The sequence below is a fragment of the Flavobacterium anhuiense genome (genome assembly GCF_900101855.1).
GTDB lineage: Bacteria > Bacteroidota > Bacteroidia > Flavobacteriales > Flavobacteriaceae > Flavobacterium > Flavobacterium anhuiense.
Map to the genome: position 1 here is coordinate 1 of NZ_FMVC01000002.1, position 57,671 is coordinate 57,671.

At 33.3% G+C, this 57,671-nt stretch carries 48 protein-coding genes (1 of these 48 running past the window's edge); 22 read left to right on the top strand and 26 right to left on the bottom strand.

Annotation, left to right across the window (positions count from 1 at the left end):
* Positions 1–285, bottom strand: a 285-nt coding sequence (locus tag BLP44_RS04490) for a hypothetical protein (protein WP_139159170.1), incomplete at its 3' end; no start/stop codon positions are given.
* 313 nt (positions 286–598) lie between these two features.
* Between BLP44_RS04490 and BLP44_RS04495 the strand changes: the two genes are divergently transcribed.
* The 7 genes from BLP44_RS04495 (at position 599) to BLP44_RS04525 (ending at position 5,563) form a co-directional block, all read left to right on the top strand.
* On the top strand, positions 599–1,480 hold the full coding sequence (locus BLP44_RS04495) for a pirin family protein (RefSeq protein WP_091129844.1): 882 nt from the start codon (positions 599–601) through the stop codon (positions 1,478–1,480).
* Between the two features lie 2 nt (positions 1,481–1,482).
* A complete protein-coding gene (locus BLP44_RS04500; RefSeq protein ID WP_008463013.1) occupies positions 1,483–1,878 on the top strand; it encodes an OsmC family protein in 396 nt (131 codons plus the stop codon).
* Between the two features lie 5 nt (positions 1,879–1,883).
* On the top strand, positions 1,884–2,168 hold the full coding sequence (locus BLP44_RS04505; protein ID WP_091129848.1) for a GNAT family N-acetyltransferase: 285 nt from the start codon (positions 1,884–1,886) through the stop codon (positions 2,166–2,168).
* Positions 2,169–2,423: 255 nt separating this feature from the next.
* On the top strand, positions 2,424–3,839 hold the full coding sequence (locus tag BLP44_RS04510) for an amidohydrolase family protein (RefSeq protein ID WP_091129851.1): 1,416 nt from the start codon (positions 2,424–2,426) through the stop codon (positions 3,837–3,839).
* Between the two features lie 95 nt (positions 3,840–3,934).
* The gene (locus BLP44_RS04515) at positions 3,935–4,240 is read left to right on the top strand and encodes an antibiotic biosynthesis monooxygenase family protein (protein ID WP_091129854.1); all 306 of its coding nucleotides are present in this window, start codon (positions 3,935–3,937) and stop codon (positions 4,238–4,240) included.
* Positions 4,241–4,448: 208 nt separating this feature from the next.
* Positions 4,449–4,922, top strand: coding sequence for a 23S rRNA (pseudouridine(1915)-N(3))-methyltransferase RlmH (gene rlmH / locus BLP44_RS04520; protein WP_091129858.1), 474 nt, complete (start codon positions 4,449–4,451; stop codon positions 4,920–4,922).
* A 173-nt stretch (positions 4,923–5,095) separates the two neighbouring features.
* Complete coding sequence (locus tag BLP44_RS04525; protein WP_091129861.1) at positions 5,096–5,563, top strand: CHRD domain-containing protein; 468 nt, start codon at positions 5,096–5,098, stop codon at positions 5,561–5,563.
* A gap of 63 nt (positions 5,564–5,626) precedes the next feature.
* On the opposite strand, the gene BLP44_RS04530 is transcribed toward BLP44_RS04525, so the two are convergent.
* Positions 5,627–6,259 (bottom strand): hypothetical protein, encoded by a 633-nt coding sequence (locus BLP44_RS04530; RefSeq protein WP_091129864.1) that lies wholly within the window; start codon positions 6,257–6,259, stop codon positions 5,627–5,629.
* Positions 6,260–6,438: 179 nt separating this feature from the next.
* Complete coding sequence (gene folP / locus BLP44_RS04535; RefSeq protein ID WP_091129868.1) at positions 6,439–7,266, bottom strand: dihydropteroate synthase; 828 nt, start codon at positions 7,264–7,266, stop codon at positions 6,439–6,441.
* A 223-nt stretch (positions 7,267–7,489) separates the two neighbouring features.
* Between folP and BLP44_RS04540 the strand changes: the two genes are divergently transcribed.
* The 4 genes from BLP44_RS04540 to tpiA all read left to right on the top strand — a co-directional run bounded on the left by BLP44_RS04540 (position 7,490) and on the right by tpiA (position 10,899).
* Positions 7,490–8,029, top strand: a complete 540-nt coding sequence (locus BLP44_RS04540) for a DUF1599 domain-containing protein (protein ID WP_008462999.1) — start codon at positions 7,490–7,492, stop codon at positions 8,027–8,029.
* Between the two features lie 91 nt (positions 8,030–8,120).
* On the top strand, positions 8,121–9,221 hold the full coding sequence (locus BLP44_RS04545) for a BT_3928 family protein (RefSeq protein ID WP_066035040.1): 1,101 nt from the start codon (positions 8,121–8,123) through the stop codon (positions 9,219–9,221).
* Positions 9,222–9,552: 331 nt separating this feature from the next.
* Complete coding sequence (locus tag BLP44_RS04550; RefSeq protein ID WP_066035041.1) at positions 9,553–10,050, top strand: TlpA family protein disulfide reductase; 498 nt, start codon at positions 9,553–9,555, stop codon at positions 10,048–10,050.
* 96 nt (positions 10,051–10,146) lie between these two features.
* Entirely contained in the window at positions 10,147–10,899 is a 753-nt protein-coding gene (tpiA, locus tag BLP44_RS04555; RefSeq protein WP_091129872.1) for a triose-phosphate isomerase, read from the top strand.
* 230 nt (positions 10,900–11,129) lie between these two features.
* Here the strand turns inward: tpiA and BLP44_RS04560 are convergent, their stop codons facing one another.
* On the bottom strand, positions 11,130–13,466 hold the full coding sequence (locus tag BLP44_RS04560; RefSeq protein ID WP_091129875.1) for a hypothetical protein: 2,337 nt from the start codon (positions 13,464–13,466) through the stop codon (positions 11,130–11,132).
* Positions 13,426–14,562, bottom strand: coding sequence for a hypothetical protein (locus tag BLP44_RS04565; RefSeq protein WP_091129878.1), 1,137 nt, complete (start codon positions 14,560–14,562; stop codon positions 13,426–13,428). Before BLP44_RS04565 ends, BLP44_RS04560 begins: the two co-directional genes overlap by 41 nt.
* Positions 14,563–14,677: 115 nt before the next feature.
* Between BLP44_RS04565 and prmA the strand changes: the two genes are divergently transcribed.
* The 11 genes from prmA (at position 14,678) to BLP44_RS04625 (ending at position 23,926) form a co-directional block, all read left to right on the top strand.
* Positions 14,678–15,511, top strand: coding sequence for a 50S ribosomal protein L11 methyltransferase (prmA, locus tag BLP44_RS04570; RefSeq protein ID WP_008462980.1), 834 nt, complete (start codon positions 14,678–14,680; stop codon positions 15,509–15,511).
* A 37-nt stretch (positions 15,512–15,548) separates the two neighbouring features.
* Complete coding sequence (locus BLP44_RS04575; RefSeq protein ID WP_066035044.1) at positions 15,549–15,824, top strand: ATP-dependent Clp protease adaptor ClpS; 276 nt, start codon at positions 15,549–15,551, stop codon at positions 15,822–15,824.
* Positions 15,825–15,910: 86 nt separating this feature from the next.
* Positions 15,911–17,422 carry a WG repeat-containing protein gene (locus BLP44_RS04580; protein ID WP_091129882.1) on the top strand — a complete coding sequence of 504 codons (1,512 nt, stop codon included), beginning with the start codon at positions 15,911–15,913 and terminating at the stop codon, positions 17,420–17,422.
* 109 nt (positions 17,423–17,531) lie between these two features.
* Entirely contained in the window at positions 17,532–18,803 is a 1,272-nt protein-coding gene (locus BLP44_RS04585) for a sterol desaturase family protein (protein WP_091129885.1), read from the top strand.
* Between the two features lie 8 nt (positions 18,804–18,811).
* Positions 18,812–19,498 (top strand): lysoplasmalogenase, encoded by a 687-nt coding sequence (locus BLP44_RS04590; protein WP_008462973.1) that lies wholly within the window; start codon positions 18,812–18,814, stop codon positions 19,496–19,498.
* Positions 19,499–19,518: 20 nt separating this feature from the next.
* On the top strand, positions 19,519–19,965 hold the full coding sequence (locus BLP44_RS04595) for a 2-dehydro-3-deoxyphosphooctonate aldolase (RefSeq protein WP_066035048.1): 447 nt from the start codon (positions 19,519–19,521) through the stop codon (positions 19,963–19,965).
* 596 nt (positions 19,966–20,561) lie between these two features.
* Positions 20,562–21,380 carry a 3-deoxy-8-phosphooctulonate synthase gene (kdsA, locus tag BLP44_RS04605; protein WP_008462969.1) on the top strand — a complete coding sequence of 273 codons (819 nt, stop codon included), beginning with the start codon at positions 20,562–20,564 and terminating at the stop codon, positions 21,378–21,380.
* Between the two features lie 18 nt (positions 21,381–21,398).
* Positions 21,399–22,304 carry a hypothetical protein gene (locus tag BLP44_RS04610; protein WP_091129889.1) on the top strand — a complete coding sequence of 302 codons (906 nt, stop codon included), beginning with the start codon at positions 21,399–21,401 and terminating at the stop codon, positions 22,302–22,304.
* 103 nt (positions 22,305–22,407) lie between these two features.
* Positions 22,408–23,076 (top strand): YiiX family permuted papain-like enzyme, encoded by a 669-nt coding sequence (locus BLP44_RS04615; RefSeq protein ID WP_091129893.1) that lies wholly within the window; start codon positions 22,408–22,410, stop codon positions 23,074–23,076.
* A gap of 86 nt (positions 23,077–23,162) precedes the next feature.
* Entirely contained in the window at positions 23,163–23,615 is a 453-nt protein-coding gene (locus tag BLP44_RS04620) for a hypothetical protein (RefSeq protein ID WP_091129896.1), read from the top strand.
* Positions 23,616–23,620: 5 nt separating this feature from the next.
* On the top strand, positions 23,621–23,926 hold the full coding sequence (locus BLP44_RS04625) for a hypothetical protein (protein WP_008462965.1): 306 nt from the start codon (positions 23,621–23,623) through the stop codon (positions 23,924–23,926).
* 70 nt (positions 23,927–23,996) lie between these two features.
* Here BLP44_RS04625 and BLP44_RS04630 read toward each other — a convergent pair whose 3' ends face one another.
* The 21 genes from BLP44_RS04630 to BLP44_RS04730 form a co-directional block, all read right to left on the bottom strand.
* On the bottom strand, positions 23,997–25,388 hold the full coding sequence (locus BLP44_RS04630) for a M20/M25/M40 family metallo-hydrolase (RefSeq protein ID WP_066035053.1): 1,392 nt from the start codon (positions 25,386–25,388) through the stop codon (positions 23,997–23,999).
* A gap of 352 nt (positions 25,389–25,740) precedes the next feature.
* Positions 25,741–27,660, bottom strand: a complete 1,920-nt coding sequence (locus BLP44_RS04635; protein ID WP_091129899.1) for a discoidin domain-containing protein — start codon at positions 27,658–27,660, stop codon at positions 25,741–25,743.
* 30 nt (positions 27,661–27,690) lie between these two features.
* Positions 27,691–28,464 (bottom strand): glycerophosphodiester phosphodiesterase family protein, encoded by a 774-nt coding sequence (locus tag BLP44_RS04640; RefSeq protein ID WP_091129902.1) that lies wholly within the window; start codon positions 28,462–28,464, stop codon positions 27,691–27,693.
* A 90-nt stretch (positions 28,465–28,554) separates the two neighbouring features.
* Positions 28,555–30,855: a beta-glucosidase BglX gene (gene bglX, locus BLP44_RS04645; RefSeq protein ID WP_091129906.1), complete on the bottom strand. Its 2,301-nt coding sequence runs from the start codon at positions 30,853–30,855 to the stop codon at positions 28,555–28,557.
* 10 nt (positions 30,856–30,865) lie between these two features.
* A complete protein-coding gene (locus tag BLP44_RS04650; RefSeq protein ID WP_091129910.1) occupies positions 30,866–31,579 on the bottom strand; it encodes a carboxylesterase family protein in 714 nt (237 codons plus the stop codon).
* A 6-nt stretch (positions 31,580–31,585) separates the two neighbouring features.
* The gene (locus BLP44_RS04655) at positions 31,586–32,962 is read right to left on the bottom strand and encodes a glucoamylase family protein (protein WP_091129915.1); all 1,377 of its coding nucleotides are present in this window, start codon (positions 32,960–32,962) and stop codon (positions 31,586–31,588) included.
* A 73-nt stretch (positions 32,963–33,035) separates the two neighbouring features.
* Positions 33,036–34,490: a RagB/SusD family nutrient uptake outer membrane protein gene (locus tag BLP44_RS04660; protein ID WP_091129918.1), complete on the bottom strand. Its 1,455-nt coding sequence runs from the start codon at positions 34,488–34,490 to the stop codon at positions 33,036–33,038.
* A 4-nt stretch (positions 34,491–34,494) separates the two neighbouring features.
* Positions 34,495–37,533, bottom strand: a complete 3,039-nt coding sequence (locus BLP44_RS04665) for a SusC/RagA family TonB-linked outer membrane protein (protein WP_091129921.1) — start codon at positions 37,531–37,533, stop codon at positions 34,495–34,497.
* Between the two features lie 244 nt (positions 37,534–37,777).
* Positions 37,778–40,522, bottom strand: a complete 2,745-nt coding sequence (locus BLP44_RS04670) for a helix-turn-helix and ligand-binding sensor domain-containing protein (RefSeq protein WP_091131328.1) — start codon at positions 40,520–40,522, stop codon at positions 37,778–37,780.
* A gap of 101 nt (positions 40,523–40,623) precedes the next feature.
* The gene (locus tag BLP44_RS04675; RefSeq protein ID WP_091129922.1) at positions 40,624–41,808 is read right to left on the bottom strand and encodes an acetate/propionate family kinase; all 1,185 of its coding nucleotides are present in this window, start codon (positions 41,806–41,808) and stop codon (positions 40,624–40,626) included.
* Between the two features lie 94 nt (positions 41,809–41,902).
* Positions 41,903–43,996, bottom strand: coding sequence for a phosphate acetyltransferase (gene pta, locus BLP44_RS04680; RefSeq protein WP_091129926.1), 2,094 nt, complete (start codon positions 43,994–43,996; stop codon positions 41,903–41,905).
* 64 nt (positions 43,997–44,060) lie between these two features.
* On the bottom strand, positions 44,061–45,134 hold the full coding sequence (gene corA / locus BLP44_RS04685; protein WP_091129930.1) for a magnesium/cobalt transporter CorA: 1,074 nt from the start codon (positions 45,132–45,134) through the stop codon (positions 44,061–44,063).
* A gap of 624 nt (positions 45,135–45,758) precedes the next feature.
* Positions 45,759–46,661 carry a hypothetical protein gene (locus tag BLP44_RS04690; RefSeq protein WP_091129933.1) on the bottom strand — a complete coding sequence of 301 codons (903 nt, stop codon included), beginning with the start codon at positions 46,659–46,661 and terminating at the stop codon, positions 45,759–45,761.
* Positions 46,642–47,544: a hypothetical protein gene (locus tag BLP44_RS04695; RefSeq protein WP_091129936.1), complete on the bottom strand. Its 903-nt coding sequence runs from the start codon at positions 47,542–47,544 to the stop codon at positions 46,642–46,644. Before BLP44_RS04695 ends, BLP44_RS04690 begins: the two co-directional genes overlap by 20 nt.
* A 331-nt stretch (positions 47,545–47,875) precedes the next feature.
* Entirely contained in the window at positions 47,876–48,556 is a 681-nt protein-coding gene (locus tag BLP44_RS04700) for a hypothetical protein (protein WP_091129939.1), read from the bottom strand.
* Positions 48,557–48,634: 78 nt separating this feature from the next.
* A complete protein-coding gene (locus tag BLP44_RS04705) occupies positions 48,635–48,877 on the bottom strand; it encodes a hypothetical protein (protein ID WP_091129942.1) in 243 nt (80 codons plus the stop codon).
* Between the two features lie 11 nt (positions 48,878–48,888).
* Positions 48,889–49,137 (bottom strand): AVAST type 1 anti-phage system protein Avs1c, encoded by a 249-nt coding sequence (gene avs1c, locus BLP44_RS04710; protein WP_091129946.1) that lies wholly within the window; start codon positions 49,135–49,137, stop codon positions 48,889–48,891.
* Entirely contained in the window at positions 49,134–54,395 is a 5,262-nt protein-coding gene (locus tag BLP44_RS04715) for a serine protease (RefSeq protein ID WP_091129950.1), read from the bottom strand. Before BLP44_RS04715 ends, avs1c begins: the two co-directional genes overlap by 4 nt.
* Positions 54,395–55,579: an AVAST type 1 anti-phage system MBL fold metallo-hydrolase Avs1a gene (gene avs1a, locus BLP44_RS04720; protein ID WP_091129954.1), complete on the bottom strand. Its 1,185-nt coding sequence runs from the start codon at positions 55,577–55,579 to the stop codon at positions 54,395–54,397. The genes BLP44_RS04715 and avs1a overlap by 1 nt, the downstream gene beginning before the upstream one ends.
* A 641-nt stretch (positions 55,580–56,220) precedes the next feature.
* The gene (locus tag BLP44_RS04725) at positions 56,221–57,537 is read right to left on the bottom strand and encodes a PcfJ domain-containing protein (protein ID WP_091129958.1); all 1,317 of its coding nucleotides are present in this window, start codon (positions 57,535–57,537) and stop codon (positions 56,221–56,223) included.
* Positions 57,534–57,671, bottom strand: partial view of a PcfK-like family protein gene (locus tag BLP44_RS04730; protein ID WP_091129962.1) — the final stretch only. It continues 243 nt past the right edge of the window; the window shows 138 of its 381 coding nt (coding positions 244–381); the start codon falls outside the window, past its right edge; the stop codon is at positions 57,534–57,536. Before BLP44_RS04730 ends, BLP44_RS04725 begins: the two co-directional genes overlap by 4 nt.

Genomic DNA, 57,671 nt, shown 5'->3' on the forward strand with positions numbered 1-57,671 from the left:
TCTTAATTCAATCACTTTTTGCTCTATGAACGGCAAAGGGCGTCTGGTTTTATATTTTGGCCCCCGCTTCTGCGGCAGCAGATCCAAAGGTTTTCCGCTCTGCTTATAGCGATTATAATACTTTAAGAAGCTTTTTCTGCACGTGTCGTTTGCTGTGTAAAAATCCATTGCTTTTTTATGCATTGGATGGGTCTTATTTTTTACCTGCTCATATTCTTTTATCAGAAAACGATACTTCTCTAAATAGTTCCTCTCTAATGTTGAATCTTGACTGTTATTTCTCATCGCAACAAAATTTATTAAAGTTAAATTTTGTTACCGAATTATCTAACCTTTACAATTTCGACGAAGGAGAAATCTCCACAAGTAGCTCCGCAAGTAGCTCCGCAACGAGAATACAATCTTTGTAGAGTTTCTTACGAAGATTTCTCCTTCGTCGAAATGACAAAAAAACGTAAAAACATAAAAATCAACAATTTGAAATATTCTACATTTTCTCTACTTTTATAGCTAACACAAAAAACAAGTTTCTTAATCTAAATTAAGTTACAGATTTCCATCACAACTGTAATTTTGTTTTCAAATCAAATAATACCACATGTCAAATATCAGTTTAATTATCGAAGAACGTGCTGCCAACATTGGCAACTTTTTGGTAGGCCGTTTATTGCCTTTCCGTGAAAAAAGAGCCGTCGGACCATTTGTATTTATCGACCATATGGGACCTGCACATTTAAGTGACCACGAAAATATGGATGTCCCACCACACCCGCATATCGGACTTTCAACGCTTACTTTTTTATTCGAAGGAAGCATTATGCACCGCGACAGTTTAGGAACAGAATTGGAAATAAAACCTGGAGCCGTAAACTGGATGACGGCTGGAAAAGGCATCGTTCATTCTGAAAGAACTCCAGAATATTTAAGACATTCAGACAAAATGCTTCACGGATTGCAGATTTGGGTGGCGCTTCCGAAAGAATTGGAACAAATGGATCCGAATTTCACGCATGTGGAAGCAGATGATATTCCAGCTTGGGAAGAAGACGGTGTTTCATACAAATTAATTGCTGGTGAAGCTTTTGGCAAAAAATCGCCAGTTCCTGTTTACAGTCCGTTATATTTTATTGAAATTAAAAGTAAAGAAGCTAAAAAAATCAATATCGGACATCATCTATTCGGAGAAAGCGGATTGTATATTTTAGAAGGAAGCATCAAAAATGGCGAACATGTTTACGATCCAAAACAGATTTTAATTACAACTGAAGCTTCTCTGTGCGAGTTTGAAATTGCTGAAAATTCTACGGTTTATCTTTTTGGCGGACAGCCATTTCCTGAAGAACATTTTATCTTTTGGAACTTTGTTTCTTCTGATAAAAACCTCATCGAAAAAGCTAAAATTGACTGGACAAACCAAACTTTCCCAAAAGTTCCTGGCGAAACCGAATTTGTTCCATTACCAGAACCAAGAATTAAATAATTATGGATACACTTTCAGCAAAAATAGATACGCGCCTGTATCGAACGGAAATCACATCTGCCAGCGGAAATGTTTTAATTTCAGATGAACCACAATCTTTAGGCGGAAAAAATTTAGGTCTAAATCCTACTGAACTTTTAGCGTCATCATTAGCTTCTTGTACCTTAATTACTTTAAGAATGTACATTAATCGCAAACAATGGAATGTTGAAGAAATCAATATCAAAATTGATTTCGAAAGAGATTCAGAGCGAAATTGCACCTCATTTACCAGAAGAATTGAAGTAATAGGCGAAGTAGACGAAACGCAAAGACAAAGACTGGAAACGATTGCAAACAGTTGTCCAATCCATAAAACATTGACACATTCAATCGAAATCAAAACCACACTAATATAATTATCATGGAAATTCAACAAATAAACGATATAAAAAGAGGCTATTTTGAAGCCGTAGAAGACGGAAAAGAAGCAGGAAAAATGACGTATACTTGGGCAGGAGACTCAAAATTCATCATCGATCATACCGAAGTAAGTCCAGATTTTAACGGAAAAGGTGTCGGCAAAAAACTTGTTATGGCTGCTGTAGATTATGCACGAGCAAACAACTTAAAAATTATCCCGCTTTGTCCTTTTGCAAAAAGTGTTTTTGATAAAGTGGAAGAAATACGTGATGTGCTTTTTTCGTGAGATGCTAAGGTTCTAAGTTTTTTTTTTACCGCAAAGCACACAATCCCGATAGCTATCGGGAACGCAAAGTTCGCAAAGCTTTTTAGACAAAGCTTTGCGAACTTTGGCGTTTATATTAAGTTAAGCTTGAAATAAAACCTTGCGAACTTTGCTATAAATCTTAGCGCTCTTTGCGGTAAAACTCACCGCAACAGAAAACAAATTTTCAAATTTCTCCGAAAACTCGTATATTTGCGCGTAATTTAATCTTAGAGTATGACAAGAATAATTACGCTTTTCTGTTTTTTTATAGCACAAATCGGCTTTTCTCAATCAGCTGAGAGTTATTTAGAAAAAATCAGGAATAATGAAGCTCTCTTAACAGCTTTCTTTCAACAAATGCCTAAAGGAGGCGATTTACACCATCATTTTTCAGGATCAGTTTATGCAGAACCTCTTTTGGAAAGAGCTATTGCAGAAGACTTTTATTTGAATCTGGAAACTATGGCCGTTTCTAAAACCAAACCTTCAAACGGAAACTGGGAAAACTTTTCATCTCTTAAAAATAAAGGAAAATTAGAGCACTACGAACAGCAAATTATGCAGACTTGGTCTGTTAAAGATTATAATGGTTCTGTGCCTTCTGACGATCAGTTTTTTGATTCTTTTATGAAGTTTGAACCAACCATTCAAGGTCATTTTGCAGAAGGAATGCTCGAATTAAAAAAACGTGCCATTGCCGAAAACGTAAGTTATATAGAAACACAATTATCGACTATTCCATGTGATATGAACGTTTCTGATTTGGCAGATTTCAATACCAATCTTCGCCAGGCAGCTAGTCAAAAAGATGAAAAAGCTGTTTTGAAACTTTTGGATGAATTATATAAATCACTTCAGAAAAAAGATGCCAAAAAATATGCCGATGATTTCAATACCAATTTCTTAGCGAAACTTCACAAAGACTTAAAAATTGATGATGAAAAGTTCACGATGCGTTATCAAAACTTTGTACTTCGTTTTATGGAACCTGTAGATTTATTTAAAAATCTGGTTATTGCTTTCATTTCGTCAAGCGAAAGCAAACTGACTGCTGGTGTAAATATCGTTTCTCCAGAGCATGGCGAAAACTCTATGAAAGATTATTGGTTGCACATGGTGATGTTCAAATATTGCCATTCTAAATTTCCAGACGTAAAATATACGCTTCATGCCGGTGAATTAACTTTAGGTTTGGTTCAGCCAGAAGAATTAACGTGGCACATCAACGATGCGATTTATGTGGCAGGCGCTAACAGAATTGGTCACGGAGTTGATATTGCTTACGAAGCCAATTCGTATGATTTATTGAAATATATGGCTCAAAAAAATATTCCAATTGAAATCAATTTAGCGAGCAACGAATTCATTTTGAAAGTAAAAGAAAACAGACATCCGTTTACGCTTTATAAAGAGTTTAATGTGCCAATTGTAATCAGCACAGATGATGCGGGAATTTTAAGAAGCAATATGACAGAGCAATATGTTTTACTGGCAAAAAGATATCCTGATGTAAATTATGAAACAATCAAAAAGTACGTTTACAACAGCATCAATTACAGTTTCATTCAGGATGAATCGGTTAAAAAACAATTGATTAAAGATCTTGATAATAGATTCAAAGTTTTTGAAGCAAGATTTTCTAAAAACTAATAAAAACATAAAATCTGCCAAATCTGCTAAATCTGCGAGAGTATAATTTTTTTCCCGCAGATTTAGCAAATCAAGCAGATAAAATTCATTTAAATATGATTCTAGAAGCAGCATTTCTGTATGTTAAACCAGAATTAGCCAATCAATTTGAAGCTGATTTTGCAAAAGCAAGTCAATATATTTCGTCCATTGAAGGTTATTTAGGACATCGTTTAGAAAAATGTCTCGAAGTCGAAAACAAATATCTTTTATTGGTCGACTGGAATACTCTTGAAGATCATACGGTGGGTTTCAGAACTTCTGAAGCATATTTGGAATGGAAAAAGATTTTGCACCATTATTACGAGCCTTTTCCTATTGTAGAGCATTTCGAAACCGTTTTTGAAAATAAAAAACAATAAATTACATACGTAAAAATTAAACACATAGAAACATAGCCAATTGTTTCCGTTTAAGATTACAGAAAAAGCAAACTTTAACACATAGCTATGTGCATTGCAATAAGTGAAACGCCTTTTACAGACAAAGAAAACTATGTCTCTATGTGTTTAAATTAAATTCGTACTAATTCGTGTAATTCGTGTAATTCGTGGCTAAAAAAAATAACCAATGAACATCAAACTTATCGCAATAGGCAAAACAGACAATAAATCGCTTCAAACTTTGATTGACGATTACACTAAACGCTTGTCATTTTACATCAAATTTGAATTGGAGATTATTCCCGACATCAAAAACGTAAAAAACTTATCTGAAAGCCAGCAAAAGGAAAAAGAAGGCGAATTAATTCTCTCAAAACTTTCTGCAACCGATCAATTGATTTTATTGGATGAAAACGGAAAAACTTTCTCCAGCGTTGGTTTCTCTGAAGAATTGCAAAAGAAAATGAATTCCGGTATAAAAACACTGGTTTTTGTGATTGGCGGACCTTACGGATTTTCTGAAACGGTTTATAAAAAAGCGCAAGGAAAAGTTTCGCTTTCGCTAATGACATTTTCGCATCAAATGGTTCGTCTGTTTTTTATCGAACAATTGTACCGCGGCTTTACGATTTTACGAAACGAACCTTATCATCACCAATAAACTATTTACTTCCTAAATCACCAAAACACAAACAGCTAAAAAACAGCATTTTACCACAACAAAACAGTTTATTCTGAAAATAAAATCGTAAATTTATAGTGATTTATTAAATCTTAATAAAATTTAATAATTATAGTTTTTTAATATTCTTCTAACCTAAAAAGCATATAATTATGAAATCTTTATTTCGCCTTTCGGCAATCCTACTATTGCTTTTAATTGGAACTTCTTGTTCTAATGACGACGACAATTACACAACACCAGTAATTGTGACATTTACTGCTAATTTGACCCCAGTTACAGGCGCAACTTCTTCAGCTTCAGGCAGTGCAACACTAAAATTAAATCAAACCAACAAGACGTTTGATCTTAAAGTAAATTTTTCAGGACTAACACCAATACATGGTCATATACATGCGGCAGACGGCACAATTGTTATTCCGTTTCCTGATGCAAGCGTATCAACCTCTCCAATATCTGTATCTGGTTCTATTACTGATGCACAAATTACGGAGCTGATGGCCAATCATTATTACGTTAACTTACATACTACTGCTTATCCAAATGGCGAAATCAGCGGTGCTCTGACAAAAACTGGTACTTCTGGCGGAGACGGCGGAGGCGGAGGTGGTGGTTATTAAAATTCTAAAACTAAAAAGCCTTTCTTGAATTAGAAAGGCTTTTCGTTTTTTTATGTTAACGCATTAAAAAATAAATTCTACTGGTAGTCTATCTAGATTATACGTTACCTCTTTTTGCAATAGGATTTTGTATTGAATGTATTCTCCATAACTCATATCCTTATCAAATAAAAACACCAAATCTGGCACTTTCTCAAACTTTATGCTATAGAATTGCTTTAATATCTCTGAAATTTTTATCTCTTTATTTCCCATAAAAACCTGTTGTTTTCCCTTTTTAAAGTAAACTACAAAATTTCCTATTTTGGGTCTTTCCGTTTTATAAAACACTTTTGTAAAAGGCAGAAAAGCTAAATTCTTTCCAACAGAATCTGCGTACGAATAATAGTTCTCCGATTCTTCATTCTGATGCATTTTCTCGTTTCGCTTTTTATCCTGCATTTTTATTACGTGAGGAATCACCAATTTCAAAGGAAGACGTTTATCAATATTGAAAATCCAATTTGTTGAAATTATGGCACTTTTTCGATTTAAATCAGCTATTGTGTCTTTTCCTTCAACTTTAAAAAAGATATAAATTGGCGAATGATCTTGCACATCTTTTACAATTGAGACATTTGATTTTGGAAGTAAAACGTCTTGTTTTTTTCCGCAAGAGAAAAGAAGTAAAGCGATAATTAAAGTGAAGTATTTCATTGTATTTATTTTTTAAACAGAGAATTAATACAAGTTTGTCATTCCGAGGAACGAGGACACGAGCGATAGCGAACTGACAAAGCAATCACACAAGTATTTCCTCTCAGAAATTCGCCAATGTTTGCCGAGTTTCGAGTGTGATTCCTCGTTGCTCGGAATGACAAAACGATCGTTAAATATTATTCGAAACTCATTTTATTAAACAAAGTAACACATTCCACCGCTTCTTTCACATCGTGCACACGAAGAATTTTTGCTCCTTTTGTCAAAGCGATTGTATTTAGAAACGTTGTTCCGTTTAAAGCTTCTTGTGGCGTAATATCAAGTGTTTTATAAATCATTGATTTTCTTGAAATCCCTGCCAAAACGGGTAATTCTAAAAGATTAAAAAGCTCCATTTTTTGCATCACTTCATAATTTTGATCGGTTGTTTTGGCAAAACCAAAACCTGGATCTAGAATCAAATCGTTAATTCCTAAACTTCTTGCTTGTTGCACTTTCTCAGAAAAATAGAAAAGCATTTCTTTAATAATATCATCATATTGTGTCAAACTTTGCATCGTCTGCGGATTTCCTCGCATATGCATCATGATGTACGGAACGTTATATTTAGCGATAACATCAAACATTTTATCGTCCAATTCTCCTGCCGCAATATCGTTTATAATTGCTGCACCACTTTCTATACTCGCTTTCGCAACCTCAGCTCTAAAAGTATCAATAGATAGTAACGTTTGTGGAAAATGTTTTAAAATCAATTCTATAGCTGGAACAATGCGGTCAATTTCTTCTTGTTCTGAGACAAATTCGGCACTTGGCTTGCTCGAATAAGCGCCAATATCGATAAATGTTGCGCCTTCAGAAAGCATTTTACCGACTTGCGAAATAATCTCGTCTTCGTTTTTATATTTTCCTCCGTCAAAGAAGGAGTTTGGCGTAACATTTAGGATTCCCATTACTTTAGGAACCGATAAATCTATAAGTTCGCCTTTGCAGTTAATAAACATTTGTTTCAAGTTTTTATTTGTTTAAAGTTTCAAGTTAATTCAGATTGCACAAGTTCTGGAACGTAAAACTTGAAACCTGAAACTTGAAACATTTTTCCGTTTCAAGTTATCCCTATTAACACTTTGTTTAGAAAAAACTTGAAACAAAGCGAACCTTAAACTTGAAACTCTAAAAAAATTATCCTTATTTTTGAAGAAATTTTAGCAAATATACAGCATATAAATGAAGAATACTTCTCAAGAGTTTGATAATGTTATAGCGGTTTGCCGCACCTTGTTTATCAATAAAATGAAAGATTACGGCAGTGCTTGGAGAATCTTAAGATTGCCATCATTGACAGATCAAATTTTTATAAAAGCACAGCGAATTAGAAGTTTGCAAGAAAATGAAGTCCGCAAAGTGGATGAAGATGAAAAAGGAGAATTTATCGGAATCATCAATTATTCTATTATGGCTTTGATTCAGTTAGAATTGGGTGTTGTAGATCAGCCGGATCTTGATGTTGAAAAAGCAACTGAATTATATGATGCTAAAGTAAAGCTTACCAAAGATTTAATGGAAGCCAAAAATCATGATTATGGCGAAGCTTGGCGCGATATGCGTGTAAGTTCTTTAACCGATTTAATTCTGCAGAAATTGCTTCGTGTTAAACAGATTGAAGATAATAAAGGAAAAACAATTGTTTCTGAAGGAATCGATGCTAATTATCAGGATATGATTAATTATTCTGTTTTTGCTTTAATCTTAAACCCTATAAAATAAATCAAATTCCAAAAAATAAAATCCCAAATTCCAACTTTAATATTGGAGTTTGGGATTTAAAAATTTAGAATTTAAACCCTAAATATTTGCCATGAAAAACATCATTACCCAATTCTCCCGATTATTTGTCGGCGTACTATTTATTATTTCCGGATTAATAAAACTGAATGATCCTGTTGGTTTCTCTTATAAACTTGCTGAATATTTTAGTGAACCGGTTTTCAATATGCCATTTCTAGAGCCATTAGCTTTAGGATTAGCTATTTTCTTAGTAATTTTAGAAGTAGTTTTAGGCGTGATGCTTTTGGTGGGTTATAAATCAAAATTAACGATTTGGGCATTATTGCTTTTAATTGTCTTCTTTACTTTCCTTACCTTCTACTCTGCTTATTTTGATGTAGTAAAAGACTGTGGCTGTTTTGGAGATGCTTTACATTTAACGCCTTGGCAGTCGTTTACAAAAGATGTTGTTTTACTGTTCTTTATCTTGATTTTATTCATCAATAAAAAATTAGTAAAACCTTTATTTTCTAAACTAGTTACCAATATCATCGTATTGATTAGTATTGTTCTTTGTGTATTCATGGCGGTTTGGGTTATAAATCACAATCCTATCAAAGATTTCCGTCCATATAAAGTGGGAACAAACATCGAAAAAGGAATGGAAATTCCAGAGGGCGCGCCTAAATCGGTTGTTGAAATGATTTTTATCTACAAAGTAAATGGTGTTGATAAAGAATTTACAGAAAAAGATTTAATGAATATTCCTGAAGGTGCCGTATTTGTTGATAGAAAAGACAAAGTAATTTCAGAAGGATACGTTCCGCCAATTCATGATTTCACCATGACAAAAGATGATTCTGACTATAAAGAAGAATTATTAAAAGAGCCTAAATTGCTAATCTATGTAACTTACGATTTGAATTTATCAAATCCGGAAGGAATGAAAAAATTAGCAAAAGTTACGGCAGAGGCAAAAGCTAAAGGTTACAAAGTAATTGGAATGACGGCGTCTGGAGCTGAGGAAATTGCAAAAGCCAAAAAAGATTATGCTTTAGATATTGATTTCTATTTCTGCGACGGTACAGCTTTAAAAACTGTCGAAAGAGCAAATCCGAGCATTGTAGTTGTTCATAATGGAACTATTGTTCAAAAAGTTCATTACAATGATACAGATGATTTGAAGTTATAATATTCCAATTAACATATAAATCTAAAAAGCCTTCAATAATTTTAATTTCATTGAAGGCTTTTTTTTATGAAATCTGACGTTTTTCTGCTTCAATTTTCATTTGCGAAAACAAAAAAAATGCTTTTTAATTATTTCCCAAAAATGAGTTTCAAAAAAATACTTGATTTCACAGCCAACTATTACGTTTTCAAAACGCTTTTTTCAACCAAAAAACACCATTTTGTTACAAAATAAACGACTCTTCAAATTTTGTTAATCTGCAATTGGCATTCAATTTGTTTGTTTAACTTTGTGAATTCAGTACCTTAATAAAAAATAATTTTAATAAAATATGAAACAATTAGTCCTAGCCGTAATTGCATTTATTTCTTTTTCTTGCACACAGGCACAGAAAACAGCTTTTTCTAAAGAGGCTTTATCTGAGAAATTATTAGCCACTGACGGAAGTCAGGTTACTTTCAAAAACATCTTAAAAAAATATAAAGGAAAAACTTTGGTTATCGAAGTTTGGGCTTCTTGGTGTGGTGACTGCGTAAAAGCAATGCCAAAATTAAAAGAATTACAAGCCAATAATCCTGATGTTTCTTACTTGTTCATTTCGGCTGATAAAACAGCTGATAAATGGAAAGCAGGAATCGAAAAACACGAATTAAATAAAGGCGATCACTACATGATGAATGATGGTATGAAAGGCCTTTTCGGAAAAGCGATTGATTTAGATTGGATTCCAAGATATATCGTAGTGGACAAAACAGGAAAAATCGTTTTATACAGAGCGATCGAAACTGATTTCGAAAAAATCAATTCTACTTTACAATCATTGAAATAAGCTTCAATAACAATTGCAATGTCAAAATTCCAATATCAATTTTGACTATGCTTTAATTTCAAACAAAAAACAAAAAAATAATATAAAACTACCAAAATGAGAAAATCGATTGTTGCAGGAAACTGGAAAATGCATAAAAATGCTGCGCAAACTGAAGAGTTATTGAACGAATTAATTGCTAAAATTCCAGCGAAAACAAATGCACAAGTAATTGTAGCGCCAACTTTTGTAAACTTACAAGCGGCAGCAACTAAATTAAAAAATACAACTATCGGAGTTTCTGCTCAAAACGTTCACCAAGCTGAAGGTGGTGCTTTTACCGGAGAAATTTCTGCAGATATGTTAACAAGCATTGGAGTTAATACCGTAATCTTAGGCCACTCAGAGCGTAGAGCTATTTTCCACGAAACAGATGCTTTAATCGCAAATAAAGTAGATACAGCTTTAAAACATGATATGACCGTAATCTTCTGCTTTGGAGAAGAATTAAAAGACCGTCAGTCTGGAAATCACTTCAACATTGTTGAGAATCAATTGCGTGATGGCGTTTTCCATATTGCAAAAGAATCTTGGTCTAAAATTGTTTTAGCTTATGAGCCAGTTTGGGCTATCGGAACTGGAGAAACTGCTTCGCCAGAGCAAGCTCAAGAAATGCACGAATTCATCAGAGAAACTATCCGTAAAGCTTTTGGAGCTGATATCGCTGATGAAGTTTCTATTTTATATGGTGGTTCTGTTAAACCAGAAAATGCTAAAGAAATTTTCTCTAAACCAGACGTAGATGGTGGTTTAATTGGAGGCGCAGCTTTAAAAGCCGACGATTTCTTAGCTATTGTTACAGCTCTTTAATTTTAGATTTTAGATTTTAGATTTTAGATTTTAGATTTTAGATTTTAGATTTTAGATTTTAGATTTTAGATTTTAGATTTTAGATTTTAGATTTTAGATTTTAGATTTTGAAATCCCTATATAAAAAAAACGTTCGCACAGCGAACGTTTTTTTTATATGCTTATATTCTCTTCACTCAAAGTCAAGAGATTATATTCACTTTTATCGCTTATATGGTTAAAAAACAATTTTAATTAATAAACGATTTCAAAAGTGGGCAATTGTACTTTTTAAACGTTGGCGTGGTTTTGTAAACTGAATAAAAATTAACCAATTCTTTTCCTGCTTTAAAAGGATTTTTGGCTTCTTCTTCCTCGCTAATCAATTCTGCATAATGATCATAATAATTGCATTCAAAAATCATTAAGCTGGCCATTGCTTTTTCGTTAGTGTTTCTGGACATTTTTAAAGCTTTTTCATAATACATTTTGGCCATTTTCAGATTGTAATAATTGCCAGTTTGGTATTTCTTTTCGTTTTCTGTATTATCTCCGTAAACATAGTCTGTGTAAGATGCTCCAGAACTCCAGTCATAAGCGGTCATCATCCAGGAATTTCCTAAATACGAAACATTAAAATATGCGTGCGCCAATTGCAGATTGCTGCTTGCTGTATTTTGCTTTTTAAGCTGAATCAGTTTTGCTATAAAATCAGTTTTATTGAAACGATAATCAAACTTTCTTTCTTCTTGTTTCTGAAGAATTTTAGGAGTAAAAGGATTTTCGTTTAAATAGTTTTTATACTCATAATTCTTTTCCCAAAAATCCTGAGGCATACTTGAAAAAGTTTCATAAGCCAATTCCAGATTATTATTTCTAAAAGCAATTGTACCTTTTAAATCTTTATAATAATTGATATTTGGGGCAATTGTTCCAGAACAAATATATTTTTCAAAAGGCGTTTTATCTGTTTTTTGTTGTAAAGCCATCAAAAGATCGACATCTTTTACAGATGCATTTCGGTCAAAATATCCTATATAACTAAAGAAGTACGGATTGCTATATGCTGCATATTCTCCTTCATTTTTAATATCCGATTTCATCCAAAGCAAACCAGCTGTAACAACATCTCCTTTTATATAAAAATCATTACTTGCAATTCGGTATAAACTATATAAATTTTTAAATAATCCGTGATCGGTTTCTACTAAATTTTCAACTGAATCAAAGTATTTATAAAGCTGATTCTGAACTTTTTCGTCCTTTAAATCATCTTGTTTTAATGAAACCAAAGCCAGCTGAATATTTTTTTGCATCTGTATCGAAGCATTGGCTTTACTAGAAATCAAATCAGTATATTTTTTTCCTTCATCGACCTGATCGTCAATGAAACATAATTGAGCAATTGCAGCGGTAATATAATCTTTCTGCTCGCCAGAAGTCTGTTCGCGAATCGAAATCAAGTAATATTCTAATTCTCTCAAATATAAAATATCCTTGTTGAAGTTTTCTTCTTTCGCTTTAGCGTAATTCTCATACCAATCTGTACTGCTGAAAACTACTGATGGAGTTCCGTCATTGGTATACTGAGGCGTAAAAATCCAATCTTCGAGTTTGTTTACTTCTCTTCCAATTAAAAAACTTAAAAACAAACTGTTTGGACTTAATTCATAAATTGCTTTAATTGCTTTTAAGTCTGGTGCCGGATTTCGAAGACTTTCAATTGACAAAATAACGCTTCGTTCTTCATCGTTTTGTGCTAATGCCAAAGTTTCTTCAGTCAATTTCCAATTGTAATGCTGCAGCACCGCAAATGATTTTTCTTCGCAGGAATTAAAAACTTTACTCAGCAAATAATTTTGTAAAGGTAAATTCTCAACACATAATGCATTGTAATACAATGCCCATGGTTTAAGAATTGTATTCGATTCAGAAGCAAAGTAGGAATCATATAATTGCATAACATTTTGCTTTTGCTGTGCATAAAAATAATATCGCAACGCTAAAAAAGCATAGCGCTGTTTTAGAAATGAATCTTTAGTCGATTTTATTTTCTTTTCAAAATCGAAATTATCTTCTAAATCATAGTTTTTATAATTGCTTCCTACTTGATCCCAAGATTCCCATTTTGTATATTCTACATTACCATATTCCAACTTTTTAGCCAGCAAAATATAATTTAAAAAAGCTTTATTTTTAGACAATAATAAAGCTTCTACAAAAGTGTTTTTAGGAAAGACACTTTTTAAAGTTTTGTTTTCAAAAGCAGTTTGAAATTGCTCTGAATCTGTCTCATACAAAATCTTATGAACGTCATCAGGATTAATGCCATTTCCTAATTTCTTTTTCCACTCTAAACAATTCTTTTCCTGATCTACACTCGAAACAGTATTAGTTGCATAATAATTATCTGCCGAATAATAGAATGGCGTGAGTTTAAAGAAACCATCTCGCTGTGCTTTAAACAAAGCTAAACGGCTGGTTTCTGGAGAAACGCTCCATCCGCAGGCAAATGAAAACTGAACGCTTAAAATGAAAAGCAAGCTGCTAAAAACTCGCATAAAAATTGGAGATATTTTCGGTTCCATAATCGTTTATGTATTTTTTATCAAAAGAGAAAAAGGTCACTTTTGTCTGATTGTCAATCTGAATTTTGTTTTTAATGATCGAAATCATTTTATCAATTTCATTGTCTGAAATTTTCTCGATTCTAATTTCGTCGCCATTTCTAAGATACGTCTGCCCTATTAAAACATCATCTTGCAAAACATATTTGTCCTCTGAAGTTTTTTTCACTTTAATGGTATCTTTTATCAATCCATCATAATCAGATAAAATGCCTTTAAATTGATTTCCTCTAAAAGCGATTCCCCAACTATACAATGGCAAGGCAATATCCAGTTTGAGTTTGTAATCGCTGTGTGTTATGTATTGCGACAATTCTTCGCTAGTTCCAATAGAGTTCTTAGTCTGAAAATCGTCTGGTTTGGTAATATTATAACACATCAGCAAGCCTTTATCAACTGGCGGTATTCCAGCTTTTGTAGCATATTTATATTGCCAAAGCCTGATTGTTGCCGCAATTTTCGAATTTGGATGTTGCTTTTTAATCTGCTTTAATAAATAGAAATAATTCTTCTGCGATTTTTCGGTCCAATCACAGTCAATCAGAATTTCTTTAAAATCAACTTTTAATTTGGCTGATTCTGCTTTTTTAACCGAATCATAATTCAGAGCTTTAAAGTCTTTCTGCTTATAATAATCTTTTGGGTAAACAATATTATACGCATTGCTTTCTGCTTTTCTATCGTTCATCTTTTTAGCAATCTGTTCGATTCGGCGAGCCATTCTCACCGCAAGACTATCCAGCTGTTTGGCATCAGATTTTAAAACTACTTCGTTTGTAATAAAAATACTTGGCGTAATCTCAGGATTACTTTTATTGAGTGAAATATCCTGAATGGTGGCAACTGGCAAAGATTCTTTTGAATACGGATTATAATCTACGTCAAAGAAACGGACATACATATGTTGGACATCCATTTTCTTTATTAAAGAATCTTCCGCTTCCTGAAAATCCATATCGGTTTTCCAATAACAAAAGGACCGGATAACGTCATGCTCTTTTTCGCAGCTTGCTGAGCTTAGAATAACCAAAAGCGCTAGCAAAACAATATTTTTCATAATAATAAAAAACTTACAAAATACAATTCAAAATTAGTATTAAAATTTATAACAATATGATTTATTTATGAACAACTTTTGCTTTGTATTCTTACCTTTGCAAAAATTTTTATTTATGTCGAATATATATTTAGGATATCATTTTACAATTGAGCCAAAAGAGTTGGGTTCTGAAATTTTAGTGGCTGAATTGGGCGAAAAAGCGTTTGAGAGTTTTACAGAGACTGAAAACGGAATTTCTGCTTTTGTGAAGAAGGATTTATGGGATGAAAATATTCTGGATGATATTTATATTCTACAATCTGAGGAGTTTAAGATTGAATATACGATTGAAGAAATCGATCAGGTAAACTGGAACGAGGAATGGGAAAAGAATTTTGAACCGATTGATGTAGACGGAAAATGTCACGTTCGCGCTCCTTTTCACGAAAAAACGGATGCTGAGTTTGATATTGTGATTGAGCCAAAAATGAGTTTTGGAACTGGACATCATGAAACTACTCACATGATGATTCAGCATTTATTGGAAATGGATGTAAAAGGTTTAAAAACACTTGATATGGGATGCGGAACAGCTATTTTGGCTATTTTGGCTGAAATGAAAGGTGCTGAACCAATTGATGCCATTGATATTGACAATTGGTGCTACCTCAACTCTATCGAAAATGCGGAACGCAATAATTGCAAACATATCTCCGTTTATGAAGGCGATGCTGCATTATTGGCGGGTAAAAAGTATGATCTAATTATTGCCAATATCAACAGAAATATTTTGTTGAACGATATGCAGGCTTATGTTGATGCTTTGAATCCAAAAGGAATTATTCTTTTTAGCGGTTTCTATGAAGAAGACATTCCGTTTATTGATGCTTCGTGCGTTGAAAAAGGTTTAACTTATGTTAAAAAGCTTCAAAGAAACAACTGGGTATCTTTAAAATACGTAAATTAGACACTGATAATCAATTCAGTACAAAAACTATAACAACATGAGTACTAAAGAAAAAGTAAGAGAAAGAGTTCGCGAAAAAGAAGCCATTGGTTTTAATAACGAGATCATTGTATACAATGATGATGTAAACACTTTTGATCACGTAATTGATACTCTTATGCGTGTTTGCGACCACACAGCTGAACAAGCCGAGCAATGCTCTTTGATTGTACATTATAACGGAAAATGCACTGTAAAAACAGGCCCGATAGAAAAACTTAAACCTCAATGCACACAACTTTTGGAAGCTGGTCTTAGCGCCGAAATTGTTTAATTGATCTGATAATTTTAAACGCATTCTTTTTTTATTCTATACTAGAATTGAAGAGAATGCGTTTTTATTTGTATTAACTTTAAATCATGAGAAATATCCTTCTTTTACTAATTCTATTATTCTCTTTTATAACGAAAGGCCAATCGAAATTTGAAACGCTTCGTAAACAATTAATGGAAAATAAGACTTACGAATATGTTTATGGTTTTGAAAACAATTATGCTGTATTCAGGACTTTTAATGAAAAAATGGGATTAATTGATTCGCTCGGGAATGTGATTCTAAAACCCAATTATAAATACATCCATAACCAAAAAGACCTCAAAAATATATTTGAAGCGGGAATTATAATTAATAAAAACTACAAAAGAGGATTCATAGATTTAAAAGGCAATATCAAAATTCCGTTTGAGTATGAAGATGTTTTCTATTTAGGAAAAAATCTGGTTAGAGTTTCAAAAAATAATAAATATGGCGTTATTAACCTAGATAACAAAATCATATTGCCAATTAAATATGATAATATAATGGGCAGCAATGGCATTTCATTTGTCCAGAATAACAACAGTATTGATTTGTTTGATGCAGAAGGAAAACAGATTACCAAATTTCAGGCATTTGATATTGAGTATTTTCAGCATAAGAGATCTATTGTAATGCTTCAAAACAAAAATACTTTGATAATTGATACTTTAGGAAATATTGTTTTAAATACTATTAAAAATCATCGCTTCGAAAGGATTCTTTCCCAAAATTCTTTCCTTATTCTTAATACCTTAACGAAGAAAAAAGGAATCATAAATTCAAATGGGCAGTATGAAATTGATTGTAAATACGATGAAATTTCACCTTCAAATTCTATTTATATTGTAAAAAACAACGGCAAGGAAGGAATAATCAATCAAAAAGATGCTGTTTTAAAACCCTTGATTTATGATAACGTTTATGGTGTTTTTTCTAAAGATAGCATTTCGTTCAAAAATCATTATTTTGCTAGTAAAGGCAATTTGCAAGGTGTTATAAATCCATATTTAGAAAAGGAAATCATTCCTATATCGTATAAATACATTGATCCGTTTTCTAAGCACTATATCACAACTAATGCTGAGAATAAAGGCGGATTATTTTCTGCCAAAGGTGAAAATATAATTCCAGAAGAGTATGATTTTTATAGCGCTGCTCAAAACAAAATTTTTGCTGTAAAAAATTCAAAGAAATATCTTCTGACTATTGAAAACAATAATTATACTGAAACCGAAATCTTCGTGGATGAGTTTGTAAAAAGCAATCAGTACTTTAGAGGATTTTCAAAGAGCAATTATCAGATTTTTAAAGACAAAAATAAATTTGGAGTTTACAGCAATAAGAACAAAATTGCAATGCCAGCAGAATATGATGCGGTTACAGAGATTTACGGAACAGGAGAATTTGTTGTAAAGAAAAACAATAAATATGGCATTGTAAACTCTGATAATGAAACACAATTGGAATTAAAATATGACTCGTTTCAAATTATAAAAGAAGTGGTTCGATTTAATATTAAGAACCCAAAAACATCCAAATTCTATTCAATAAAATATCCTTTTGAACCTCAATAATTTGCAGTGGGCTTTTGAATAAAAAATATATTCATAGCGGTTTAATTGCCAATAACTCAAAATGCATTCGTTTTTATTATATATTTGAACGAAATAGAATGCATTTGTTATGGAAGAATACGGAAAGATATTGATTATTGCAATGCCGATTTTTTTAGCCTTAATTGTTATTGAAAAAATTTATGGCATTTATAAAAAGAACGATACTGCTCCATTAATAGATAGTGTATCAAGCATAAGTTCGGGCATTACCAATTCGGTTAAAGATGTTCTGGGACTGAGCGTTACTTTTCTTTCTTATGAATGGCTGGTTTCTAAAATAGCGTTACAGCATTTAGAAGCCAATGTTCTCTCCTACTGTATTGCTTTTTTTGTAATTGATTTTTATGGTTATTGGAGTCATCGTCTGGCGCACCAGATTAATTTTCTTTGGAACAAACATGCCATACACCATAGCAGTGAAGAATTTAATCTTGCCTGCGCGCTTCGCCAGCCCATTGCGAGTCTAGTAAACCTGTTTACCTTTTTATTGATTCCGGCAGCTTTATTGGGAGTTCCTGCTTCTGTGATAGCTATTACACTTCCCATTCATTTATTTTTACAGTTTTGGTATCATACCAAACACATTAAGAAAATGGGATTTATTGAGCATATTTTGGTAACGCCTTCGCATCATCGTGTGCATCATGCCATTAATCCAGAATATTTAGACAAAAACCATTCTCAGATTTTTATTTTTTGGGACAAGCTTTTTGGCACTTTCCAAGAAGAATTAGACGACGTACCTCCTGTTTTCGGCATCACAAGACCTGCCAATACATGGAATCCAATTAAAATAAATTTTCAGCATTTGACTTTATTGATAAAAGATGCCTGGCGAGCTCCAAAATGGAAAGACAAATTGACTATTTGGTTTAAGCCAACTGGCTGGCGTCCTGAAAATTTTGAAGAAAAATATCCTGTAAACAAAATTGAAAATGTTTTTAATTTTGAAAAATATGGTACGCAAAACTCTCAAAAACTAATATATTGGTCTGTTACACAAGTTTTAATAACATTGCTTTTTGTAAGCTATCTGTTTGATAATATTGCCAAAATCGGTCTGCCTAATATTTTTGTTTATGGCTTTTTTATTTTCCTAACCATATATAGCTACACAGAGTTAATGGATAAAAATAAATATGCCCTTTTGTGGGAAGGCTTTCGATTGGGAATTGTAATTTGTATTATTAGCTATTATGGAGACTGGTTTGGTCTAAATCGTGTCCTTCCAAGCAGTAATTATATTATTTTTACCTACCTGATCTTATCTTTTTTAACGACATTTTATTTTGTTAATTTTGATTTTAAAACCAACCAAAACCAATATATCAATTCATAACCCCTATTATGAGAAATTCTTCCTTTTTTAAAATTTATGCGGCATTTAGTTTGGCGTACCTGATTATTCTCCTTACTGGTCACGAGCGTTTTGATCTCTTTCTGAAACCCATTCTAATACCAATTATCGGATTTGGAGTCTATTTTTACAGAAAATTTCCTAGCCAGAACATTTTATTGGCAGCACTTACACTTTCTTGGCTTGGAGACGTCATTTTGCTTTTTACAGACCTTGGCGAGATTTACTTTATCTTAGGCTTAGTTTGTTTTCTCACAGCTCACATCATCTATTGCATACTTTTTAATAAACAGAAAAGAAATAGAAAAAAACAGAATAAACCTCTTTTTATATTTGGAAGTATCTTAATTGCATTTTATCTAATAGGAATAATTTCTGTTCTAATGCCTCATTTAGGCAGTCTTGAAATTCCTGTTTCTATTTACGCTTCAGTAATTTCGATTATGCTTTTATTTGCTTTCAACGGATTTTTGGTCTGGGAAAAACCTGGAAATAAACTCGTTTTTCTTGGAGCTGTTTTCTTTGTTATTTCAGATAGTATTCTGGCTGTAAATAAGTTTTATGCTCCAATACCGAAAAGTTCCTTTTTTATTATGCTAACTTATCTTCTGGCACAATATCTGATTGTAGTTGGTGTTTTAAAACTAAATCCAAAAAAAGTAGAACAGATAGTTTAACTTTCTCAATAACCAGAATCATGAAAAAAATAGCTATTTTAATCGTTTTATTAATCAGTGCTTCTTCTTGCATAAGTACAAAATCAACTTTAAAAAATGTAGATGACAATGCGCCTGATTTAATTTTAAAGAAAGATAATACCTTTTCCATAACGCAATTTGCTAAAGACAAAAAATACGGTTACGACCCTGATTATCCAATCAATATATTTTTCCAGAACACCAACAATGAAGCGTTAAACGAAACTCGTTTTTTAAATGCTTTGGCTGGTCCGAATGGTGAAAAAATAACGTATTCCAGATTAGAAACCTGCTGCCCATTCCCTACTAAGCGAAGCAATATGGGTGCTGGATTTTTGAATGTTTATGAATTGAAATGGGACGGGCAAAAAAAGCCTGTTAAGCTTTATTTAAATATTTATGAAAAAGGGATTTTGATGGTTCCGGTTGGATTGAGGTTAAAATAAATATAACCAATTCTCAAGATATGCTTGAATTGCTTCCTTTTATATTACTCCTTCTTCCTATTTTATTTCAATTAATATTAGGAACTAAAACAATCTATAAGCCTGCTTCAATTAAATTTAGTTCGGCATCTTGGATTAGTTTTATCTCTTATATTTTGCTTGCTTTTATTTCTTATTACATTGTCAATTATAATTTTTCAAAACGATACGAACAATATCCAAACCCAATCAGATGCGGAATGCCTCTTTTAGGTATTGTTATGGCTTCTTTCTTTTTACTTTTTATTCTTATTTTGATTATTGTGATTCAATTTTTGATTAAAAGAAGGATAGAAAATAGATCAAAAAGACAAAGTAGTTAGGTTTAAAAACAGCATTCGCTGCAAAACTTTAAAACATGACAAATATCATCTATTAGTTTTATTTCATGCTTTAATATTGCCTCGGAAAAAGCATTTAATCATTTAAAAGAAATTTTAGAAATTCGTTACTTCTACTAAGCTCCTAGCCAGTTATTAGAGTTCTTAAAATAATCTTAAATCTTCATCTGCTATTCATAAATCATAACTACCTTTGCAGTGCAAAAAAATAATTTTATGAACTTACAACATATTCCACAAATTAAGCATACTGAAAGCGGGAATTTCTTTTTATTGGCGGGACCTTGCGCTATTGAAGGAGAAGAAATGGCTCTTAGAATTGCTGAAAAATTAGTTGGTATTACCGACAATTTACAGATTCCTTATGTATTTAAAGGATCTTTTAAAAAAGCAAACCGTTCTAGAATTGACAGTTTTTCTGGAATTGGTGACGAAAAAGCATTAAAAATCTTAAGAAAAGTTTCTGAAACTTTTCATGTGCCAACAGTAACAGATATCCATACAAATGAAGATGCTGACAAGGCTGCTCAATATGTAGATGTATTACAGATTCCAGCTTTCCTAGTTCGCCAGACCGATCTTGTTGTGGCTGCTGCCAACACTGGAAAAACAGTAAACTTGAAAAAAGGGCAATTTATGAGCCCGGAAAGCATGAAACATGCTGTTCAGAAAGTTTTAGACTGCAATAATGAAAATGTTATGGTTACAGACCGTGGTACTATGTTTGGATACCAAGACATGATTGTTGATTTTAGAGGAATCCCTACTATGCAGCAATATGCTTCTACGGTTTTAGACGTAACGCATTCTTTACAACAGCCAAATCAAACTGCTGGTGTTACAGGCGGAAGACCAGACATGATTGAAACCGTTGCCAAAGCAGGTATTGCAGTTGGTGTTGATGGTATCTTTATCGAAACGCATTTTGATCCAGCAAACGCAAAAAGTGATGGCGCTAATATGCTTCATTTAGACTATTTTGAAGGTTTAATGAACAAGTTAGTTGCGATCAGAAAAACAGTTAACGCATTTTAATTATAATACTTAAGTTCTTTGAAAACAAAATTTTTATTTTTCTTACTGGCTTGTGTTTCTTTAAACACATTTGCTCAGGAAGAAATACCTGTACAAAAGTACGCCGCACACAACAAAGGAAAATTCTTTGTGATGTGGGGTGGTAATAGAGAAAGTTACTCGAATTCTGATGTAAACTTTAGAGGTAAGGATTACAACTTTACGGTTGATAACATGAAAGCTCATGACAAACCAAAAGGATGGCATGTTGATTATATCAATCCTGCTAATATGACTATTCCTCAAACTAATTTGAGATTTGGTTATTTTTTTAGTGATCATTACAGCGTTACAATTGGCGTTGACCATATGAAATATGTAATGGCACAGAATCAAATTGCAAATGTTACTGGAAACATCAATTTACCTGCAGACGATCCCGCATCAATTTACAATGGCAATTACAACAATACTCCTGTCGATATGTCTCAGGGAGGAGCTAAAGAAGGTGGTTATGGCAATGGTGAAATAAATGCAAACGGCCCAGCGTTTTTAATGTACGAACATACAGATGGTTTAAACTACATTAATACCGAAGTTGCCAGATTTGATGATGTTTCTAAATGGTTTAGATTACCAAACATTGACAAAGTTCAGATTAACTTAACTGAAGGATTGGGAGCTGGTCTTTTGTACCCAAAAACTAATACTACTCTTTTAGGTAAAGAACGTCATGATGATTTTCATGTTTCTGGTTACGGTGTTTCTGCAAAAGCTGGTATCAACGTTACTTTTTTCAAACACTTCTATATTCAGGGAGAGTTAAAAGGAGGTTATATCAACATGCATGATATCAGAACTACAACAAGCAGTGCTGACAAAGCTTCTCAAGACTTCTTCTTCTTCCAGCGTATTATTGCTGTTGGAGGTATCTTTAGAGTCTAATATTGCATAAAAAATATTTGTAAAAATAGCTGTCATTTTATTTGGCAGCTATTTTTTTTATTATTTACTTTGTAATTCAAAGTACTTTAAAATTTACTTTAAAATGAAAAAATATTTATTACCAATCATTACTTTCTTTTTGAGTTTTACATGCGCATTAATTGTGGCTATAAAAGTTTTTCCAAACAATCCTTTTACAGGAAACAAAGAAGAAAAAACCACTGTAAGCAAGTTTAAGGATGGGGATCTTATTTTTCAGACATCTGAGTCTAAACAATGCGAAGCGGTTCGAATTGCAACCAATTCTAAATTCTCTCATTGTGGAATTATTTACGATATTAATGGAAAATGGTTTGTTTTTGAAGCTGTTCAGCCAGTAAAACTTACTACTCTAGAAGATTGGATTAAACACGGAAAAGACAGCAAATATGTGGTAAAAAGGCTAAAAGACGATCGCGTTTTGAGCCCACAGGTTTTACAGAAAATGAAAGATTATAGCCAACAGCTTGACGGTAAAGAATATGATGCTTATTTTGAATGGACAGATAATAGAATATATTGTTCTGAATTGATGTGGAAAATCTATAAAAATGCTGCAGGAATAGAATTGTCTAAACTTAGAGAATTGAAAGATTTTAATTTACAGGATCCGAGAGTTCAGAAAATATTAAAAGAGCGTTACGGCAATGATATTCCTTTAGAAGAAAAAGTCGTTGCTCCTTCTGACTTAGCCGATTCTAATATATTGAAAACAGTAGTAGACACTTATTAATATTTTAAAAAGCTAGTTCTTAGTCATTCTAGCTTTTTTATTTGCAAATTAACTTTGAAATTCAAAGAACTTTTAAAAACTAACCCATGAGAGATTATCTGATTGAGAAACTGTACGAATGTTCCAAAAGGCCATATCAAAAATATTTTAAAAAGAATGAACCTTGGAATATTGATAAAACTTTATTAATGAACTATCCAGAAGAAAGTTTAGGATTCGGTTTAGGAAATTTTCTCTACAAGAATCATTTTGATATTCAAGAAAAACTAGAAGATCACGACATTATTCATGTTCTGACCAATACTGGAGTTTCGGTTTATGAAGAAATTGGCATGCAGTATTATCTGCTCGGAAATGGAAAGAAAAGCTTGTATTTATTTATGGTTATAACTACTGGAACAATTTTTTACCCGAAACGTATGAAGTATTTCATTCAGCAATTTAAAAGAGGAAAAAAAGCAAATGCATTTTATTATCTCGATTTTTCAAAAATGCTTTTTATTCCTATTCAAACTATTCAGCAAACTTTTAATATTTAAAAATCATGAAAACAATACACAACAAACCTTTTCAAGAAAAACAATCTATAGAATTGGCGGTTGGCACATTTACAATCAGTACGATATTGTTTATGCTTTATATTATTTCGAATGAAAATCCGAATATTTTAGTAATTGCTTGGCCTTTTGCTTTAGCTGCCATTGTAGTCAATTTGATTATGTTTTTTCACTTAGCAGAAAAGTTTATTCATTTACCTCAACAGCGAAAAGACATTGGTTTTAAAATCTTATTGTTGCTTTCTAACATTCCAATCACATTTTTGTATTATCTGGTTGTAATGAGATCTTGATTTAAAAAACGTATTCATAAAAAAAGCCACAAGTAAAAAACTTATGGCTTTGATTTTTTTATTTTGAATCTTAATTTGCTTTCTTAGTTTCAATTCCGTTTTGGTCTAATAAATACATTAATGTAGTCATTGTGGCAGCACCAAGCTCTAATTCTCTTTTATTGATGGCATCAAAAGTATCATTTGCTGCGTGGTGATAATCAAAATAACGTTGAGAATCTGGTTTTAGACCTGCTTTTACAATAGCTGGAGAAGTCAAATGATTAATATCTGAACCTGCGTGCCCAATTGTAAAACTGTGAACCAAATATGGCTCAAAAAGATCTTTATAACCTTGTATCTTTTTCAAATTAGCATCATCAGCTTCAATTGAAAATCCTCTTGGAGAAAATCCTCCTGAATCGCTTTCTAAGGCAAAAATATGGTTCTCTTTGTTTTGTTTTGAAACTTCTTCGTATTTAGCGCCACCTTTTCCACCGTTCTCTTCATTCATAAACAATACCACACGGATTGTATTTTTAGGTTTGTAATTTAAGTTTTTCAAAATACGGATCACCTCCATACTTTGCACTACTCCTGCTCCATCATCGTGAGAACCGTCGGCTAAATCCCAAGAATCTAAGTGTCCTCCAACAACCATAATGTTTTCTGGAGTCACGCTTCCTGTCAATTCACCAATTACATTATAAGACAATGCATCTGGCAAAGTCTCGCAAGATTGCTTGAAATAAAATTTCAAAGCTGGATTTGCTTTTAATGATTTACTCAACAATTCAGCTCCATTTGTACTGATTGCCGCTGTTGGAATATATTGTGATTTTGGCAAATCACCATAACTTTGAGCTCCTGTATGAGGAAAATCGTCCAGACGTAAATTCATAGAACGAACAATTGTTCCAACTGCTCCTAGTTTTGCCGCTTCTTTTGCCCCTGCATATCTTTGGTCAACACAAGCTCCGTAAGAAGTAAACGTTTCAATGTTTTCAGGATTCATTGGTCTGTTATAGAAAACAATTTTCCCTTTTACTTTATCTGCCCCTAATTCAGCTAATTCTTTAATTCCTTGAACTTCGATTATTTCAGCAGTAAGACCTGTTTTTGGTGTTGCTACCGAACCTCCTAATGCGCAAATTGGCACATTGGTTTTTACTTTTCCGTCAAGAATATAAGCTGTTTCTTTCTCGCCACGCACCCAATGAGGCACCATAACTTCTTGCAAATATACCTTATCAAGCCCTAAGCTTTCTAACTGCCTTTTCGTGTACTCAACTGCTTGTTCTGCACCTTTAGAACCAGACAAACGAGCGCCGATGTCATTTGACAAATATTCTAGCCAAGTGTAGCATTTTGACTCGGTTAAGGCTTTTTTGTAAAATAATTTGATGTTTTTTTCATCATTTGTCTGTGCAAAAGATGTCAATCCGTTTAAAACTAAAGCAGTTAAAAGAATCGTTTTTTTCATAGTTTCTGTAGTAATTTGGAGTTTAGTATACCAGCGGTATATTCGCAAAGGAACAAAATTATTGACATTTCTGAAGCTTTTTTCTCAACCTTTTCTCAAAAAAAAACTCCAATTACAAATTCTTCAATTTGCAATCGGAGCTTTTATATATTCTATAAATAAAGATTGTTTTAAATCAGTGAAATAAAAATTTAAACACATAGGAACATAGACTTTTTTGCTTTTGTTTAAGAAAAAAGAAAAGCACGCTTTAACACAAGCTCTTTGTGTTTTTATTCTAAGTGAAAAGCCTTTTGTAGATTCCTAAACTATGCTTCTATTTGTTAAAATAATTTCCACAAAATGGATTAGATTATTTTACTTCAATAATCTTATTTTTTGTGCCAATACCATTTTCATTAAAAGGCTCGATCGTAAAATAATATTTCGTGCCTTTATCCAAACCTCTAAAATCGTATGTATTATCGCCATAAACCATAATACTGTTATACAATTTATCAGGAGCGATTCCGTAATAAATGTTGTAACCAATAGCATCTGTCTGTTTTTTCCAAGAAATCATTGCGTTTCTAGAATCAGCTTTGTTTCTGTCGACTTTAAAAGAAGTAACAGATTTTGGTTTTGCTGCCAATCCATTTCCGAAAACTCTGAAATCTGAAATTGCAAATAAACCAGAAGCGTTGTGGATATTTTCCATTTTAATATAACGTGCTTTAAACGGCTTTGTCAATTCTACATAATCGTGTGGAGCATCTTTGTCATTTTTAGATTTATCAACTACTAATGTCCAATTTTGGGCATCATCAGACATAAATATTTTATACTGATAATAAATATCCATGGCCTTATTAAACTGCGTCGCTTTATGGTCTGCATAATTAATCTGCAATGCATTTATTTCCATTTGTCTTCCTAAATCCATTTGAAGCCATTCTCCTGGGTCGCTTGTCTTTGCAGACCAATAGGTCTGAATATTTTCATCTGTAAGATTTTCAGGTCCGTAACAGAATTTCTCATACACTTTTTTACCGCCATGATCCATTCTATGCGTTTCTACTTCCATACATTCCTCAGAAGAAGAAACTGTCACAGGCTTTTTATAAGAAAGTAACATCCATCCAGAAGAAGCGCCTTTTGTTTGATCACGCTGACTAGTTGGCAACACAATCGGAAAATCTCCGTAAGCTGTAATAGAATACATTACATCATCTTTGTCGAATCCTGCTGGAAACATATCGATACGGCGTTCAAAACGGTCTTTAATAGAAATTTTACAGGTTCCTGTATTCCAATAATTTCCATAATTATCGGCAAAAGTATTTCCGTGTCCTGCACCAATTACAAATCCACCTGGTTTATAAGACATTGGATTATGTTTTTGATACGTAAATGGACCTAACGGATTATCTCCCACATGAACACCATTTGCATAACCTTTAAACTCTGTTGCTGGCGCACCATATTGCATGTAATATTTTCCGTTATGTTTCGTCATCCAAGCTCCTTCGATAAAATTTCCCCAAGGCGCTGGCTCCATATCGTTATTTGGTCCAAAACGCTCCCATCCGTGGGCTGAAGGATCTAAAATAGCAACTTCTTTAATTTGCCCGTAAGGTTTTTGAATATCCTCTACCTCTGTCGCTTTGTACAATGTGGCATAATCAGCCTGATTTCCTTTTGGAAGCCAGGTTTTATAATCAACCTCTACACCTACAAGTGGTAATTTTCCACTTGATCCATAATACATGTACACTTTTTTATCATCATCTTGAAAAATGGCAGGATCCCAAGTTGGCAACATTGCTTTATCTACATGACGTGTCCATCTTCCTGATTTTGGATCTGCAGTTTTCCAAATTGGGTGATCTCTTTTCCAAGTTGAACCCACATAAAATAAAGTGTCATTTACAACCCAAGCTGCAGGAGCGCATTGGTCGTCGTCGCCTGGCTGTCTTTGGAAACTTCCGTAAACAAAGTTCCAGTCTGACATGTCTTTACTCCAAAAGAAACCTGCTTGATTGGTCGCAAATAAGTAATATTCTCCTTTATAAGTAATAATTACGGGATCGGCACTAGAACGGCGCGATTCTGGAATTCCATTGTGATTATGAGTCGTAAAATTGTATCCGATATTTATTGGATTACAATAGGTTGTCGCAGGTCTGTTCGGATCAAACCATTCTGTTTTACCAGAATTCTGCGCCAAAAGACTGCTTCCGAAAAGCATCGAAAACAGTACAACAGACGTAAGTTTTTTATATATTTTTCTCATGGTTAGATTTTTAGTTAAGCTAAAAAGAGATTATTTTTTAGCCTCTTTTCTTTCCTTTAAAAGTTCGGGTTCGTTTGTGGTAATGTAATTGAATTTGTGTGCAATAATCCAATCCATGTCTTTCGCATCATTAACAGTCCAAGCATTTAGGATCACCTTATTGTCTTTGGCTTCTTGAATCCATTCTGGGTGTTTTTGGAAAACTGAATAATGATAATCTACACCGTTAATTTTATCTAATTTAACTTCTTTTGGCGATTTATTTCCTTCTAAATATTGCAGAGAAGTTTTAGAATCTATTTCTCTGATTTTCTTTAGAATATCATAATCAAAACTGATGTAGCAGGTGTTTTTATCGGCTTTTAATTTTTTAATGGTTTCGACTGCTGCTACACCCGTTTTTTGTCCTCTTTCCTTACTGATTTCTGAAGGTTTTATTTCGCAAACCAAAAGAGTGTGTTTATTATTTCGCATTCCTTCTGAAATGTATTCATGAAGGGTTGGGAGTTTCTCTCCGTTTGAAAGTTTAAATTTTATTAAATCTGCATAATTCGTTTCTTCAATAAGCATTTTGTTATAATGCGCATCATGATTGATGACAAGCGAATCATCTGCTGTTCTCCAAACATCAAACTCTGAGCCAGGTAATTTTAAATCTATTGCATGTCTTAACGATGCAATTGAATTTTCTGGCAGATTATTCTTTTTCCAAGCTCCGCGATGCGCTACTATTGCATTTTTTTGTGCATAGCTATACGAAAAAGCCATAAGACAAACGGCACTAAATATTTTAAAAGTTTTCATATAATCGTAGTTAAAAAATTACAAAATGGTCTTGAGATTTAGAAAAAAAGCCCTCCAAACGAAGGGCTTTTCACTAATCAAATAAACCAACTATTTAGTTAACTCAAAACTAACTTTCTTATCGGCATTTGAATTTCCTCCAACGAAAATATCAAACTGCCCAGGCTCTGCTACGAATTGTAAATCAGAGTTATAGAATTTTAAATCTTCAACAGTAATATCAAAACTTACTGTTTGTTTTTCACCTTTTTTAAGTGCTATTTTCTGGAAACCTTTTAGCTCTCTAACCGGTCTTGTTACTGAACCAACTAAATCTCTAATGTATAATTGAACCGTTTCTTTTCCGTCAAAATTTCCAGTGTTTGTTACATCAACCGTTACTTTCAATTTTCCTGATGGATTCATTTTATCAGAAGAAATTTTCAAGTTTGAATAATCAAAAGTGGTGTAACTTAAACCAAATCCGAATGGGAATAAAGGCTCGTTTCTTTCGTCAATATAATTTGATCTGAATTTCTCAAATTTTCCTTCTGTATTAGAAAGTGGTCTTCCTGTATTTTTGTGAGCGTAGTAAATTGGCAATTGACCAACGCTTCTTGGAAAAGTTGAAGTTAATTTTCCAGAAGGATTTACATCTCCAAATAATACATCAGCAATAGCATAACCTGCTTCCGTACCAGCAAACCAAGCATTTAAAATGGCAGGAACTGTTTTCTCTTCGTCAGTAATTACTAACGGACGCCCGTCAAATAAAACTAAAACAACTGGTTTTCCTGTTTTTAATAAAGCGTTTAATAAATCTTTTTGCGCTTGTGGAATTTCTAAGTTTGTACGGCTGCTTGATTCTCCGCTCATTTCAGCAGATTCACCTAAGGCTGCTACAATTACATCAGATTGTTCAGCAACTTTTAAAGCTTCTGCTAATAATTCTTCTTTTGTACGAGCATCACGGTGTAATGTTTTACCGAACATTGTTGCGTTCGTTTCAAAAGTTTCATCATAATCTAAGTTGCTTCCTTTAGCATATAAAACTTTAGTTCCAGCTCCAGCAACTTCCTTAATACCTCTCAATAATGAAACAGCATTTTCCATTTTTGTAGCCACACTCCAAGTTCCTGGCATGTTTTCTTTAGCATCTGCCAATGGTCCGATTAAACCAATAGTTCCAGATTTTTTAAGTGGCAACAACTGATTTTGGTTTTTTAATAATACTAAAGATTGAGCTGCAATATCACGTGCTTCTTTTCTGCTGTCTGTAGTGAAAATTTCAGTTTTAGCTCTTTTCTCATCACAGTATTTATATGGATCTTGGAATAATCCTAAATCGTATTTTGCTTCTAAAATCAATTTTACAGCATTATCGATCGTTTCAATTTTTACTTTTCCTTCATCTAAAGATTTTTTCAAAGTCCCTAAGAAACCTTCACCAACCATATCCATTTCAACACCAGCATTCATAGCTAATGCAGAGACATCTTGAAGATTTCCCATTCCGTGTTCGATCATTTCAGGAATACCTGTAAAGTCTGTTACTACAAACCCTTTGAAACCCCACTGTTTTCTTAAAACATCTGTCATTAACCATTTGTTTCCAGTTGCAGGAATTCCGTCAACTTCGTTGAAAGAAGCCATTACAGAACCTACACCAGCATCAACTGCTGCTTTGTACGGAGGAAAATAATCGTTGAACATTCTAATGTGGCTCATATCTACTGTGTTGTAATCACGTCCCGCTTCTGGAGCCCCGTATAATGCGAAATGTTTAACGCAAGCTAAAATTGAATTATTTTTAGAAAGATCACCCTGTTGGTAACCGTTTACCATCGCTTTTGCAATCTGGCTTCCTAAGTACGGATCTTCTCCTGAACCTTCAGAAACTCTTCCCCATCTTGGATCACGAGAAATGTCAACCATTGGAGAAAACGTCCAGTTAATTCCATCTGCACTAGCTTCTTTGGCAGCAATTTGAGCACTTCTTTCGATAAGATTCATATCCCAAGTACAAGACAATCCAAGCGGAATTGGGAATGTTGTTTCGTAACCGTGAATTACGTCCATACCAAAAAGCAACGGAATTTTCAAACGGCTTTTCTCAACCGCAATTTTCTGTACTTCTTTAATTTTTTGAACTGATTTAATGTTAAACAAACCGCCCACTTTTCCTTCAGCAATATTTTTTGCCACATTTGAGCTGTTTGCCTGCCCTGTGGTAATATCACCAGATGTTGGCAAGTTTAACTGACCCAATTTCTCGTCTAAAGTCATTTTTGACATTAATTCCGCCACAAATTCAGACTTTGGTTTAATTTTCACTGTATTTTTAGCAGGCTTTTTTTGAGCATAACCCAAAACCGCGCACCCTAAAAAAAGTAAGACTAATTTGTTTTTCATTCTATTCTATTTATTTGTTTGTATTTGTTTTCTTCTGCTGTAACATCCAGTCGTAGATTGCTGCATTATCATAAACTCTTGTCCAGCTGTCATGATTTGCATCATCAAAAATGGTCAGCTTCACGTCTTTAGCATTACACTTTTTCAATTCTTTGTAAATCGTGATGGCATAATTAACATCGACCACATCATCTAATAATCCGTGGTAAATTCTGGTTGGAATATTGGCTATTTCACATGCTTTTTCTAACTGAATCAAATCTACAAAGCCAGCGACAGGTACATTTGCGGCAAATAGATCTGGATGTGCAAAAGCCAAATTCCAAGAAGCCCAACCTCCTGAGCTCAAACCAGTAACATAAATTCTGTCTGAATCAATTTTATTCTCTTTCTGAATTTTTACAATCAGCTGATAAATCGATTCTATATCCCAATTTTCATCTTCTTTACACTGCGGAGCCAAAACATAAGCGTCTAACTCATGCGTTTTCAGATATTTTAAAGGGCCATGAATTTTTACTTTTTCAAGATCGGTTCCTTTTTCTCCGTCGCCAGAAATAAAAACTATTAATGGCTTTTTTTCCTTAATATTAGCAGGTTTATGGAGTATATACCTCAAATCATATTTAGACATTATAACTGTATTAATTTTTCCAGTTGTTTCGTTTTGTCCCAAAACAACTATGGAAAACAATAGAAATACAAATGCCAATTTATTTTTCATAGAACCTTAAATTCCGTATTTACCAGATTTAAATCCAAGTTTTGTTAAACCTTGTTTTACTTCCGGTGCATTCATAAACAATTTCCACAGCAATCCTGTTCTGTAATTTTCTATCATTACAACTTCCGGACCCTGATCAATAGCTAAATAGCGTTTTGCTACCCATTTATTTCCTAAGCTTAAAGCATCATAAAAACCGGCATCGCCCCAAGTTTCATCTTTATGATTTTCATATAAATTTCTGATCAAAGCCATAGATTCTTTTGGCGTATAAACTATTGAACTGATTGCAGCTGTTGGCGAAATCACACCTTGATCATTGCTTGGCATATGCGCATTGTATCCGATAGAACCATCAGGATTTCTAGAATAAGAAGCTGTTAATCCCCAATATTCTGGACCATAACCTGCATTTTTATTTGGGTTTTCTATACAATATTGATAATTGATTTTGGTCTGATTTACATTTAAATCCCAATAATTAGCATATTTATCGCTTAATTGATTTGGATCTAAACCTACATAAGAATAATGAGCCCAAAATAATGGACCGCCAAATTCTTCTGCACCATTGTGCTTTAAAATAAGTGGGATATTGTATTTTGTTTTTGAAGAAACTATGCCACCGCTTCTCGCCCATCCTTCATGATATGCTTTCGCATCGATAGTATGAGTTGGCGAAGATGCTGCCATTACGTATGTAATAAGGCATTCATTATATCCTTGTAGTGGGAAATCCATCTGCCAAGCATAGTTTGGTGACCAGTGCCAATATAAGACATTTTTTTGATTGGTGTACCATTGCCAATCAACACCTTTCCAAAGTGCATCGTATTTTTGAGCTACCGCTTTTTCTTTTTCAGAACCATCTTTAAGATATTCACGAACAGTAATCATTCCTGCAACCAAAAATGAGGTTTCGACCAAATCGCCTCCATTATCCTTGGTTCCAAAAGGTTTTACTTTTCCTGTATTTCCGTCAATCCAATGAGACCATGCTCCGTGAAAACGATCTGCTTTGCCTAAAAAATCTGCAATTTTATTCAGTCTCTCTACTCCTTGCTCTTTTGTAATATAACCTTGTGACATTCCAGAAACAAGTGCCATTAATCCGAAACCTGAACCTCCTGTTGTTACGATATTAGAATCGTTTTCAGGATAAACTCCATCTGGATGATAACGTTCTCTGGCTAATCCAGAATTTGGTTCTGCATAATCCCAGAAATATTTAAATGTTTGTTTTTGAACAGCATCCAAAAGCTGCTCATCTGTTAATGCAGTAACGCCAGAAGTATTTTCCTGTACATTTTCTTTTGACTTCTCAGCATTTGATCCACAACTAAAAAAAGTAAATGCTAAAAATAAAACTGAAATTCTAACCATTATAAAAATTTAAGATTGTATAAATAATCACTTCCTTCAGGAATCTGAAGGAAGTGATATCTGAGATTTTTGATTAATAACCAGGGTTTTGAGCTGATAATCCATCTGCTTGTAAAATGAATGATGCCGGAATAGGAAATAATTCATTTTTACCTACTGTAAATACTTTTCCATCTGCAGCAAAAGCACTTTCTGCCTGACCAGTTCTAACTAAATCAAAGAATCTGTCAAATTCAAAAGCAAGCTCAACTCTTCTTTCTTTCCAAATTGCACTTCTAACTGCTGTTTGAGAAGTTGCTGGAGTATCTCCTAATCCTGCTCTGTGTCTAATTTGGTTTAATAAACCAATTGCTTCAGAAGTTTGTCCTAATTCATTCAATGCCTCAGCTTTCATTAAAAGCACTTCACCATATCTTAAATATTTGATATTTGCATCTGTTTCCCATGCATCAGTGTATGCAGAAGAATATGCTTTGAAATTATACATAGGATTTTCTACCGTTTCAGGAACAACTCTTCCATCGTATAATGTTGAATTTCTAAAGATAATTGTAGCATCTTTTCTAACATCTCCAGGCTCATATGCATTTAATAAGCTTTGTGATGGAACATTGAATCCCCATCCCCATCCACCGGCACCACGTGCACCTTGTGTGTTAGAGTATCCAGCAATTCCTTTAGTAGGTACAGCACCATTTCCGTTTATTTCAAAAATTGACTCAATGTCATTTTCGCCTTCTAATCTGAACATTTTAGCGTAGCTTGGGTTAAGTGCGTAGCCTGTAATTTGATTACAGTTATCAACTACCTGTTGCCATTTCTTTTGATATAAACTTACTTTTGCTAATAAAGCATAAGCTGCACCTTTTGAAGCTCTTGCTTTTTCATCTGCTGCATAAGCACTTCTATTTGGTAGTACTGCAATTGCTTCTTGCAAATCTTTTTCAATAAAAGCGTAAACTTCAGCTACTGGTTTACGAGTTAGCAACATCTTTTTATCTTCTTCTGATGTTGGGCTTTGTAAACGATCAACTATTGGAACACCTCCGTAACATTTTACAAGAGTAAAGTACATGAAAGCTCTTAAAAACTTTGCCTCTCCCATTAATCTTTCTCTTAATGCAGGATCTGCCTTATCCAATTTAGGAATCATATTTAAAGCTTGATTACATCTATTGATACCGTCATACTGAGCAATAAAAGTACTTTCTGCAGATGGATTCGAAGCATTATATGTTAATGCATCTAAAACATCTTTATCAGTTCCAGTATCACCAGGAGAAGACCCTTTGTCTGCATCATCAGACGTAATACTTGCTAAACCAATCCAACCAAATGAGCTCATATCCCAATCTAAGAATTTAGCATAAATTGAAGTTACAAATGTCTTTGCACCACTATCTGTATTATAAAGCTCAACATCTGATGTTGGTATAGATTGTGTTGGAGCAACGTCTAAAAAATCATCTGCACATCCTGTAAAGAACAATGCTGACAATGCAAACATTGATATATATATCTTTTTCATAATATTAAAATTTTAAATTAGCACCAATAACGAAAGATCTTAAAGTAGGATAGGCATCAAGCTCAATTCCTTGCGTTCCGTATGGATCACCATTACCGTTCAATTCTGGAGAGAAACCAGAGAATTTTTGAGTAATGAATGGGTTAATTGCATTAACATAAAGTCTGCAATAATTGATAAAACTTGTTTCAGTTAAAGGAAGTTTATATCCTAAAGTGATATTGTTAATTCTAAAGAAATCCCCTGATTCCATATAGTATGTTGAAGCAACTGGCACTTCATTAAACGGCTTAGGATTTGCTGCTGTAGTATTAGTTGGTGTCCAATAGTTATTAGTTAAAGATGCCTCAATGTTTTCACCTGTAAAACGTTGTGCTTTTTTACCATTATAAACTTTAGCACCACCAGTACCATAACCATCAACAGAAAAATCAATGTTTTTGTAGTTTAATCCTAAGGTAACCCCATAATTGTTTTTAGGTAAAATAGAACCAACATATTTTTTATCTTTATTTGCATCAAGTAAGTTTTGAGTCACTTTATCGCCCGCTGCATTATAGTAAAGCATTTTACCATTTGTTGGATCGATACCGGCATACTCATATAAGTAGAAACTTCCTAAAGGCTGGCCAACTGATGTTTTATTCAATATTTTAGTGTCCTGACCGTTACCTAAATTACCACCAATTAAAGGTGAAATATCAAAATCTTTTAAACTTGCAAGTTTGTTTGTATTATGAGAGAAGTTTCCGCCAACCCAATAGCTTAAGTTATCATTAATCTTATCATCCCAACGTAAAGCAACCTCAAAACCTTTATTAGAAACCTCCCCTACGTGTGCTGGAGTTGAAATTGTCATACCAGATGTCGTGTATGGCTTCGTGTTTAAAATAACATTGTTTGTATTTTTATCATACACATCAAAAGAACCTTTTAATCTGTTGTTTAGAAATTCAAAATCGACACCTGCAGAAGCTTCTTCTGTAACCTCCCAAGATAAGCTTGGATCAATTTGAGAGTTAATTGTTGTTCCTTGATATAAAAGCGAACCTCCTAAATAAGCATTAAGTCCAGAAGCATAGGCTTGAGTGTTTAGAGGAACATTTTGATTTCCTAGTTTACCCCAGCTACCTCTCAATTTAATTAAATCAACACCTTTAATATCAGATAAGAAACTTTCTTTAGTCATAACCCAACCAATACCAAAAGATGGGAAAGTACCCCAACGGTAATCTTTAGCAAAGTTTGAAGAACCGTCACGTCTAATTGTTCCAGTAAATAAATATTTGTCCATTAATTTATACTGAACCCTTCCAAAGTATGAAGCTAATCTGCTTTCGTTGTATTTTATATCATATAAACTAGTAATATCAGCTACGTAATCTACCCCTTTTGCGTCTTTAGTATTATATAAAGACCAATAGTTAGAATTTTCGCTTACATTTTTTCTAGCAATTGTCAAAGTTTCTCTAGGTCCTTTTACAGAAGCCTCAATACCTGCGGTTAACTCAACATCGTGAATGTTTGCAAAAACTTTATTATAAGTAAAGTAGTTAGATAGATTCCAATTAAAGTATTCTTCTCTACCTCTTGTCAATAAGTTTACTGGGTCCGATGCGTGAGTAGCCACATAGTCTGCTGCTGTTGTATTAGGGTTAGCAGCCATCCAGATACCTTGCTTATCTTCAAAATTATATTGTTTCCAATTATAATATTCACCATTAAATTGAGAAGTGAATTTTAAACCATCAATAATTTCCCAGTCTAGTTTTAATCCTCCTTGTAGAGTAACACTTCTTTGTTGCTCATCATAGAAATCTAGTTGAGCAACTGGATTCCCTACGTTATTAAATGATGAACCTACAGAACCTGCTACACCATTAGCATCTACACGAGACACACCATATTGACCGTCAGCAAAACGTACTGGGACTATTGGCGATTGTTTGTATGCATTTGTAAAAGCTCCTAAAGGTTTTGGAGCAGATTTAGATGATGTAAAACTTAAATTTTGATTTAACGTAACTTTCTTAGACAATTTAAACTCATTATTGTTTCTGAATGTAGTACGTGAGTAATCAAGACCATTTAAAATTGCTTTTTCTTCATAATTTCCAGCACTAAAGAAATATTTAATATTTTCTGAAGCTCCTGAAACCGAAACGTTATTTTGAGTATAAGATCCTGTTCTTGTAATTTCGTCTAACCAGTTTGTGTTAACAGGCTGATTTGCTGCAAATGTGTTTGTTCCTAATGCAGCATTTGAGTAAGCAGCATACTGGTCTCCATTTGCCATTTTTACTTTTTTAAGTGGTGTTCTAACACCTGCAAAACTTTCAACTTCTACAGATACCTTATCTCCTTTACCTTTTTTAGTAGTAATAATGATAACTCCGTTTGCTGCTCTTGTTCCATAAATAGCCAATGCAGAAGCATCTTTTAAGATCTCATAAGAAGTAATATCATTTGTATTAATATTATTGATGTTTTCTGTTGGCATACCATCAACAATGTATAAAGGATTTCTACCTCCAAGAGCAGTACCTAAACCTCTAATAACTACAGAAGGTGTGCTTCCTGGAGCATCTGAAGAAGTTACTTGAACACCCGCGGCTTTACCTTGAATAGCTTGAGAAGCATTTAAAACTTTTGTTTTAGTAACATCCTCAGCTTTTAATGAAGCAACAGCAGAAGTGTTGTCAATTTTCTTTCTGGTTCCGTAACCAATAACTACCACTTCTTTTAAGGCTGTATCGCCAGCCTCTTTTAATGTGATCTTCATATCACCAACAGCTGCCGGAATAGAAACCGAATCGAAACCAAGCATAGAGATTTTTAAGGTTTCTCCAACTTTCGCGTTAATGGTAAAATTACCATCGAAGTCAGCATCAGCAGTAGTTCTAGATTCTGAAGCAGTAATAATTGCTCCCGGAACTCCCATTCCACTACTGTCTACTACTTTTCCTTTAATTGCTTGTGCTTGCCCCATCATATATGTAGGTAGCAGCAAGAGAGCTAAAAAGCTAAAAATAAAATTTTTCATACAGTACGTAATCGTTTAAGTTAGTAGAGCCAAATTAAGCAATTACAACGTTGTAGTACATCAAATACCACTACAACATAGCTACATCATTGTGTTAAAAATTTATATTATTATACTGATTATCAAACCAATAAATGTTAACAAAAATTCCTTAACATATCATTATGATGTAGTAATGATGTATCGTAATTATATAAAAAATGATATCGAAAAATATAAATTCTGTAAAAAATAAAATCAAATCTTACAGACTTAATAAAAACTTTGACAGGTTTTCGTCTTGCGTGAGGTTTAGCTTCTTTCTAAGACGATATCTATGCAGTTCTACACCTCTAAAAGAGATATTCATCATAGGAGCAATTTCCTTCGACGAAAGATTCATTTTAAGATAAACGCATAGTTTTATGTCCTTTGGAGTTAATTGTGGGTATTTTTTGGATAGATTTATAATAAACTCATTATGGATTTGATTCAAATTAGTTTCAAATGTTTCCCATTCGTGTTTATTTACTTCATTAATCTTAATCGCTTTTCTAATTTCATTTTTAAGCTTACCAAAATCTTTCTCGGTTTCTAAAATACCTTGGATTTTATCAATCATTTCAGTTTGTTTGGCAATCGATAATGATTTGCCTGCAACTTCTGAAGATTTTGCTTGCAATTCTAATTCTAAAATATGCTTTTCGTATTCTTGAATGTTGAGTTCGTTTTCTTTTTTCAATTCCATTTCAAGAATTTCTCTCTGATGTTTTAATTCTTCAGCCTGCAATTTTAATTTTTGCATATAGCGGAGCTTATTCCATTTATAATAGAAAAACAAGACTGCTCCGATTACAAGAAAATACAGTAGAATCATCCAGAATGAAAAATACCATGGTTCTGCCACTTTAAATTTATATGATGAAACTGTTTCATAAGTAGCTCCATCATGTTTGAATATTTCTACAGTATGATATCCACTGCTTAAATTATTCAAAACAATCAATCCATCTGAAATTGGAATGAAATCTTTTTCTTTATCTAGCTTGTAAAATAAATTTGGCTTGCTTGCTCCATAAATTCCAGAAATAACATTGATCTTTAATTCAGTATTAAATTTTATTTTCTCATCGTCTGGAATTAAAGCATTTTCGCTAAATGCTTCAATTTTAACTTCCGAATTCTGCTTGTTTTCGTATTCGAGTTTAAGAGAAATAAATCCGTCATCCAGATTAAATAAATAATAATTGTCTTTCTTGAAAATTCTTAGATTTTCATTAATCAATTTTCCTTTATAATATTTCTCCTGAATAATATTCCAGACAAATTTGTTTCCTTCAGCATAAATATGATATAAGATTCCATTTTGCAGAACCATAAAATGATCTTCATCTATAGAAACGACATCTGTTACATTTCTGAAATTTGTATTAAACAAACTATTTTCTTCCAATTTATTGGATATCGAATTGTAGGTATACCAAGAATTATTAATTAGAAAAAGTATTTCTTTTCTAAACTCAAAAATCTTAATTCCAAAATCATTCTGGATTTTGCTTTGCTGCGTGACATTTTCAACTTTAAGCGTATTATAATTATCATCTAGCAAAACACGATACAAACCACGATAATTATCGGCCGCCCAAATTTCATTCTTTTTATTTTGAGCCACATATTTGATCGGCTTTGCCAAATCTTTTATAATTTTATAATGGGACATGTTTGACGGATCATCATAAACCAAAATACCACTGTAAGTGGATTGAAAATAAGTATTATTAATACTGCTTTTAGACAAATTCCATCCTCCACTTACGCCATTTATTTTCGTTAGAGTGTTATTTTCATATGAAAAAGTACCATCATTATGGCCAATAATATATTTTCCGTCAATTAGAGAAATATTCCAACCTTGCCCTTGTGTATTTGGCATCATGTTAAATTTTCCAGCGCTGTATTCAAAAATACCGTGATTAGAAGCAATTAAATAACCTTTATTAATTGCAGCCACAGCATAAACAGAGCCTAAGAGACCCGAATTGTCGTAGAAGAAAGAAATTGGAGAATTAACCTCAACATGGGCAATTCCATTATCTAAACCAACCCAGAGATCATTTTCTTTATCCAAACCTAAACTTAAAACCGAATTATTCATGAGAACATTATCGCGTTCAATATTTTTATAAGAGTTGTTTTTTAAATCTAAAATAAAAATCCCACGATTTCCAGTTCCCACGATCAGCTTGTCATTTTTGACAAATTTTGCCACATTGATTGTTGCCGATTTTAAAGTTTCATTTATCGGATGTTCCCAGCTTTTTAATCCATTTCTTTCTACAATGAAAACGCCTTTTTTCTGTGTGAAGATATAAGTCTTGTTTTGAAATTTTTCAATGGCATGAACAACCGTATTTTTTAAAACGTTCCAACCTTTTGGATTGGCAATGTGTTTGCCATTCATTTTAAAAATCCCATCTCTGACTGAGGCTACATATAAATTTTCATCTACTCCAAAACAATACGAAATAAGAAAAGGAAACTTAATTTTCTTAATTGTTTTTCCGTTGTAAATAAAAACATCATTAAAAGATTGAAAATAAAGAGAGCCCTTAAACCTAAATATTTTCCAGATTTCTTCATTGTCCTTTTCATCAAATAATCTGAGATTTTTGGTAATCGAAACATAATGCATCGTCCCATCTTTTCTATACCAATAGCCAAATTCTTTATAAGAGCCAGAATAAATTTTATCTCCTTCAATCAAAATAGATCGAATGATGGTTTTGTTCGGAAGCGTATATTTTTCCCATTTTACCCCGTCATAACGAAGCAAATAGTGATTGTTGGCAAAATACATTGAATTGTCATTGCCTTGTGCTACATTCCAGATCTGATTATCTCCCTGATAATCTGATTTGCTGTAATTTTCGACAAAGGGAAGTAATTCTTGTGCTTGAAGCTGTAAAGCGATGAAAAAGAAGAAAACTGATTTAAAAAGTATCGATTTCAAGATATTCGTTTTTAAATTCAAAGATACTGACAAAAACTTAAACTGAAAGCATAAAAAAGGCTCCAAAAAGGAGCCTAAAATTAAGTTTAAAATAAAACTTTCTAATTTTCAAGTAATTGATAAACCTGATTTGCAATTTCGTATTCCTCATCAGTAGGGACAACCAAAACTTTTACAATAGACTTTTCTGAATTGATTTCTCTTAATTCTTTTGAACGTAGCTCATTTTTTCCTGTGTCAATTTCAATTCCGAAATAATCCATATCGGTACAAATCAAATTACGCATATAAGATGAATTCTCTCCGATTCCTGCTGTAAAAACAATGGCATTTAATCCGTTTAAAGCTGCTGCATAAGCTCCGATTGTTTTTCTAATTCTGTACGCATTCATTTGCAATGCCAAAATACAATCTTTATTGCCTTTTTCCGCTTCAGCTTCAATATCACGCAAGTCGCTATAACCCGTCAGTCCAAGCATACCGCTTTGTTTCAGTAAAACAGCATTTACCTCGTCTGGAGTATATCCTAAATTTTTAATCATATAAAAAACAACAGACTGATCGATATCTCCAGCGCGAGTTCCCATAATTAAACCGTTTGAAGGCGAGAATCCCATTGAAGTATCAATACATTTTCCATCTTTAATCGCAGCCATACTGCAACCATTTCCTAAGTGAATGGTAATAATTTTAGAATTATCTTTTAAGTAATTAATGGCTTTTTCAGAAACATATTTGTGGCTTGTACCATGAAAACCATAAACACGCACTTTGTTTTCCGTTAAGAGATAATTCGGTATAGCATATTTATAAGCTACTTCTGGCATTGTCTGATGAAAAGCCGTGTCAAAAACGGCTATTTGTTCAGCCGAACTGAAAATTTCTTCTGCTACATTAATTCCTTCCAAATTGGCAGGATTGTGCAAAGGTGCCAATTCAAAAAGCTGCTTGATTTTTCCTTTTACTTTATCATCAATTTTTACTGTAGCGCTAAAATCGCTTCCTCCATGCACCACACGATGCCCGACAGCAGTAATTTCAGAAGTTGATTTAATTACTCCTTTTTCAGGATCTAAAAGCATATTGGCCACTTTCTGCAAACCTACTTTATGATTCGGAATTGGAAGTGTTTCTTCACGTGAAGCTGTTGCGGTTTTTAAGGTAATATTTGAAGTTTCTAAACCAATTCGGTCAATCATTCCAGAACAGATTACTTCGTTTTCTGGCATTACCATTAATTGGTATTTAATTGAAGAACTTCCTGAATTTATAATTAGTATTTTCATTTTTTTAAGTTGCTAAGATGCTAAGTTTCTAAGATTCTGAGTTTTTTCCCAAAACAGAAATTTTTAATTTTTAATTCTCAATTTTTAATTGAATTTACATTCCTTGTGCTTGAATCGCTGTAATAACTACTGTATTGATTATATCGTCTACAGTACAACCACGGCTTAAGTCGTTTACCGGTTTGTTTAAACCTTGAAGCATTGGACCAATTGCTAAAGCTCCGGTTTCTCTTTGAACGGCTTTGTAAGTATTGTTTCCTGTATTTAAATCTGGGAAAATTAATACGCTGGCCTGTCCTGCCACTTCTGAATCTGGCATTTTGCTTTTCCCAACGCTTAAATCAACTGCCGCATCGTACTGAATTGGGCCTTCTATCTTTAAATCTGGTCTTTTTTCCTTTACAATGGCTGTAGCAGTTCTTACTTTATCGACCTCGTCTCCTTTTCCTGATGATCCAGAAGAATAAGAAAGCATGGCAATTTTTGGTTCAATACCAAAAGCTAAACTTGATTCTGCAGAAGAAATAGCAATTTCTGCCAATTGTTCTGCCGTCGGGTTTGGATTAATAGCACAATCTCCAAAAACAGAGACACGATCTTCTAAACACATAAAGAACACAGAAGAAACCACAGATGAATTTGGTTTTGTTTTAATGAATTGCAATGCGGGCAAAATGGTATGCTGTGTTGTATGTGCTGCGCCAGAAACCATTCCGTCCGCATGGCCTTTGTAGACCATCATGGTCCCAAAATACGAAACATCTTCCATTAAATCTCTCGCCATTGTAATACTTACATTTTTAGCTTTTCTAAGCTCATAGTAAGTATTCGCATAATCTTCATACATTTCAGATTCTATCGGATTGATGATATTTACTTTAGAAAAATCAAATGTAAGTCCAAGCTCTGCAACTTTACTTTCAATTTGTTTTTTATCGCCAATAATAGAAATATCAACCACATCCATATCTAACAATCTTGAAGCAGCTGTAATAATTCGGTCATCATTTCCTTCTGGCAGGACAATATGTTTTCTGTGCTGTTTCGCTCTTTTAACCATATTGTATTGAAACATTTTTGGCGTCATACCTTCTGGCTGAAAAGTAATTACTCTTTGCGATAAAGCTTCAATTTCTACATATTTTTCGAAAGTATTGATTGAGGTTTCAATCTTGTGTGTATTGTTGGCGTAAATCTGCGATTTTATAGAACCTATTTTATTAGTAATATGATACGTTCCGCCATCAACCGCAATAATCGGAACAATGGCTGAAAGCCCTTCAATGAGTTTTAAAATACTTTCTTCTGGAACAATATTACCTGTCAGGATAATTCCAGAAATGGTTGGATAATTGGCCGATTCATTCGCCTGTAAAGCTCCCAAAATAATATCAGAACGATCTCCAGGAGTAATTACCAAAGCATTGTCATGCAAATGCACTAGATAATTATGAAGTTGCATGGCTCCAACACTATAGTGCCCGATTTCGTTATTCAGATAATTTTCTCCAAAAAGAACTTTAGCGTTCAATTCGTTTACAATTTCCTGCATCGTCGGATTATTCAGACTTGAAATAATCGGAATGGTGTTAATCAATACATTTGAAGGAAGACTTTTTTGCAGACTACTGGTAACCAATTCGATATTTTCCGGTTGAACTTTATTGGCAAAAACTGATAAAACTTCAACCTCTTTTATTTTAAAAGAATCGTAAACCAGATACAAACTGTCTAAAAGCTCTTCTAAAGTTTTCCCAACTCCAGAGCCAACAATTATAGTCGGAATCCCAAGGTTTTTAGCAATTAAAACATTCAAATCCAGCTCAATAGAAGTTCCCTCGCCAGTAAAACTTGTTCCTTCAACCAAAACAAAATCAAAGCGTTCTTCGAGTTTTTTATACTTTTCAATAATTAAATCCAAAACCTCTCCTATTTTACCTTTGTTCTTTTTCTTGATTAATTTGCTTTTGGTAATAGCATAGGCATCTTCAAACTTAATATCAAGGTTAAAATAAGACAAAACGGTCTCGATATGATTATCTACCTCCCCATCGACAAAATCTTCAATTATAGGCCTAAAATATCCTACTTTGGCAGTTTTACCAAGTAAGATGCTCATCAAGCCGAGCGTAATAATTGATTTACCGCTATTATGGTCGCTAGTGGCTATATATATTGCTTTACTCATAATTATTTATTTTTATTCTAAATACAAAATTTACAAAATCAAATTTTTCAAATATAAAAGAACGCTAAAACCAGCGACGTTTTTTGAAATAGATGATCAGGGCAATTACCAGCAAAAACATTACACCCATGACTATAAAATAGCCATTTTGCGTTTTGAGCTCTGGCATGTTTTCAAAGTTCATTCCGTAGACTCCAACTATAAAAGTTAGCGGAATAAATATGGCTGATATGATGGTCAGCGTTTTCATGATTTCGTTCATTTTTCGGCTTTGTTCCGAAAAATAAAAATTAGAAGCACTTTCCAGTGCGCTCATATCTGATTCTATCTGATCTAAAAGCTCCAAACTTTTTTGATGCAGCCTGATAAAGAAATTGAATGTTTCTTTCTGTATTAAGCCGTTATCATCGTCATCATCTTTCTTCGTTTTCAAATAATAAAGCGAATCTCGAAGTGGCACTATGGAACGTTTTAGAAAGTTTAAGTTATCACGATGATTTTCAATTTTCTCTAAAATAACTGGTTTAGCATCTTTTTTAGTCAAATTGATTAAGTCTTCGATTTTATCTTCTTCATCTTCCAATGTAATGTAGAAATTTTCCATAACAGCGTCTAAAAGCAAATACAAAAGATAATCTACCTTTTTGGTCCTAACGATTCCCGCATGGGTACGCAAACGCTCACGGATATGCGTAAAAAAGTCGCTTCGCTTTTCTTGAAAGGAAATTAAAATTCCATCTTTTAGAATAAAGCTTAATTGCTCGACGCTAATATTATCTGAATATTCAGAAGGAAGAAGTGATTTTATATTAAAGAACAAAACATCTTGCTGGTCTTCTAGTTTAGTTCTTTTGGTAGTGTTTAAAATATCGGCAAGCAGAAAATCATCTAATTTGAAATGCGTGCCGATTGTTTTAATAAGATTGATATCATTAAGCCCATGAATATTGAGCCAATTGTTTTTAGTATAATCAAAGCAAGAATTTAAAGCCAAGACCGTAAACTTATCATATTCGACAACATCAGCATCATTATATACAAAAAGTTGCATCTCTGTTTTATGCTCTTTATGTATGCCAGTATACTCTAAAGTAATGTGTTGCAGCTTACGCCCTTTCTTGTATTTAATCTTTCTCATTCATGAAAATTTACAATAGTAATATTACGAAAAAGAATTTGAACAGGAAATGACAATTATCAGTTTGTGAAAAACCTAAAATTTAGACGCACTGCCTACGTTAATTAGCAAAAACAAAAAAACCGAGTCATTTCTGACTCGGTTTTCTATCTTAATACTTTGTAGTAATTACTTAATACTAAAGAATTATTTTACTTCTTCAAAAATAACACATACTCAATATCAACACATTAGAAAAAAATGGTACAAATAAGGTACAAAACAATTACATTATTCAAAAAAACAAAATTTTTGCTTTCTGAAAAGCCATTCATCTTTTGACCTCTAGCAGGTTGCTGTAGAACCAAATGAAGTCATCAATAATACTCAACTGAATTCATTTTTATATTCAGACATGCAAAGCCTAAAAAAGCAAAAGCTATATAGTGAACACAGCTAGACTATAACTTTTATTTTCTATCCTGAGAAAATCCGCTTTTCAGGACGTATAGCACTTCAATTGTCAGTTTCTAATTCAAGACTGCTTTCTTTTTTCCTTTATCTTTTTAAGTATATGTTTCGTCAGTTATTCCTTCCATATATAGTTATTAAGAAATACTATTTAGTAAAACATTGAATAATTTATTATTGCATTTTAATTTGATAATTTCTCGAAAAAAATTCTTCTCTCCCTTGGTATTTTCTCATTTGGTTGGAATGATAATAAGAAATAATATCCGTTTTCAATGAATTTAATCTGTATTTGTATTTTTCATCTTCGATATTTTTTGACATCACTAAAATTTCTCCACTTTGGAAAATTTTACAAATTGACAATTGTTTAAAACTTTCATTAAATTTTAATTTTGTTTCAATCTTATGTTTTGAAAATATATCTTTAACAATAGGTTTAATCACATTTTTTTGTAATATAGAAAGTTTTTCAAATACAGGATTCCCACCCTTAGCTACTATTCCAACATTAGGCATTAAATCAACTCCTTCAAAAATGAATCTGAAATTTTCAAAAACTTCTACACATATCAGCATGCTTTGCAGTACATCTACCTGATTAAGAAAAGAAGTATTTGAAGAGAAATTTGCAGTTTTAAAAAATAGCTCACTTCCTTCATCTGAGTCCATATGAAGATTTTTGTAAATTAGAGAAAAATCAGAAAGCTTTTCATATATTTTTTTTTGTAAATCCAAATCATCTACCGATAGCATATTTAAAACTTTAAAATACTTATCCTCGATGGTCATATCGCATTGAAACACATATCCCCCAATCCTTAATGATAAAATTTTAAAAATTGTTTCAAGAAAGGAACTAACAGAAAGGTACCACATACTTATTGCTGGAACCACATCCAATCCATTGTTAAGGCTATCTGCTGATAATTCTAAATCCCTTAAACAGGAAACTGTAAACTTGTAAGCATGTGCACAGTGGATATCATATTTCATATTAATAACTGTAGGCGGTGTACTAGGAATTATAACCGCGCACTTATTAAATTCATTTTTTCTAAAATCTTCTAAATACATCTTCTTTCTTCTTTTTATCATTTAAAATACACAAAATCACCCCAATAGTACGATAGACGTTTTTATTGCTAAAAGCAAAAATTTTGAAGTATTCCTTCAACTGAATATCGATGTGAGCAATCTCGTTGTATGCAAATTTGCATTCTTTAAGAATAGAAATGAGATTTATTGCAACTGATTCCATCGGATATTTATTCACAACATCAATAAGTGGGGATACTAGATTTGTAAAAGAATTTCTAAAACCGTTATCAACATGTTTAACCTTCCAAAACGAATAAACATTTATTAAATCATTTTTAAAATCATAATCAGAAATTTCTAATATCTGAATAGTTTCACCAAAAACTTCTAGATAAAGCATATGTTTAATATATGTTTCCTGAAGAGGCTTAATTACATTCATATACATATTAATTTTCTCCTGATTATCACTTTCAAAAATATTTGCTTGTCCAATAATTTGAAATAATTTTGTAGCTGCTTTGATTTTTTTCTTTTTATTACAAGACCTTACATAATACTTTATAAATAATGAGTAATCCATTTTATTTAAAAATTGTAGCGGTGCATATATCATCTGCTTAACGGCTACAATTTTACCATCAAGTATGCTAAGTTTTTCTATATCTGACATCGAGGCAAAATTTTGTTTTCTGCACACTTCCGCTAAATCGTAAAGCAGTAAATTTATGGTATGCTTATAATTATTGCGAAGCCGAATATTTTTAAAATAACCAAGCAATAGATTTATAGACGTTCCAGCGCAAAACACAAACAGAGTGATTAAAACAGTAAATACTGTCTCTTTTTTTACATCAAAAAAATCACTTAGAAATACAAGTAACCCTTTACCGTTTGTTGCACAAATTATTAAAATCATATTTTTTCATTTGTAGTTTTAATAAAGCATTTTTAGTCATTTTCATAGAATCTTTATTGTCTTTTTCATTAAGTTTTTATCCTAAATATTCAACAGCGAGAAACAATCTAAAACCAAATATCATAAAAATCATACTAAATATATCTAAAATCCGGAGCCTCAGAAACCATTAAGATTGCCTTATCTCACAATCGGTCAGAAAATCGGTCGTTAAACAATCGATTTTCTGGGCACCTTTTACCTCGGAACTCAGTGGTGGAGATTACCACTTAATCATCTCTAACAATTGATTAAAATTCACCCAATTACTGCTAATAAACAACAATAGCAGTTATTTTATTATACCGTTTAATTTATCTTTTAAAGTCATAATAACCTCAAAACCTATTTGTCTAATTGAATTTTTTGCTGGATTGTTTTTGAACTTTATCTTTTCCTCATTAATAATTAAATCTAAAGAGTCAGATTGAAGAAATTTTTCGTATTCCTCATTTAAAGTTGGGTCGAAGTGAGCAAAACCATCTTTTTCAGCACTAGAGAGGATTAAATCTTTTCTAGTTAATTTATAACTAGAAAATGGGTCTTCGTATACAATTTGTTCCCACCACTCATTAAAAGGCTTTTCAGTGATATTTAACTTTAAACCCTGTCTGCGACAAAGGGGAGCAAACGAAAACTCTAAAGTTTTGTCCGAACCTTGCACTTTCTTATAAAGTAGTCCCATATAGACACCCGATACCGAAATGACAGAATTGCTTATAGAACCGTTAATGTCAAAATAACTAAATCCAGGATTAGTTGTATATGGTATCGAACTGTCCTTAAATAATATATTTTTCTTTCCAAGTTGTTGTAAAATAGATCTAGTGTATTTATTTGGTCCATCTTTTAGCAGTGTCCTAATTCTACCTGCAATATCTTTTGCTTTTCGTTCTTGGTTACTGTCAAAAGAAATACAGTCATCAATTAAGTCTTGATAGAGTTCTTTAAATCCCTCAATAGGTCTGTTCATAAATTAAAATTGTTAGATTTTGGATTGTATAATGACATTATAACTTATAACCACGTCTGTCAATTATTTGATATTAACTTATTTTGAAAACAAATCGCTGTTCAGCATATTGGCCTGCAATCGAATTTGTTCATTGATGGTTAATAAATTAATTCGTCCATTGGGAAGCTTGCGAACTTTTCTTAGGTGGGGCAAAGTTGCCCAAACATAATTTTGTATGGCACTTTCATTGTTTACTTCCAATAATTTTAAGCCCCGTTCTTCCAAAAAATTTATATTATGTTCAAACTCCAATCTATTTTTGGGTGTCTTGATGCTCATCTTTATATGTTTTAAAATCGTATTTTTTTTAGTTCTGACATACTTGCAACATGATTAGCATGAAGCCTTGCTCCCTCATCGACCGTAAGAAAATTAATCCTTTTATTTGGCAACACATTTATTTTTAGCAAATTGTCAACCTGTCCTTGACCAGATGGATAAAATTGTTGCCTGTTTCTGATTCTTTCTGCCAAAATATTAAAATTTCGCTCAAAGTCGCTTCTTGTTCTGGGAATATTCTTCATTTTTTCCATTATCATAATACTGACAATTTTAAGATTTTAGATACTGAAGGAACTTGCGCAATACCAATATGGCCTGATAGTACATTGTTCAGTGCGCTTCTTAGTAAATACTCGGTATGATTATAATAATGATCTTCTTCGTAGAAACTTCTCTCAACATATTGCTCCACACGCAAATGGTCTGAAAAATTTACTGTTTTGAACAATTCATCACATTTTTTTATCAAATCTTCGCAAATAGAAGCGTTAAGCAGTTCAGCATCATTCAAATTTTCTATTAGATTATCAATTGGATTTAAAAAATCATTATCTAAAAAAACATCACTGCCATTTAAATTATTGGTAGGAAATTGTTTCTTCAAATTTTCATATAATTTTTTTGCATCACCACTTTGATCACTCACTGATTCTAAAACTTCCAGCCAGTTAATCCTAATCATTAAATGTTCACATTTAAATATAGATTCCTGTAAAGTATGCTGATCTTTTAAAATATTCCAAATATTAGACTGGTAAGTTGAGGAAAATACTGCTAACAGTCCAGAACATAATTCTCTTGCAGTATCAATATTTTTTCCAACAGAATATTCCATTAACTGATGCAACATCATCTCAGGCATTATTTCTACTAACCAAGAAATTGAATCTAGTACTGCATTACGTACAGATGCATAAGGGTGATTCAGCAGCCAAATCAGAAATCTAACGAGAAGTATTTCGGAATTCTCTGACTGATGCGATTGCTTATTGAGCCATTCGTATTTTTCAGTGAAAACTGAATTTGATCTGATCAGCATCTCTATATGTTCTTTTATATATAAAACTATCTTCTCTTTCTCTGTGTCAGATATCTTATTTTCGAACATGCCTATTAAAGCATTAACTACGCGCCAGTCATCTGTGATATGTTCTAGTATAAAATCTGTAAGATATTGCATTACTTCGGCTGCTGAACAATTATCTTTTAAAAGTTTAAATAAATCACCAAGTTCCGAAGTTAAATTTCTACCCATCCAAATATCGGCGCCATCATTTGATAACCTTTTTAGACAATCAATTAAATGTTTAAGCCCGCCCACTTTATTTTCAATTTCAAATTCTGTTTCCGCCTCAGATACTGCTTTACTAATTTTTGGAAAATTGCTCATTTTACCTACTCCCGGAAACAAAAGCCCTCTTTCAGCCATTTCAGCATCCTCCTCCTCAGAGTAGATCTTCGGTGCGCTTTCACTTTTATTTTTCAATGAAAGAGGGGTTATGTCAACACCTAAATCTGATAATTTATTTTCTAATTTTATAAAATCATCCTCAAACGAAAACGAAAGCGCTATTATAAAATTTGACCTTTCTTCAGTCATGCGCTCTGAGAGAATAGTAGCTGCGATACGATCTAAAACCTGCCCTGAAACTGAATCAGATATTTCTTCCGCCCCCAAATACGCCTCATAATACAGATCCGCAAATCCATTTAAATACCTACTAGTATCCGATCCAATCAAAAAAACTTCACTTAATGCAAGTTTTATAAATGGATTTATTTCATTATTTCTACTAAGTAAATTCAATATCGCACTAGCCTCAATTATAGATTTTGCTCCTAAAATATATCCATCTCCTTTTGAAGGAGCATCAATTGTGCTGGATTCAGCATTTTCCAATATAATTTCAGTACTAGGCAACAGCTGGAATTTAAAATATTCAACAGCTTCCCTAATGTTACCTGTATCTGCCAGAGTTCCTATAAAAGAATGCATTTCCGACTGGACATAACGCTGAAAGGTCATTTCACCAGCTGCAAATTCCAAATATCCAGCAAAATCATTAAAATGATCCTTTGTGTTTTCAGTTTTCATTTTTACCAGCACAGAGTTAATCAGTTCAAACTGCGCTTCTTTGTACCAACTTGGTCCCATCGAAGTATCCAACATATTCTTATAGACTTCTCCAGCCCTGTCTTTCGATCCGATTCTTGCATATAATTGAACAATTTGAAGAAGTTCAGAAGTGCGCTGCCAACGGTTTTGGACTGCTAAATAAATATGTTGCTCCAAAACCTTGAGTAAACTAAAAGCATTTTTCTTTTGAGAAGGATACCCCGAAAGTGTTTCAGCCATAAGGTAAATTGATTTACGATATCCTTCGGTATACTGCCCCAATTGGTCGTCCGATTGTGATATAATGTGTTCTGTAAACCAATTAATCGCATTTTGCTCAAAATTCAGAAACAATTCTGTTAAGCGATGGTATATTATAGGAACAACCTCTTCGATCAATTGGTATGATCTGTCGAATTTTGTCCTTTCAAGAAGGGTAAAGTTAAGTCGGTTTACGATTTCTCTACCTTTTGGCTCCAATCGTCCAATTTCCTCCAACCGACTTTCTGCTTTAAGACGATATATTTTTCCTTGAATAAAGCCAGTTAATTCAAATGCTGATTTAAAAAAAGCCTCCCATGAATTTGCTCTAAGTGGTGCCAATGATGGATAAGAGCTTAACTTATCTATATACCCCAGATAAATGTTCTCGTTAAAGTAATTCACTAGAGAATCTGTGTCGGCATCCACACCATTACTTTTTCTGAGATTATACAAAACCCTATCAGCAGTTTTTCCCTTGATAATTTCTTCAATTAAAACTGGATTTTTACTATCCTCAATTAGAGTTTTAATTAATAGCTCGCTGTCTTCAGATTGGTATCCATGTTCCGTGGCTAGTTTTTCAATATCTGCAACTAGCCTTAAATAAGCTGTTTTGTCACTGGATTCATAAACTCCAACTTCTTTAACCCTATGATAATTAATCGCAATTTTTGCTAAAAATCCTGTTGTCTCCTTGGTATATACGTCATCAGAAAATTCCGCCATTTTTTCAATACCTGCATATAAATTAAATCGATGCAAATAGTAACCTGCGTGCCATGAAGCAATATAATGACGACAATTTTTAACTTTTTCACTGTCTTCTTCTGATGTAAATTCACTATTTTCCAAATCCTTGAGACGCATTAGTTGATGTACAGACTTCTCTGCAACATCTTCAGGCTTTTCTATATTAACTCTTAGGGTTAACGCTTGTGCATTATAAACAAAACCTTCCATCGCGAAATTTCCTTCTTTTGACGCCCTTTCCAGCATCGCTTTAAAGCGGATATCAATAGCGTGATTAAGTAGCGATGCTTCAAAATGTGCTTCAGTCTCATATAATTTCTGAAGAAAGTAAATAGAATCATCCAAAGATACTAGAAGTAATTCATCTCTCAATATGTAATTAATGGCTTCTGCAGGTTTTCCCAATTCAATAAGCGCATCAGTGATTTCGAAAGCATATTCCGCCAATACATTATTATAGCGAAAACGAACCCGCTGGAGCAGTAATTTTACTCGTATTAATTCAGCAACAGCTTCCTGATTAATACACAGGGCTTCAATTTTATTAATATCACTAATAATTCTATCTGGCTCAACATGAATCATTGCACAGTCATCTACCCAGTTTTGATTACAGTACAAAATAGAGGGAGAAGGATCAGGTGACAAAAGTAAATGATGAATACGATTTTTTAAGGAATATACCGACTGGGTTTCCGTTAAATTATAATCACTAATGTATTTATTTGCTTGTTTAATGTCTGACGAACTCTTATCAATTACAAAATTCTGGAACGAGCTGTGATATATACTGACCATATCTCCAGTCTTAAATAAATGCTTAATGTTTCCAAATTTAGTCTGATAATTATATTTAGCGCTCTCAGGCAGCATTTCCTTAAACTCACTAAAAGTTACGGGGCCACGTAATTGTGACGCAATTAAAGTTATCCAATACCGATCGGCATCAGTATTTATTTGATTTGACCAAAGACGTTCATAGTATATCTTAATATCACCATCGATGGTAGATAAGCTATCAATCCATTCGTCATAATCGGATATTCCCTTGCTTCTAAGAGTTTCGATAATGTACCTCAGATAAAGAGGATGCCCCTCCGACTTTTGCGCTATAAGGGTTATTTGGACAATGGATATTTTCAGATCGAATCTACTACTTTCTTTGTTTAAAAACTGAATAGTTTCGCTCTCTGACATTGGTGTAGCATATATCTTAGTCTGATCTGTCAAGATACTTGAAATCCTTACAGGCAGGATTTCTTCACTAATGCAGGATAATAAAATAGATATTTGAGAAGGAATAACTGGAGGTAAAACATTCAAAAAATCGTCTATAGAGTAGTCTCCATTTGATAAAATCTCATCAATTCCATCGACGACTATTAATGCCCTTTCACCAATCGAATTTAGATAGTCATTTAACTGCTCAAGCCAGCCGGACAGGCGTGTAATTCTTTCATTAAAGCCAATTGAACTCACAGCAGCAGGTTCACCGGTAAGCACCTTACATACCAGATCTTCCATCCATTGTAGAAAATTTTCCTTCGAAGCTTTTACAAAAATTGGTGTCGGATCTCCAGGTATTCTTATGATATATCGCCCTAATACCTTTACTGTAGCATGTTCAGAATGAATAGTGGAGGCTACAATGCTTTTTCCAGAACCTGGTGGACCATATAGTAAATAGTACTGATTTTTATTTTCAAATGCCGCATTTAACTTACTAATTACTTTTGCATTTGGGGTTGTATTGGCAATCTCATCAGCAAAATCATTTGACCATTTAATTTCTTTTGCATTTATGACAGGTATCTGGTTTTCTAATAGAAAGTCATAAAGCTTTTTTATGCTGACTGCTCCTAATCCCCTAATAGTACTCCATGTCACTATTCCAAAGACATGTCCCTTTATCAGCAGAGGAGACCCAGATAATCCACTGTAATCAAATCTGCTGTCCACATCATCTGAAATCAGGGCAATATCATATGGTAGATTAAGAGGCAGTGAAAGCACAGTACCTTTTATAGGAAGCCCTTCCTTAAGATTTGTAAATGGATAACCAAAAGTTTCCCATTCTTCATTATGTCTTACGTAATCTAAGGAAATTTCAAATTGACCGAAACTGCCTTGGGTTGTTTCCATCTCTAATATTGCTATATCTAAATCTTCATTTTCCGCTATTAACTTAACAGAATCAATTGCAAAACCCGATTGATCTTCATTTTGGAATTGCAACTGTATTTCGGAACTGTCAAGTATATGATCAATTATGACATGTCGCGCCGTTACAAGACGTGATGGAGTTATAAAAAAACCAGTGCCATGTTCATCACCACATATTATACGGGCAATCCTTTGGACAATTTGTGCAGGATGAATAATCATTAAATTTTAAATTTGCGTTTACTAGGATTATCAACAAGAACTGGGGAATATTTAAAAGTTTCTTTTAAAATATCATTATTTAGTAAATTATAACCTTCATTCTGATAGTTAAAATAGATTTCTCTGACAATTTTTGTCGGCCTGCCTATAAGCCATGCTAAGGTTGGTTTACTGGGATGTGGATTAGATATTCCATTGGTTGATATAAGGTACTTTGAAGAATCGGTAATTTTGAAAAATGTTGGACTATTATTGCCATAAGATCCATGATGAGAAAGTTTGATCAAATCAAACTGCATGGGGTTTTCTTCAGTTGCTTTTTTATTCATTAATTGCTGCTCTATTATCGCTGGTACAGCATCTCCCATAAACAACATTTTTTTGTTATAAACAGTCAGAATAAATGCCAGCGAACTACCGTTTTTAGGCGTCTTATCGAATGCACATTTTTGTTTTTTAAGTTCTTCAACATCAAATGCGGAAGCAGAAACGGCTTTAGATAAAGTTTCATCCGGCACTATCTTTTCGGAGAGTAGCATGAACTCAAATGCATCATCAAATATCTTTTGATTTGTTATCTTTTCACGAAAACCTAATCTATAAAGTTCTTTTTTCCAATATTTTTCTAAACGTTCTAAAGCCATATCATCAGGAGACAAGAATTCAAACTTAATATTTTCTCCAATTTTTATCTCCGAAAAATGGTCAATAGAGAATGCTTTATCATTAAAATCAGTATTCCAATTATAGCCATGCTTTAATATTAATGCTCCTAAGGAGCTTCCTTGTTTTGCACTTATCTGCTTCTCTGGTATCACTTCACCAGCAGAGAAAGATGACTTCAATAGTAATTCAGATTCATTACTAATGATGTCATTACTTCTTTCACCCTGGAGATGCCTATAGCTATTATGCCAAATCTCCTCAATTTTAATAATACTGGGGTTTTCAGCAGATCCATTTTCTGCTAAAAATTTGAGAGCACCTTGAATATGGTCTTCATCAATATGAGTAAGAATAAATCTTAGGATAGACTTACCCTGTCCGTGTAATGTCTCTAAAACCGGCTTCAAATGTTCAGTAAATGTGGAGGCATATCCGCAGTCTATTAGTATTAAGCCCTCTTCAAGATGTAATAAAAAGCAATCGCCATTAACGGCGGGAAATATTTCAATTTGTATCATTTGGTTATTTTAAGCAAAAAGTTTTTTCCAAACAGTTAATTTAAGTTGTCAATTTTTTCTGTAAAACCTTTTTTTTTGAGTAGTCGAAGTTAATAAAAAAACACTTTTATTTACTAATATTGTGAGGAATTATATATATCTTTTAAAAAACAGTAATCTCAGAAATAGCACACGAGTTCATCAAAAATCATAATAAAAATAGTCCAGCCAAGTTTATGTTCGAATAGATTTAACATTAAAAATCGATTTTAAATCCTAAACAAACTCATTTTAGTTATTTGACTTTGTGCTCTATGGTTAAATATTTGATGCTTCCCTCTACAAAAATACAATGCCCGTGAAAGTACTTTTTCTTTGTAGATAAGCTGGATTTCTGCTACCTGATTCCAGTTCTGAAGTGTTTTTGAAGTTTCCATGATTTCCAAGTTTTAAGATTAATAATGGAACCTGAACCGGGAATGAGAAAGCGAGCGAAAAAAGCAACGCAATAAAGCAGGTTTTCCTCCTGCATTTATTGGGGAATTTTTTTCGGAGAACAGCCTTTCCTTCCCGAACTTTGTTTCGGAATTAAGCCTGAAGCCTAAAACAATATTCCCTTCAAGTGTCTGCGCCGCGGAATTTTACCAAAAGAAAGCCGAAAACTAATTTTCGGCTCTTTCTTCCTTCTTGTTTTTAAGTCGCTTCTTTATCTGATAGAGGTTCTGATTAAGAAGCTTCAAAATCTGCTTATGGTGCGGGGAAACCCTGTTTTTGTCTCCCCTGCACTGCACAACTTCAAGCGAGGGAAGCGCCACCTCTATGGTCTCCACAGGTTTGTTCTCAAATTTGGCCGAAAGGATAAGGGAGTTTCTCTTTTTGTAGTATTCATTGGCAAATACGCAGTGGCGGAGCATATCGCCCTGTTCGAGAAAATCCTGCACGCTTTCCAATACGCAGATGCTTAAATCATCCTTTGTGAACTCCAATCCGAAAAACTGTTTCTTCTGCTCTTCATAGCCAATCTGCGCCTGCTGTATTTCAGCTCTAAGTTCTTTTATATGCTTACGCCTTTGGATGATGCGTTTTTTCTCCACAAGCCTGTCGTGCATCTCCTCCAAATTCTCAGGGCATACCAAATCGGCATTATTCAAATCCTTTTTGAACCATCTGAGCAGGCTAATGTAATCTTCCCAAAGCGAAAAGTCCTTTACCTTGCAATTGTTTTTAATGCAGGTTTTTACCGCCTGCCAGTTCTCCCTGATGTGCTGAGAGTGCGAGACCAGATAATGGGCAAGAAAATCGGTCTGCCCAGTTTTTAGGAGCGTCTCTGCATGGAAATCTTTCAAAAGAGCCGTAAACAATACCTGAGGCGCTATGCCGTAGAATCTGCTCTTGAAGCCGTTTCTTTTTAATATTGAAATCACTTTTGAACACGGATAGACTTTATAGGGATTGATTCGGTATTTGGGAGAGCTTTCAAATGTTTTGGGGCGGATTTCAAGGGGAGAATAGTATTTCCAAGAATCATAGGCCTGCGAAAAAACGTTGGTGCCGAGAGAAAGCGTGCGCACCTCCCCTTTGGCGTTTATCCAATGCTGCATCACTTCCTTATGGAAATAAGCCGGCATGCAGTTCTTTTTCATGTCCTTGCGGGAGCAGATGATACGAACGACCTGAAATCCACCACAGACATCCAACACAGCGAAATACTCAATTTCCTTGAAATGCGCCTGATTGAACTGGTGCATTTTAAGCTTTCCATTGCACTGCGTGCAATTGATGTACTTTTGGCAGGATGCTTTCTGCGCATCGGGCTTCCAGGAGTGGGCGCAGTCAAGGCAGTGGAATTTCCCACGTGAGAGCACAACCCATTTAAGGAAAATATTCTTTTCTGCCCAACCTTGGATCTTTTGGGTCACAGGGGCAAGTGTCCCGCTAAGGGACACAATCTGCTTTTCGATGATGGTTTTAGGTATCATAGGTCAAAGAGTGTCAAGGTTTTGGATTCGGCTTTGGGAACAGTGGCTGCCGTTTTTGCAACAACGGTATTCTGGGGAACTTCGGGAGCGGAAGTAAACAAATCAGCCACAGCAGGCTCTTTCACAACAACTTT

Bases quoted from the DNA above. Each gene is read 5' to 3' on its own strand.
- BLP44_RS04495 (WP_091129844.1), top strand. From the start codon at position 599: ATGTCAAATATCAGTTTAATTATCGAAGAACGTGCTGCCAACATTGGC.
- BLP44_RS04500 (WP_008463013.1), top strand. From the start codon at position 1,483: ATGGATACACTTTCAGCAAAAATAGATACGCGCCTGTATCGAACGGAA.
- BLP44_RS04505 (WP_091129848.1), top strand. From the start codon at position 1,884: ATGGAAATTCAACAAATAAACGATATAAAAAGAGGCTATTTTGAAGCC.
- BLP44_RS04510 (WP_091129851.1), top strand. From the start codon at position 2,424: ATGACAAGAATAATTACGCTTTTCTGTTTTTTTATAGCACAAATCGGC.
- BLP44_RS04515 (WP_091129854.1), top strand. From the start codon at position 3,935: ATGATTCTAGAAGCAGCATTTCTGTATGTTAAACCAGAATTAGCCAAT.
- rlmH (WP_091129858.1), top strand. From the start codon at position 4,449: ATGAACATCAAACTTATCGCAATAGGCAAAACAGACAATAAATCGCTT.
- BLP44_RS04525 (WP_091129861.1), top strand. From the start codon at position 5,096: ATGAAATCTTTATTTCGCCTTTCGGCAATCCTACTATTGCTTTTAATT.
- BLP44_RS04530 (WP_091129864.1), bottom strand. From the start codon at position 6,259: ATGAAATACTTCACTTTAATTATCGCTTTACTTCTTTTCTCTTGCGGA.
- folP (WP_091129868.1), bottom strand. From the start codon at position 7,266: ATGTTTATTAACTGCAAAGGCGAACTTATAGATTTATCGGTTCCTAAA.
- BLP44_RS04540 (WP_008462999.1), top strand. From the start codon at position 7,490: ATGAAGAATACTTCTCAAGAGTTTGATAATGTTATAGCGGTTTGCCGC.
- BLP44_RS04545 (WP_066035040.1), top strand. From the start codon at position 8,121: ATGAAAAACATCATTACCCAATTCTCCCGATTATTTGTCGGCGTACTA.
- BLP44_RS04550 (WP_066035041.1), top strand. From the start codon at position 9,553: ATGAAACAATTAGTCCTAGCCGTAATTGCATTTATTTCTTTTTCTTGC.
- tpiA (WP_091129872.1), top strand. From the start codon at position 10,147: ATGAGAAAATCGATTGTTGCAGGAAACTGGAAAATGCATAAAAATGCT.
- BLP44_RS04560 (WP_091129875.1), bottom strand. From the start codon at position 13,466: ATGGAACCGAAAATATCTCCAATTTTTATGCGAGTTTTTAGCAGCTTG.
- BLP44_RS04565 (WP_091129878.1), bottom strand. From the start codon at position 14,562: ATGAAAAATATTGTTTTGCTAGCGCTTTTGGTTATTCTAAGCTCAGCA.
- prmA (WP_008462980.1), top strand. From the start codon at position 14,678: ATGTCGAATATATATTTAGGATATCATTTTACAATTGAGCCAAAAGAG.
- BLP44_RS04575 (WP_066035044.1), top strand. From the start codon at position 15,549: ATGAGTACTAAAGAAAAAGTAAGAGAAAGAGTTCGCGAAAAAGAAGCC.
- BLP44_RS04580 (WP_091129882.1), top strand. From the start codon at position 15,911: ATGAGAAATATCCTTCTTTTACTAATTCTATTATTCTCTTTTATAACG.
- BLP44_RS04585 (WP_091129885.1), top strand. From the start codon at position 17,532: ATGGAAGAATACGGAAAGATATTGATTATTGCAATGCCGATTTTTTTA.
- BLP44_RS04590 (WP_008462973.1), top strand. From the start codon at position 18,812: ATGAGAAATTCTTCCTTTTTTAAAATTTATGCGGCATTTAGTTTGGCG.
- BLP44_RS04595 (WP_066035048.1), top strand. From the start codon at position 19,519: ATGAAAAAAATAGCTATTTTAATCGTTTTATTAATCAGTGCTTCTTCT.
- kdsA (WP_008462969.1), top strand. From the start codon at position 20,562: ATGAACTTACAACATATTCCACAAATTAAGCATACTGAAAGCGGGAAT.
- BLP44_RS04615 (WP_091129893.1), top strand. From the start codon at position 22,408: ATGAAAAAATATTTATTACCAATCATTACTTTCTTTTTGAGTTTTACA.
- BLP44_RS04620 (WP_091129896.1), top strand. From the start codon at position 23,163: ATGAGAGATTATCTGATTGAGAAACTGTACGAATGTTCCAAAAGGCCA.
- BLP44_RS04625 (WP_008462965.1), top strand. From the start codon at position 23,621: ATGAAAACAATACACAACAAACCTTTTCAAGAAAAACAATCTATAGAA.
- BLP44_RS04630 (WP_066035053.1), bottom strand. From the start codon at position 25,388: ATGAAAAAAACGATTCTTTTAACTGCTTTAGTTTTAAACGGATTGACA.
- BLP44_RS04635 (WP_091129899.1), bottom strand. From the start codon at position 27,660: ATGAGAAAAATATATAAAAAACTTACGTCTGTTGTACTGTTTTCGATG.
- BLP44_RS04640 (WP_091129902.1), bottom strand. From the start codon at position 28,464: ATGAAAACTTTTAAAATATTTAGTGCCGTTTGTCTTATGGCTTTTTCG.
- bglX (WP_091129906.1), bottom strand. From the start codon at position 30,855: ATGAAAAACAAATTAGTCTTACTTTTTTTAGGGTGCGCGGTTTTGGGT.
- BLP44_RS04650 (WP_091129910.1), bottom strand. From the start codon at position 31,579: ATGAAAAATAAATTGGCATTTGTATTTCTATTGTTTTCCATAGTTGTT.
- BLP44_RS04655 (WP_091129915.1), bottom strand. From the start codon at position 32,962: ATGGTTAGAATTTCAGTTTTATTTTTAGCATTTACTTTTTTTAGTTGT.
- BLP44_RS04660 (WP_091129918.1), bottom strand. From the start codon at position 34,490: ATGAAAAAGATATATATATCAATGTTTGCATTGTCAGCATTGTTCTTT.
- BLP44_RS04665 (WP_091129921.1), bottom strand. From the start codon at position 37,533: ATGAAAAATTTTATTTTTAGCTTTTTAGCTCTCTTGCTGCTACCTACA.
- BLP44_RS04675 (WP_091129922.1), bottom strand. From the start codon at position 41,808: ATGAAAATACTAATTATAAATTCAGGAAGTTCTTCAATTAAATACCAA.
- pta (WP_091129926.1), bottom strand. From the start codon at position 43,996: ATGAGTAAAGCAATATATATAGCCACTAGCGACCATAATAGCGGTAAA.
- corA (WP_091129930.1), bottom strand. From the start codon at position 45,134: ATGAGAAAGATTAAATACAAGAAAGGGCGTAAGCTGCAACACATTACT.
- BLP44_RS04690 (WP_091129933.1), bottom strand. From the start codon at position 46,661: ATGTATTTAGAAGATTTTAGAAAAAATGAATTTAATAAGTGCGCGGTT.
- BLP44_RS04695 (WP_091129936.1), bottom strand. From the start codon at position 47,544: ATGATTTTAATAATTTGTGCAACAAACGGTAAAGGGTTACTTGTATTT.
- BLP44_RS04700 (WP_091129939.1), bottom strand. From the start codon at position 48,556: ATGAACAGACCTATTGAGGGATTTAAAGAACTCTATCAAGACTTAATT.
- BLP44_RS04705 (WP_091129942.1), bottom strand. From the start codon at position 48,877: ATGAGCATCAAGACACCCAAAAATAGATTGGAGTTTGAACATAATATA.
- avs1c (WP_091129946.1), bottom strand. From the start codon at position 49,137: ATGATAATGGAAAAAATGAAGAATATTCCCAGAACAAGAAGCGACTTT.
- BLP44_RS04715 (WP_091129950.1), bottom strand. From the start codon at position 54,395: ATGATTATTCATCCTGCACAAATTGTCCAAAGGATTGCCCGTATAATA.
- avs1a (WP_091129954.1), bottom strand. From the start codon at position 55,579: ATGATACAAATTGAAATATTTCCCGCCGTTAATGGCGATTGCTTTTTA.
- BLP44_RS04725 (WP_091129958.1), bottom strand. From the start codon at position 57,537: ATGATACCTAAAACCATCATCGAAAAGCAGATTGTGTCCCTTAGCGGG.